The 53,409-nt window shown below is 65.0% G+C and carries 60 protein-coding genes (2 of these 60 running past the window's edge); 37 read left to right on the top strand and 23 right to left on the bottom strand.

Going from position 1 to position 53,409, the window contains the following annotated elements; genetic code table 11:
* A protein-coding gene (locus D2N39_RS10805) for an esterase-like activity of phytase family protein (protein ID WP_119134792.1) crosses the window boundary here: on the top strand, positions 1-1,057 show its end. It extends 1,100 nt beyond the left edge of the window; only the last 1,057 of its 2,157 coding nucleotides appear in the window; its start codon lies beyond the left edge, outside the window; the stop codon is at positions 1,055-1,057.
* Positions 1,058-1,206: 149 nt separating this feature from the next.
* Positions 1,207-2,040: a L,D-transpeptidase gene (locus tag D2N39_RS10810; RefSeq protein ID WP_233557116.1), complete on the top strand. Its 834-nt coding sequence runs from the start codon at positions 1,207-1,209 to the stop codon at positions 2,038-2,040.
* Positions 2,041-3,147: 1,107 nt separating this feature from the next.
* Here D2N39_RS10810 and D2N39_RS10820 read toward each other — a convergent pair.
* Positions 3,148-3,498, bottom strand: a complete 351-nt coding sequence (locus tag D2N39_RS10820) for a cupin domain-containing protein (protein WP_119134794.1) — start codon at positions 3,496-3,498, stop codon at positions 3,148-3,150.
* A 165-nt stretch (positions 3,499-3,663) separates the two neighbouring features.
* On the opposite strand from D2N39_RS10820, the gene panB reads away from it, so the two are divergent.
* From panB to D2N39_RS10845, 5 genes are all read left to right on the top strand, one after another.
* Positions 3,664-4,503, top strand: coding sequence for a 3-methyl-2-oxobutanoate hydroxymethyltransferase (panB, locus tag D2N39_RS10825; protein WP_119134795.1), 840 nt, complete (start codon positions 3,664-3,666; stop codon positions 4,501-4,503).
* Positions 4,500-5,339, top strand: a complete 840-nt coding sequence (gene panC / locus D2N39_RS10830; protein WP_119134796.1) for a pantoate--beta-alanine ligase — start codon at positions 4,500-4,502, stop codon at positions 5,337-5,339. The genes panB and panC overlap by 4 nt, the downstream gene beginning before the upstream one ends.
* A gap of 89 nt (positions 5,340-5,428) precedes the next feature.
* The gene (gene hemE / locus D2N39_RS10835) at positions 5,429-6,472 is read left to right on the top strand and encodes a uroporphyrinogen decarboxylase (RefSeq protein ID WP_119134797.1); all 1,044 of its coding nucleotides are present in this window, start codon (positions 5,429-5,431) and stop codon (positions 6,470-6,472) included.
* A gap of 4 nt (positions 6,473-6,476) precedes the next feature.
* Positions 6,477-7,379 (top strand): DMT family transporter, encoded by a 903-nt coding sequence (locus tag D2N39_RS10840; RefSeq protein WP_119134798.1) that lies wholly within the window; start codon positions 6,477-6,479, stop codon positions 7,377-7,379.
* A 100-nt stretch (positions 7,380-7,479) separates the two neighbouring features.
* Positions 7,480-8,685, top strand: a complete 1,206-nt coding sequence (locus D2N39_RS10845) for an aminotransferase-like domain-containing protein (protein WP_199725239.1) — start codon at positions 7,480-7,482, stop codon at positions 8,683-8,685.
* Between the two features lie 93 nt (positions 8,686-8,778).
* On the opposite strand, the gene D2N39_RS10850 is transcribed toward D2N39_RS10845, so the two are convergent.
* Positions 8,779-9,117 (bottom strand): hypothetical protein, encoded by a 339-nt coding sequence (locus D2N39_RS10850; RefSeq protein WP_119134799.1) that lies wholly within the window; start codon positions 9,115-9,117, stop codon positions 8,779-8,781.
* Positions 9,118-9,119: 2 nt separating this feature from the next.
* On the bottom strand, positions 9,120-9,980 hold the full coding sequence (gene hemF / locus D2N39_RS10855; protein ID WP_119134800.1) for an oxygen-dependent coproporphyrinogen oxidase: 861 nt from the start codon (positions 9,978-9,980) through the stop codon (positions 9,120-9,122).
* 114 nt (positions 9,981-10,094) lie between these two features.
* On the opposite strand from hemF, the gene D2N39_RS10860 reads away from it, so the two are divergent.
* Positions 10,095-10,484 (top strand): hypothetical protein, encoded by a 390-nt coding sequence (locus D2N39_RS10860; protein ID WP_119134801.1) that lies wholly within the window; start codon positions 10,095-10,097, stop codon positions 10,482-10,484.
* Between the two features lie 3 nt (positions 10,485-10,487).
* On the opposite strand, the gene D2N39_RS10865 is transcribed toward D2N39_RS10860, so the two are convergent.
* The 3 genes from D2N39_RS10865 to clpS are packed head-to-tail and all read right to left on the bottom strand — an operon-like array spanning position 10,488 to position 12,643.
* Positions 10,488-11,291 (bottom strand): SDR family NAD(P)-dependent oxidoreductase, encoded by an 804-nt coding sequence (locus D2N39_RS10865; protein WP_119134802.1) that lies wholly within the window; start codon positions 11,289-11,291, stop codon positions 10,488-10,490.
* A gap of 19 nt (positions 11,292-11,310) precedes the next feature.
* Positions 11,311-12,294: a class I SAM-dependent methyltransferase gene (locus D2N39_RS10870; protein ID WP_119134803.1), complete on the bottom strand. Its 984-nt coding sequence runs from the start codon at positions 12,292-12,294 to the stop codon at positions 11,311-11,313.
* A 28-nt stretch (positions 12,295-12,322) separates the two neighbouring features.
* Positions 12,323-12,643 (bottom strand): ATP-dependent Clp protease adapter ClpS, encoded by a 321-nt coding sequence (gene clpS, locus D2N39_RS10875; protein ID WP_054302611.1) that lies wholly within the window; start codon positions 12,641-12,643, stop codon positions 12,323-12,325.
* A gap of 129 nt (positions 12,644-12,772) precedes the next feature.
* On the opposite strand from clpS, the gene D2N39_RS10880 reads away from it, so the two are divergent.
* The 3 genes from D2N39_RS10880 to D2N39_RS10890 all read left to right on the top strand — a co-directional run bounded on the left by D2N39_RS10880 (position 12,773) and on the right by D2N39_RS10890 (position 16,060).
* Complete coding sequence (locus D2N39_RS10880) at positions 12,773-13,477, top strand: HAD family hydrolase (protein WP_119134805.1); 705 nt, start codon at positions 12,773-12,775, stop codon at positions 13,475-13,477.
* A gap of 182 nt (positions 13,478-13,659) precedes the next feature.
* A complete protein-coding gene (locus D2N39_RS10885; RefSeq protein WP_233557117.1) occupies positions 13,660-15,312 on the top strand; it encodes a D-alanyl-D-alanine carboxypeptidase family protein in 1,653 nt (550 codons plus the stop codon).
* Between the two features lie 70 nt (positions 15,313-15,382).
* Positions 15,383-16,060, top strand: a complete 678-nt coding sequence (locus D2N39_RS10890) for a fumarylacetoacetate hydrolase family protein (protein ID WP_119134807.1) — start codon at positions 15,383-15,385, stop codon at positions 16,058-16,060.
* A 76-nt stretch (positions 16,061-16,136) separates the two neighbouring features.
* Here D2N39_RS10890 and D2N39_RS10895 read toward each other — a convergent pair whose 3' ends face one another.
* The 3 genes from D2N39_RS10895 to D2N39_RS10905 all read right to left on the bottom strand — a co-directional run bounded on the left by D2N39_RS10895 (position 16,137) and on the right by D2N39_RS10905 (position 19,634).
* A complete protein-coding gene (locus D2N39_RS10895) occupies positions 16,137-17,711 on the bottom strand; it encodes a 5-guanidino-2-oxopentanoate decarboxylase (protein WP_119134808.1) in 1,575 nt (524 codons plus the stop codon).
* Positions 17,712-17,796: 85 nt separating this feature from the next.
* Positions 17,797-18,984, bottom strand: coding sequence for a pyridoxal phosphate-dependent aminotransferase (locus D2N39_RS10900; RefSeq protein ID WP_119134809.1), 1,188 nt, complete (start codon positions 18,982-18,984; stop codon positions 17,797-17,799).
* Positions 18,981-19,634 (bottom strand): TetR/AcrR family transcriptional regulator, encoded by a 654-nt coding sequence (locus D2N39_RS10905; protein WP_119134810.1) that lies wholly within the window; start codon positions 19,632-19,634, stop codon positions 18,981-18,983. Before D2N39_RS10905 ends, D2N39_RS10900 begins: the two co-directional genes overlap by 4 nt.
* 73 nt (positions 19,635-19,707) lie before the next feature.
* On the opposite strand from D2N39_RS10905, the gene D2N39_RS10910 reads away from it, so the two are divergent.
* The 6 genes from D2N39_RS10910 (at position 19,708) to D2N39_RS10935 (ending at position 24,841) form a co-directional block, all read left to right on the top strand.
* Positions 19,708-20,487 (top strand): ABC transporter ATP-binding protein, encoded by a 780-nt coding sequence (locus D2N39_RS10910; protein ID WP_119134811.1) that lies wholly within the window; start codon positions 19,708-19,710, stop codon positions 20,485-20,487.
* A gap of 33 nt (positions 20,488-20,520) precedes the next feature.
* On the top strand, positions 20,521-21,294 hold the full coding sequence (locus D2N39_RS10915) for a transporter substrate-binding domain-containing protein (protein ID WP_407645560.1): 774 nt from the start codon (positions 20,521-20,523) through the stop codon (positions 21,292-21,294).
* A gap of 41 nt (positions 21,295-21,335) precedes the next feature.
* Complete coding sequence (locus D2N39_RS10920; RefSeq protein WP_199725240.1) at positions 21,336-22,043, top strand: ABC transporter permease; 708 nt, start codon at positions 21,336-21,338, stop codon at positions 22,041-22,043.
* Entirely contained in the window at positions 22,040-22,810 is a 771-nt protein-coding gene (locus D2N39_RS10925) for an ABC transporter permease (RefSeq protein WP_119134813.1), read from the top strand. The genes D2N39_RS10920 and D2N39_RS10925 overlap by 4 nt, the downstream gene beginning before the upstream one ends.
* A 209-nt stretch (positions 22,811-23,019) precedes the next feature.
* The gene (trmB, locus tag D2N39_RS10930; RefSeq protein ID WP_119134814.1) at positions 23,020-23,715 is read left to right on the top strand and encodes a tRNA (guanine(46)-N(7))-methyltransferase TrmB; all 696 of its coding nucleotides are present in this window, start codon (positions 23,020-23,022) and stop codon (positions 23,713-23,715) included.
* Positions 23,716-23,791: 76 nt separating this feature from the next.
* The gene (locus D2N39_RS10935; protein WP_119134815.1) at positions 23,792-24,841 is read left to right on the top strand and encodes an amidohydrolase family protein; all 1,050 of its coding nucleotides are present in this window, start codon (positions 23,792-23,794) and stop codon (positions 24,839-24,841) included.
* A gap of 3 nt (positions 24,842-24,844) precedes the next feature.
* On the opposite strand, the gene D2N39_RS10940 is transcribed toward D2N39_RS10935, so the two are convergent.
* Positions 24,845-25,507, bottom strand: coding sequence for a FadR/GntR family transcriptional regulator (locus D2N39_RS10940; RefSeq protein ID WP_119134816.1), 663 nt, complete (start codon positions 25,505-25,507; stop codon positions 24,845-24,847).
* Positions 25,508-25,589: 82 nt separating this feature from the next.
* Here D2N39_RS10940 and D2N39_RS10945 point away from each other — a divergent pair, with 82 nt between their 5' ends.
* Both D2N39_RS10945 and aroA read left to right on the top strand, forming a co-directional pair.
* Complete coding sequence (locus D2N39_RS10945) at positions 25,590-26,336, top strand: sulfite exporter TauE/SafE family protein (RefSeq protein WP_119134992.1); 747 nt, start codon at positions 25,590-25,592, stop codon at positions 26,334-26,336.
* A 68-nt stretch (positions 26,337-26,404) separates the two neighbouring features.
* Positions 26,405-27,748 carry a 3-phosphoshikimate 1-carboxyvinyltransferase gene (gene aroA / locus D2N39_RS10950; protein ID WP_119134817.1) on the top strand — a complete coding sequence of 448 codons (1,344 nt, stop codon included), beginning with the start codon at positions 26,405-26,407 and terminating at the stop codon, positions 27,746-27,748.
* Here the strand turns inward: aroA and D2N39_RS10955 are convergent, their stop codons facing one another.
* Entirely contained in the window at positions 27,749-28,027 is a 279-nt protein-coding gene (locus tag D2N39_RS10955; protein ID WP_119134818.1) for a hypothetical protein, read from the bottom strand.
* Between the two features lie 110 nt (positions 28,028-28,137).
* On the opposite strand from D2N39_RS10955, the gene D2N39_RS10960 reads away from it, so the two are divergent.
* The 12 genes from D2N39_RS10960 to D2N39_RS11015 all read left to right on the top strand — a co-directional run bounded on the left by D2N39_RS10960 (position 28,138) and on the right by D2N39_RS11015 (position 37,796).
* Positions 28,138-28,725, top strand: a complete 588-nt coding sequence (locus D2N39_RS10960; protein ID WP_119134819.1) for a (d)CMP kinase — start codon at positions 28,138-28,140, stop codon at positions 28,723-28,725.
* Between the two features lie 65 nt (positions 28,726-28,790).
* The gene (locus tag D2N39_RS10965; RefSeq protein ID WP_158589804.1) at positions 28,791-29,291 is read left to right on the top strand and encodes a BLUF domain-containing protein; all 501 of its coding nucleotides are present in this window, start codon (positions 28,791-28,793) and stop codon (positions 29,289-29,291) included.
* Positions 29,292-29,344: 53 nt separating this feature from the next.
* Positions 29,345-30,490, top strand: a complete 1,146-nt coding sequence (locus D2N39_RS10970) for a KAP family P-loop NTPase fold protein (RefSeq protein ID WP_119134821.1) — start codon at positions 29,345-29,347, stop codon at positions 30,488-30,490.
* A 432-nt stretch (positions 30,491-30,922) separates the two neighbouring features.
* Positions 30,923-32,608 (top strand): 30S ribosomal protein S1, encoded by a 1,686-nt coding sequence (rpsA, locus tag D2N39_RS10975; protein WP_119134822.1) that lies wholly within the window; start codon positions 30,923-30,925, stop codon positions 32,606-32,608.
* A gap of 197 nt (positions 32,609-32,805) precedes the next feature.
* Positions 32,806-33,090: an integration host factor subunit beta gene (ihfB, locus tag D2N39_RS10980; RefSeq protein WP_119134823.1), complete on the top strand. Its 285-nt coding sequence runs from the start codon at positions 32,806-32,808 to the stop codon at positions 33,088-33,090.
* 33 nt (positions 33,091-33,123) lie between these two features.
* Positions 33,124-33,477, top strand: coding sequence for a lipopolysaccharide assembly protein LapA domain-containing protein (locus tag D2N39_RS10985; protein ID WP_233557118.1), 354 nt, complete (start codon positions 33,124-33,126; stop codon positions 33,475-33,477).
* Between the two features lies 1 nt (position 33,478).
* Entirely contained in the window at positions 33,479-34,117 is a 639-nt protein-coding gene (locus D2N39_RS10990; protein ID WP_119134824.1) for a phosphoribosylanthranilate isomerase, read from the top strand.
* Positions 34,114-34,560, top strand: a complete 447-nt coding sequence (locus tag D2N39_RS10995; protein ID WP_119134825.1) for a GNAT family N-acetyltransferase — start codon at positions 34,114-34,116, stop codon at positions 34,558-34,560. Before D2N39_RS10990 ends, D2N39_RS10995 begins: the two co-directional genes overlap by 4 nt.
* A gap of 127 nt (positions 34,561-34,687) precedes the next feature.
* A complete protein-coding gene (gene trpB / locus D2N39_RS11000; RefSeq protein ID WP_119134826.1) occupies positions 34,688-35,920 on the top strand; it encodes a tryptophan synthase subunit beta in 1,233 nt (410 codons plus the stop codon).
* 166 nt (positions 35,921-36,086) lie between these two features.
* A complete protein-coding gene (locus D2N39_RS11005) occupies positions 36,087-36,662 on the top strand; it encodes a hypothetical protein (protein ID WP_119134827.1) in 576 nt (191 codons plus the stop codon).
* A 112-nt stretch (positions 36,663-36,774) separates the two neighbouring features.
* The gene (locus D2N39_RS11010) at positions 36,775-37,200 is read left to right on the top strand and encodes a hypothetical protein (RefSeq protein WP_147373469.1); all 426 of its coding nucleotides are present in this window, start codon (positions 36,775-36,777) and stop codon (positions 37,198-37,200) included.
* The gene (locus tag D2N39_RS11015; RefSeq protein ID WP_119134829.1) at positions 37,197-37,796 is read left to right on the top strand and encodes a helix-turn-helix transcriptional regulator; all 600 of its coding nucleotides are present in this window, start codon (positions 37,197-37,199) and stop codon (positions 37,794-37,796) included. Before D2N39_RS11010 ends, D2N39_RS11015 begins: the two co-directional genes overlap by 4 nt.
* A gap of 8 nt (positions 37,797-37,804) precedes the next feature.
* Here D2N39_RS11015 and D2N39_RS11020 read toward each other — a convergent pair whose 3' ends face one another.
* Genes D2N39_RS11020 through pth form a run of 3 tightly spaced genes read right to left on the bottom strand, consistent with a single transcriptional unit; the run spans position 37,805 to position 40,046 of the window.
* Positions 37,805-38,179, bottom strand: a complete 375-nt coding sequence (locus D2N39_RS11020) for a DUF2237 family protein (protein WP_119134830.1) — start codon at positions 38,177-38,179, stop codon at positions 37,805-37,807.
* Positions 38,172-39,335, bottom strand: coding sequence for a serine hydrolase domain-containing protein (locus tag D2N39_RS11025; RefSeq protein WP_119134831.1), 1,164 nt, complete (start codon positions 39,333-39,335; stop codon positions 38,172-38,174). The genes D2N39_RS11020 and D2N39_RS11025 overlap by 8 nt, the downstream gene beginning before the upstream one ends.
* 30 nt (positions 39,336-39,365) lie before the next feature.
* The gene (gene pth / locus D2N39_RS11030) at positions 39,366-40,046 is read right to left on the bottom strand and encodes an aminoacyl-tRNA hydrolase (protein ID WP_119134832.1); all 681 of its coding nucleotides are present in this window, start codon (positions 40,044-40,046) and stop codon (positions 39,366-39,368) included.
* 142 nt (positions 40,047-40,188) lie between these two features.
* Between pth and D2N39_RS11035 the strand changes: the two genes are divergently transcribed.
* Positions 40,189-41,172 carry a glycosyltransferase family 2 protein gene (locus D2N39_RS11035; RefSeq protein WP_158589805.1) on the top strand — a complete coding sequence of 328 codons (984 nt, stop codon included), beginning with the start codon at positions 40,189-40,191 and terminating at the stop codon, positions 41,170-41,172.
* A 20-nt stretch (positions 41,173-41,192) separates the two neighbouring features.
* On the opposite strand, the gene D2N39_RS22865 is transcribed toward D2N39_RS11035, so the two are convergent.
* Both D2N39_RS22865 and D2N39_RS11045 read right to left on the bottom strand, forming a co-directional pair.
* Complete coding sequence (locus D2N39_RS22865; RefSeq protein ID WP_158589806.1) at positions 41,193-43,541, bottom strand: calcium-binding protein; 2,349 nt, start codon at positions 43,539-43,541, stop codon at positions 41,193-41,195.
* Positions 43,542-43,702: 161 nt separating this feature from the next.
* Positions 43,703-44,305, bottom strand: coding sequence for a 50S ribosomal protein L25/general stress protein Ctc (locus D2N39_RS11045; protein WP_119134834.1), 603 nt, complete (start codon positions 44,303-44,305; stop codon positions 43,703-43,705).
* Positions 44,306-44,506: 201 nt separating this feature from the next.
* Here D2N39_RS11045 and D2N39_RS11050 point away from each other — a divergent pair, with 201 nt between their 5' ends.
* Positions 44,507-45,649, top strand: coding sequence for an MFS transporter (locus D2N39_RS11050; RefSeq protein ID WP_119134835.1), 1,143 nt, complete (start codon positions 44,507-44,509; stop codon positions 45,647-45,649).
* 4 nt (positions 45,650-45,653) lie between these two features.
* Here D2N39_RS11050 and D2N39_RS11055 read toward each other — a convergent pair whose 3' ends face one another.
* The 3 genes from D2N39_RS11055 to D2N39_RS11065 form a co-directional block, all read right to left on the bottom strand.
* Positions 45,654-46,817, bottom strand: a complete 1,164-nt coding sequence (locus D2N39_RS11055) for an alpha-hydroxy acid oxidase (protein WP_119134836.1) — start codon at positions 46,815-46,817, stop codon at positions 45,654-45,656.
* Between the two features lie 65 nt (positions 46,818-46,882).
* On the bottom strand, positions 46,883-47,206 hold the full coding sequence (locus D2N39_RS11060) for an antibiotic biosynthesis monooxygenase family protein (protein WP_119134837.1): 324 nt from the start codon (positions 47,204-47,206) through the stop codon (positions 46,883-46,885).
* Positions 47,203-47,526 carry an NIPSNAP family protein gene (locus D2N39_RS11065; protein ID WP_119134838.1) on the bottom strand — a complete coding sequence of 108 codons (324 nt, stop codon included), beginning with the start codon at positions 47,524-47,526 and terminating at the stop codon, positions 47,203-47,205. Before D2N39_RS11065 ends, D2N39_RS11060 begins: the two co-directional genes overlap by 4 nt.
* A gap of 82 nt (positions 47,527-47,608) precedes the next feature.
* On the opposite strand from D2N39_RS11065, the gene D2N39_RS11070 reads away from it, so the two are divergent.
* Entirely contained in the window at positions 47,609-48,334 is a 726-nt protein-coding gene (locus D2N39_RS11070; protein ID WP_119134839.1) for an ArsR/SmtB family transcription factor, read from the top strand.
* Here the strand turns inward: D2N39_RS11070 and trpA are convergent.
* On the bottom strand, positions 48,322-49,113 hold the full coding sequence (gene trpA, locus D2N39_RS11075; protein ID WP_119134840.1) for a tryptophan synthase subunit alpha: 792 nt from the start codon (positions 49,111-49,113) through the stop codon (positions 48,322-48,324). The two genes, D2N39_RS11070 and trpA, sit on opposite strands and share 13 nt — an antisense overlap.
* 129 nt (positions 49,114-49,242) lie before the next feature.
* Between trpA and ychF the strand changes: the two genes are divergently transcribed.
* Positions 49,243-50,340 (top strand): redox-regulated ATPase YchF, encoded by a 1,098-nt coding sequence (gene ychF, locus D2N39_RS11080; RefSeq protein WP_054302396.1) that lies wholly within the window; start codon positions 49,243-49,245, stop codon positions 50,338-50,340.
* 80 nt (positions 50,341-50,420) lie between these two features.
* On the opposite strand, the gene D2N39_RS11085 is transcribed toward ychF, so the two are convergent.
* Together D2N39_RS11085 and menC are read right to left on the bottom strand one after the other, a co-directional pair.
* Positions 50,421-51,128: a GNAT family N-acetyltransferase gene (locus D2N39_RS11085; RefSeq protein WP_119134841.1), complete on the bottom strand. Its 708-nt coding sequence runs from the start codon at positions 51,126-51,128 to the stop codon at positions 50,421-50,423.
* Positions 51,125-52,237, bottom strand: a complete 1,113-nt coding sequence (menC, locus tag D2N39_RS11090; protein ID WP_119134842.1) for an o-succinylbenzoate synthase — start codon at positions 52,235-52,237, stop codon at positions 51,125-51,127. Before menC ends, D2N39_RS11085 begins: the two co-directional genes overlap by 4 nt.
* A 181-nt stretch (positions 52,238-52,418) precedes the next feature.
* Between menC and D2N39_RS11095 the strand changes: the two genes are divergently transcribed.
* Both D2N39_RS11095 and D2N39_RS11100 read left to right on the top strand, forming a co-directional pair.
* Positions 52,419-52,598, top strand: coding sequence for a CTP synthetase (locus D2N39_RS11095; protein ID WP_119134843.1), 180 nt, complete (start codon positions 52,419-52,421; stop codon positions 52,596-52,598).
* 85 nt (positions 52,599-52,683) lie between these two features.
* Entirely contained in the window at positions 52,684-53,169 is a 486-nt protein-coding gene (locus D2N39_RS11100; RefSeq protein ID WP_119134844.1) for a cytochrome b, read from the top strand.
* 6 nt (positions 53,170-53,175) lie between these two features.
* Here D2N39_RS11100 and D2N39_RS11105 read toward each other — a convergent pair whose 3' ends face one another.
* Positions 53,176-53,409: the 3' portion of an alpha/beta fold hydrolase gene (locus D2N39_RS11105; RefSeq protein ID WP_119134845.1), read on the bottom strand. It continues 540 nt past the right edge of the window; 234 of the gene's 774 nt are visible here — the last part of the coding sequence; the start codon falls outside the window, past its right edge — the gene reads right to left on this strand; the stop codon is at positions 53,176-53,178.

Genomic DNA, 53,409 nt, shown 5'->3' on the forward strand with positions numbered 1-53,409 from the left:
CCTGACCGACCCGGCCGCGCCGGTGCTAAAGCAGCTTCTCCCCTCGGGGATCAGCCCGGAAGGCGCTGTTGCGATCCCCTCGCGCAACCTGTTCGTCACCGCGAATGAGGTCGATCTGGTCGAGGACGGCGGCGTGCGCGCCCATGTCATGATCTACGAACGCGCCGAGGGCATGCCTGCCTATCCGACGCTGACGGCCGAGGGCACCGGCATTGGCTGGGGTGCGCTGTCGGCGCTGGCCGCCGATCCGGCGACGCCGGGCAAGCTTTATGCGGTGTCCGACAGCGTCTATCGCGCAGCGCCCACCATCTACACCATCGACGCGACGCAAACCCCGGCCCGCATCACCGGCGCCGTGGTGGTGACGCGCGACGGCGATCCGGCGCAGAAGCTGGATCTGGAAGGTATTGCCACCGATGGCGAGGGCGGCTTCTGGCTGGCCTCGGAAGGGCGCGCCGACAAGCTGGTGCCGCATGCGATCTACCACGTCGACGCCGAAGGCGCGATCGACAAGGAAATCGCGCTGCCGGACGAGTTGCTGGCGCAACAGACCCGTTTCGGCGCCGAAGGCATCGCCGTGCAGGGTGACCGGCTGTGGCTGGCCATGCAGCGCGAATGGGGGGACGATCCGAAGGGCATGGTCAAGCTGCTGGCCTATGACATGAAGGAAAAGACCTGGGGCGCCGTGCACTATCCGCTGGAGACCCCGGCCAAAGGCCGCTGGATGGGTCTTTCGGAAATCCAGATCGACGGCGACTGGGCCTATTTCATCGAACGTGACAACGGCACGGGCGATGCCGCACAGGTGAAGCACCTGACCCGTGTGCCGCTGGCGCAACTGCAACCCGCCCCGCTGGACGGTGAACTGCCGGTTGTCACCAAGGAAGTGGTGCGCGACCTCAAGCCCGATCTGGCCCGCTGGAATGGCTACACCGCCGAAAAGGTCGAGGGCTTCGCCATCGACGCGGCCGGCAATGGCTGGCTGGTGACCGACAATGACGGCGTGGACGACAGCTCGGGCGAAACCTTCCTGTGGTCTGTCGGCGCAATGCGCTGATCGCGCAACAATCCGGATGACTTTGCCCCCGGCTCGACGGCCGGGGGTATTCTTTTACGGCCGAACAGTTTTGAGGGCTTGACCTGAGGCGCGTGCTCGGTGCTGATCCGAAAGATCGCACCCGAAAAGAATCTCTGCCGAAAGATAGTATGCGAATCGTTCCCAGCCTCCGCTCCCGTCTCATCGCCCTGATCATGCTGCCGCTGCTGGCCGCCTGTGCCGCCCCGGCTGCCCAGAAGGCGCCGCCCCAGGAAGCCCCGCCCGGATATGGCGAGATGGTGGATGAGGGCATCACCATTCCGGCGGTGAAACCGAACCAGTTCATCGGTTCCCCCCCCCGCGAGGATGTGGCCTATAACGGCCCCGAGGCGCCGGGAACCATCGTGGTCGATGCTTTCGCCCGCAAGCTGTATCTGGTTGAACAGGGCGGCATGGCGCGGCGCTATTCCATCGCGGTCGGCCGGGCCGGTCTGGGGTTCCGGGGCAATGCCACGGTGAACCGCAAGCAGAAATGGCCATCCTGGACTCCGACTGCGAACATGATCCGCACCATGCCGGAGTTCTATGCCGAATATGCGGGCGGTCTGCCGGGTGGGCTGGAAAACCCGCTGGGGTCGAGGGCGCTTTATCTCTACCGCGGCGGGCGGGACACCTATTTCCGCATCCACGGCACCATTGATAACCGCTCCATCGGGCGGGCCACCTCGGCGGGCTGCATCCGGCTGTTCAATCAGGACATCATCGACCTGTATGACCGCATTCCGCTGGGCACCACCGTCAAGTCGCGTTCGCGCGAGGAATCCGAGCGGCTTGAAGGCAAGTTCATGGAAGATGAATGGGGTCTTCTGATTCCCTATGACGCCAGCCGCCTTGAGGAAATCGCTGCCAAGCGCGCGATTAACGAGAAGAAGCTGGAAGAACAGATCGCCCGCGAGGCCGCAGAGGCCGCAGCCGAACATCAGGCCGGCACGCTGGGTCAGTAATTTGGGGCCAGCAAGCTGGGCGACACGCATTGGAACGGGCGGTCTGAAAGGGCCGCCCTTTTGATTGCGGTGTTGCGACAGGGCGCGCGATGAACCGGCAGTCCAGGGTCGTTCTGTTCTAGGGCGGCGGAAGGCACGGTGATGATCTACATCACCCACGGTCAGGTGAAGCGATGACGCGGGCCATGCCGAACAGGTGGTCAGCCCACTGGAACTGTATGAATGCCCGGCGCCGCAATTCGCGGCCTGCTTCCTCGGAAGCCAGCGGAGGCATTTTGTCGAGGGCGCAGAGGCGCCGGCGCCTGGTGCGGCAACCTTCGGTATCCGCCCGGAATATGTTATGACCGAACAGTCGGGCACGCCGGTCGCAGGTTCGGGACACGAACGCCATGACAAGGGTGAGACGGTGTTCCTGACCTTTGAATCCGGCGCTTCGGACGAGGTGCTGCGCTAGCGCTCTTCGGGTGAACGATCAGCCTCGCCCTGCCGCATCGTCAGGGAATGGCCGTTTGACTGTGCGCTGGCGCTTGTCCGCGGGGTCTTTGTCACACCCGGATTTATGGCGAGGCAGGAGTCAAGTTGGCGATAGATCCGGGCTGGCCGGGCGCGGGTTGAACAGAGGCCTTATGCCTGGTGGGCGCTGCGCGCTTTCCTGTTGGTTGTCAAATGCGGGGCAGAGCCGTAGCAGGCACTGGCCACCGAAGCGCGCGTCGCCTCGGGGGGATTGCCCATTTTCCGCGCCGTGACGGTCCGCTTGAATTAGCGGTGCCATGCCATGCCGCGTAGCGTCCTGCCGATGACCTTGGCCGCATGACCGGCAGGTATGGCGATCCGTAATCCGCACGCCGCATATTGATGCGCTTGCGGGGCGCGGCACACGTTTCGACATGGCCTTCATCTCGACCGCCTGCTGCTTGGCCAGTCGCCCGGTTCGCCGTTCGCCTGACATGCAGAAAGCAACCACAGTCACGGGCGACCAACTGCGCGCGCCGGTCCTGATTGGGTCTTCGGCGAACAGAATTTTGCAGGTGGCGTGGAAAGCGGCTGTTTTGCGCGCTTTCCGCTCTTTACCCGAACAGGGGGGCCTTGTGGCCCGCCCCTCATGCCTCAGGGCATAACGATCACATAATCCTTCAGCGTGGTTTCCACGCATTCCCATGTGCCCTCGAACCCCGGACGGATCAGCCAGCGGTCACCGGCACGCAGCGTGATGGCCTTGCCCTCTGTATCGGTAAGGATCGAGACGCCCTCGTGGATGTAGACATATTCCCATTCCACATAAGAGACTTTCCACTTGCCCGGCGTGGTCTGCCACATGCCGCTGTAGATGCCTTCCTCCTCACGCTCCTCCATGCTCCAGGTCGTGTGGACGGGATCGCCCGCCAGCAGCCTGTCAGCCTCGGGGCTTTCGGTTTCGGGGGTGATGCCGGTGCGGTCGAATTTGAACAGATGGTTCATGGCAGTCCTCTGATGGGATTTGTGGCCCCGCCATTGGCCCCGCGCCATGCGCCTTGGTCAAGCCGGATTTCCGCTGCGACGCGGCGGGCATGTTTCGCTGGCGCGGCACAGGGGCGGCGGCTATACAGGGGGTCAACGTTCCTCTTGAGGGAGAGCAAGAGAGACATGAGCGCATCCAGCCCTCTGCGCCCGGTGTTGCCTGCCGACATCCAGTCCCGCAAGGGCGGCACGCCCTTGGTGGTGCTGACCGCCTATACGACGCCCATGGCACGAATCGTCGATCGTCATTGTGATGTGGCGTTGGTGGGGGATTCGCTCGGCATGGTGCTGCACGGTCTGCCCTCGACCATCGGCGTGACGATGGAGATGATGATCCTTCACGGCCGGGCGGTAGTGCGCGGGCTGACGAAGGCCATGGCGGTGATCGACATGCCCTTCGGATCGTATGAGGAAAGCCCGCAGCAGGCGTTTCGCAATGCCGCGCGGCTGATCGCGGAAACCGGCGCCCCGGCGGTGAAGCTGGAGGGCGGGCTGCATATGGCGGAAACCATCGCCTTCCTGACGTCGCGCGGTGTGCCGGTGATGGCGCATATCGGGCTGACACCGCAGGCGGTGAATACGCTGGGCGGCTACAAGGTGGTGGGCCGCGACGCCGAGGCCGACAAGGTGATGGCCGACGCGGTGGCGGTGCAGGAGGCCGGCGCCTTCTCGGTGGTGCTGGAAAAGGTGCCCGAGGGGCTGGCGTCGCGCATCACCCAGCGGCTGACCATCCCGACCATTGGTATCGGTGCCGGTGTGCGTTGTGACGGGCAGGTTCTGGTGGTGGATGACATGCTGGGCATGTTCACCGATTTCCGCCCGAAATTCGTAAAGCGTTTTGCCAATTTCGGTGAAACCGCCGATGAGGCGGTTGCCGCCTATGCCGCCGAGGTGCGCGACCGGGCCTTTCCGGGTCCGGAGCACGCCTTCGCCGATGTTCTGCCGGCCAAGGGGGCGCAAGGCTGATGCAAATTCTCAGGACTGTCGCCGAGTTGCGGACACGGGTGCGCGGCTGGAAGGCCGATGGGCGTCAGGTCGGCGTGGTGCCGACCATGGGCGCGCTGCATGAGGGGCATCTGAGCCTTGTGCGGGCTGCGAAGCGCGGTTGCGACCGGGTGATCGTCACGGTTTTCGTGAATCCGGCCCAATTCAACAACCCCGAGGATCTGGCGAAATACCCGCGGACCGAGGCTGCCGACGCCGCCCTTCTGGCCGAGGAAGGTGTGGACGTGTTGTTCGCGCCCGGCCCGGACGAGGTGTATCCGGCGGGTTTTGCCTCGCAGGTCATCGTCAGTGGCGTCAGTGCGCCTTTGGAAGGAGAGCGCCGCCCCGGCCATTTCGAGGGGGTGGCGACTGTTGTCACCAAGCTTTTCGGCATGACGCAGGCGGACCGCGCCTATTTCGGCCAGAAGGATTGGCAGCAGTTGCAGGTGGTCAAGCGGCTGGTGGCCGATCTGAACATCCCGGTCGAAGTGGTGGGTTGCGAAACCATCCGCGAGCCTGACGGTCTGGCCATGTCGTCGCGCAATGTGCGGCTTGATCCGCTGAGCCGGGCGCAGGCGCCTGCGCTGCATCGTATCCTTCAGAAGGCGGCACAGGCCCTGCGGGGTGGGGCCGAAGTCGCGCCTGTGCTGGCGCAGGCCGTGGCCGAGGTGAAGCAGGCCGGGTTTTCCGAGGTGGATTATCTGGAACTGCGCACGGCGGCGATGCTGGAGCCTGCCACCTCGGTTGCGCAACCCGCGCGCCTTCTGGCTGCGGCGACGATCGGTGACGTGCGGCTGATCGACAATATCCCGGTCTGACGGCACTCGGATCTGCGCGCGGCACCCTGCCGCGCTTGACTTCGCCTGCATGCCGGGCAAGTCAGGGGCAACTGGAAAGGACGCCCGAGATGACCGAAGCAAAGACCGACAAGCTGATCCTGCGGGCCCTGCGCGGCGAGGTGCTGCCAGTGCCGCCGGTGTGGATGATGCGGCAGGCCGGGCGCTATCTGCCGGAATATCGTGCAACACGGGCTGAGGCGGGGGATTTCCTGTCGCTGTGCTATAACCCGGAACTCGCTACCGAGGTCACGCTGCAACCCATTCGCCGCTACGGCTTTGACGCGGCGATCCTGTTCGCCGACATCCTGCTGATCTGTCAGGCACTGGGCGCCGATCTGTGGTTTGAAACCGGCGAGGGGCCACGCCTGTCCACCGTTACCACGGGGGCAGAGCTTGCGGCGCTGAAACCCGCATCGGCCATCCATGACCGGCTGGCGCCCGTCTACGAAACCGTGCGGCGTCTGTCGCGCGACCTGCCGCGCGAAACCACGCTGATCGGCTTTGCCGGTGCACCGTGGACGGTGGCGACCTACATGATTGCCGGGCGTGGCACCAAGGATCAGGGACCGGCGCACGCGCTGAAGGCGGCGGATCGCGCGACCTTTCAGGGCCTGATCGACCTGATCACCGAAGCGACCATCGACTATCTGTCGGAACAGGTGAAGGCCGGGGCCGAAGTGGTGAAGCTGTTCGATAGCTGGGCGGGCAGTCTGAAGGGCGACGATTTCACCGATTTCGCGGTGAAACCCGCCGCCCGCATCATTACGGAACTGAAATCCCGCCACCCCGGCTTGCCGATCATCGCCTTCCCGCGCGAGGCGGGGGAGGGCTATATCGGTTTTGCCCGCGCCACCGGCGCCGATTGCGTGGCGCTGGACAATTCCGTCACCCCGGAATGGGGGGCCGCTCATGTGCAGGTCGATGGCTGTGTGCAGGGCAACCTCGCCCCCGGCCATATGGTGACCGGCGGCGAGGCGCTGGTGCGCGAAACCCGCCATGTGGTCGAGGCCTTCCGCAACGGCCCGCATATCTTCAACCTCGGCCATGGCATCACCCCCGATGCCGACCCCGAGAATGTGCGGCTGATGATCGACACCATTCGCGGGGCCTAAGGCGATGGCGCTGCCGCTCTGGGCCTGGGCCGGGTTGGCGGCGGCGCTGGCGCAGACCGGGCGCAATGCGGCGCAATCGGGGCTGACTGCGCGTCTGGGCACTCTGGGCGCCACCAATGTCCGCTTCCTGTTCGGCCTGCCCTTCGCGGCGCTGTTTTTGTGGCTCGCGCTCCTGTGGACGGGCGAGCCGCTGCCCATGCTGACCCTGCGCGCCATCGGCTTTACGGCGATGGGATCGCTGGCACAGATCGCGGCAACCGCACTGATGTTGCAGGTGATGCGCACCCAGGGGTTCGGCATCACAACCGCCTGGCTGAAGGTGGAGCCCGTTCTGGTGGCGCTGGTCGGCTGGGTCGTGCTGGGCGACCCGCTGACCCTGCCTATGCTGGGCGCCATCGGCGTCGCCGTGGCGGGGGTGCTCGTTCTGACGCTGAAACCGGGCACGGGCCGTGCCATGCTGACGGGCCTTGGACCGGCTGGCATGGGGCTGCTGGCGGGTCTTGCCTTCGGATTGGCCGCCATCGGCTTTCGCGGCGGCATCACTGCGCTGCCCGAGGGTGGCTTTCTGATCCGCTCGCTGACCGCGCTGCTGCTGTCGCTGGCGATTCAGACCGGGGTTCTGGGCCTGTGGCTGGCGCTGCGCGACCCTCCGGCGCTGGTGGGCAGCCTGCGCCAATGGCGGCCCTCGCTGGCTGCGGGGTTTCTGGGCGCGCTGGCCTCGGCTTTCTGGTTCATCGCCTTCTCGCTGACCTCGGCCGCCAATGTGCGGACGCTGGCGCTGGCCGAGGTGGTCTTTGCGCTGGCCGTGTCACGCTTCGCCTTCCGTCAGCACGTTACCCTGCGTCAGTTGATGGGCATTGGCATCCTGCTGCTTGGTGTGGCGTTGCTGATGCGTGTGGTGCCCTGAAACACGATCACAATTCAGGTCAGCCTTGTTGACTTGTTTCGCGCCCCGGCGCAACCTCCGCCCCGATTTGCGTCTGGCGAGTCGCATCAGGGAGGATGCTATGCAGTGGCAAGATGTGCTGGCGACCCGCAGCACAAGAATGAAGGCGTCGGAAATCCGGGAACTGCTGAAGTTGCTGGACCAGCCCGACATCATTTCCTTCGCCGGCGGGATTCCCGATCCGGCCCTGTTCCCGGCCGATGCCTTCGCCCGCGCCTTTGCCGATGTCATGGCGGACAGTCAGGCCTCGGCGGCGCTGCAATACTCGGTTTCGGAAGGCTACAAGCCGCTGCGCGACTGGATCGCGGCCGAGATGGGCAAGATCGGTGTGCCCTGCACGGCCGAGAACATCCTTATCACCTCGGGCTCGCAACAGGCGCTGGATTATCTGGGCAAGCTGATGCTGTCACCCGGCGATACCGCTATGGTGACCTGGCCCACCTATCTGGGGGCGCTGGGGGCATTCAACGCCTATGAGCCGCGCTACATCCGCCTTGATCCCGGCTCGAATGCCGACCCCGAGACGCTGAAGGCTGAGGCAAAGGCTGCGGGCGGGGCGCTGAAATTTGCCTATCTTTCCGCCGATTTCTGCAACCCTACGGGCGAGACGTTGACCCGGGCCGCGCGCGAGGCACTGCTGGATCAGGCGGCGGCGCTGGGCGTCGCGGTGATCGAGGACGGCGCCTATCAGTTCCTGCGCTATGACGGCGAACCGATCCCGCCGATCCTTGCACTGGATATCGAGCGCTCCGGCGGGATCGAGAACACCCGCACGCTCTACTGCGGTTCCTTCTCCAAGACGCTGGCGCCGGGGCTGCGCGTGGGCTGGGTCTGTGGCGCGCGCGAGGTGATCTCGCGGCTGGTGCTGATGAAGCAGGCGGCCGACCTGCATTCGGCAACGATGAGCCAGATCGTCACCGACCGCGTGGCGCGCGAGCTGTTCGACGCCCATGTGGCGAAGCTGCGCGCCACCTATGGCGCGCGCCGCGACCGGATGCTGGCAGCGCTGGATCGCGAGATGCCGGAAGGTGTGCGCTTCACCCGGCCCGAAGGCGGCATGTTCATCTGGCTGACGCTGCCTGAAGGCATGGACGGCGCCGACCTTCTGGCCCGCGCCATTGCGGAAGAGCGGGTGGCTTTCGTGCCAGGTGGCGCCTTTCATGCAGACGGATCAAACCGCAATACGCTGCGGCTGTCGTTTTCTTGCGCGACGGAAGAGAAAATCGACGAGGGCATCGCCCGCCTCGGCCGTCTCTTGCGCAGCTGACGGGGCGCGGGGGGCTGTCTGCCCCCCACGGCTTTCGGCCTCCTCGGGGGTGAATTGCCGTAGGCAAGAGGGGGCGGAAAGCCCCCTTTTCGGTCACACCCCGGGAAGCCCCATGCCACGCAGCCGGGTCAGCGCCGGTTCGGTGTCTTCGCAGTTTTTCAGCCGGATCGCCACGCTGCTGGCGTAGCCGAAGCGCCCGGCGCATGTCGGGCGCAGGATCAGTGTCAGGCCATCGGGGCCGAGGCTGGCGGATTCGATGGCGTCTTCGGCGCCAAAATCCTCGTCATTGACCTCGAACCAGAGCGCGCCGCCAGCCTTGGGCTGGCGGAACAGCGCATAGCTTTCGTCGCGCGCATCGACGAAGCCGACGAAGATCTGTCCGTCCTCTTCGGCCACCGTCGCATAGGCGGCTTTCACCACGATTCCGGTCATGTTCAATACCACTTGGCGACGGGGGGCAGGCTCATCAGCACGGCATCGGCGTTATGGCCGGTCTCCAGCCCGAATTTGGTGCCGCGATCATAGACGAGGTTGTATTCGGCATAGAGGCCGCGATGGCGGAGCTGGGTTTCTCGGTCCTCCTCGGTTGCGGGAGTGCCGAGGCGGCGTTCGGTCACCGGCAGGAAGGCGGGCAGGAAGGCGCTGCCGACGGCGCGGGTGAAGGCGAAATCAGCCTCCCAGTCGCCGGTGTTCAGATCGTCATAGAAAATGCCGCCGACGCCGCGCGCCCGGCCCCGGTGGGGGATGAAGAAATACTCGTCGGCCCAGGCCCTGAAGCGCGGGTAATAGCCCGCGTCATGCGCGTCGCAGGCGGCTTGCAGGGCGACGTGAAAGTGCGCGGTATCTTCGGCATATTCGATGCAGGGGTTCAGATCGGCACCACCGCCAAACCACCAGGCATGGGGCGTCCAGAACATGCGGGTGTTCATGTGGACGGCGGGTGTATGCGGGTTCTGCATATGGGCCACGAGGCTGATGCCGCTGGCCCAGAAGCGCGGATCTTCCGCCATGCCGGGCACACCGCGTGCCGCCATCGCCTTTTGCGCGCGCTCGCCAAGGCTTCCATGGACGGTGGAGATATTGACGCCGACCTTTTCAAAGACCGTGCCGCCGCGCATCACGCTCATCAACCCGCCGCCGCCGCTGTCGCGGGTGGTGGGGGTGACCTCGAACCGGCCGGCCGCAGCGCCGCCGAAACGGGTTTCCAGCGCCTCGAAGGCGGTCACGATCTCATCGCGCAGGCTGCGGAACCAGTCTGCCGCGCGGGTCTTGCGGGTTTCGAAATCCTCGGTCATCGGCTGTTCTCCGCTGCAATCAGCCCTTCCTAACAACTTCGGCAGGGGCGTGCCAGAAACGGATTTCCCGTGGTGGCGGGGGCTGATAGGCTGGTGAAAAGAGTGGAGGGCGTGATGAAACGTCTGTTGATCCTGCTGCCGGTCCTGGCAGCCTGCGGCACACCGCAAGAGCAATGTATCCGTCAGGTGACCCGCGATCAGCGTGTGGTGGAAAAGCTGATTGTCGAGACGCAAGAGAACCTGCGTCGCGGCTATGCCATTGAAACCTATGAAACCACGGTTACACGCTGGCGGCCATGCGGACCGCGCGGGGTTGACAAGAAGGGCAAGCCCGTCCCGCCGCAGATGTGTCTGGACGATATAGACGTGACGCGCACGCGGCCAAAGGCCATTGATCTGGATGCGGAGGCCGTGAAGCTGCGGCAGCTTCGGCTGAAGCGGGATGCGCTGATCAGGCAAAGCAGCACTTCGGTCGCCGCCTGCAAGGCCCAGTATCCCGAATAAGGATCAGTGGGCAGGTGCCGCCACCGCATCGATCAGGCTGCGCCCGCCATCCACTGTCAGCACCTGCCCGGTCATGAAGCCGGAGGCATCGGAAGCAAGGTATTGCACGGTTTCCGCCAGTTCGCTGGCAGCGGCGATGCGGCCCAGTGGCGTGCCTCTGGCGATCGCCTCACGGTAATCCGGGGTTTCCTTCAGGGCGGCCTGAAGGCTTGCACTCATGACCGAGCCGAAGGCCACGGCATTTACCCGGATGCCCTTTGGGGCGAGGGCCACGGCCATGGAGCGGGTCATCTGGTCCAGTGCGGCACAGGCGACGGAATAGCCCAGCAACTCGGGCCGTGTGTGATGCGCGGCGATGGAGGAGATATTGATGATTGATCCGGCCGGACCGCCGCCGTTGCGCTCGGCCTGAAGGATCATCCGCTTGGCAGTCAGCTGCGTCAGGCGCAGGCTGGGAAAGAGGTTCTGTTCCAGCATCGGTTCCACCGCGTCATCGTCGATGCAAAGCGGGTCCGACAGGCTGATCTGGCGGCTTGCATTCACGAGGATGTCCACCCGCTCGAAGGCGTCCATCGTGGCTGACAGCAGGTTGGTAATGGCCAGCTTCTGCCGCAGGTCGCCCGCGAACATGCGCACCGGGCCTTCGCCGCGCGCCTCGTCGCCGATTTCGGCATCAAGCCGGGCTTCGTCCATGTCGGCGAACATGACATTGGCACCCTTGTCAACGAAATGGCGCGCGATGGCGCGGCCGATGCCATTGGCGGCGCCGGTGACGATGGCGGTTTTTCCCTGAATGGAAAGCGACATGAGGAGGAGCCCTTTCTGCCTAGCGGCGGCTGGGGTAGGAGGCACGGACAAGCCGGAACGCGCCATCGCCGCCGATCTCCTCCACTTCCCGGAACGCTGCGCGCAGGGCGGGATCATAGGGGAGATGGCGGTTGGCGACCAGCCAAAGCGTGCCGTCGGGCGCAAGCATCTTTGCCGCAGCCCGGAGGAAGGCGAGGCCGAGGCCGGGATCGGCCTCGCGTCCGGTGTGGAAGGGCGGGTTGCAGACCACGGCGCCCGCCAGATGCGGCACCTGCCAGAGCCGCGCATCGGCCCAGTGGAAATGCGCGCGCGGGTCGGCGATGTTCAGCCGCGCGCAGTCCAGCGCGGCGTGGTCGGCCTCGACCAGATGCAATTCCTTTACCCCGTCACGGGCAAGGATGGCGCGGGACAGGTAGCCCCAGCCAGCACCCAGATCGACCACGCGCGAAGGGAATTTGGCGGGCAATACTTCGGCCAGCAGGATCGAACCACGATCCGGCCCGTCGGCGGAAAACACGCCGGGCAGGGTGGTGAAGCCGTCAACCTGCTGCGGGCGGGCGGACCAGTCCGACAGATCCGGGCCGGAAGGGAAGGCGGCGATCTTGCCATGGGCCTTGGCCAGCGCCTCGCCCAGATCCACGCGGGCGCGCAGGTCTTTCAGCAGCGTGTCAATGCCATCGGTCTTTTGCCCGTCAAGGATGACTGGGGCGCCGGGCGGCAGATGGGCGCAGGCAGTGGCGACCAGCGCGCGGGCTTCGGCCCGCACGCGTGGCACGCAGATCAGGGCTGCGGCATAGCTGCCCTCCGGCGCGGTGGTGCAGGCATAACCCAGCCCCGCGAAATGATCGTGATCGGGGCGGAAGCCGGTGATGACCTGCACCTGCGCCTTGGGCAGGGCTGACAGGTCGTCGCCCGCGCGTGGGCGGAAAACGGCAATGCGCCCCTCGGGCGGCAGGGCAATCGCGCCGGTATCCAGCGCAAGCTCAAGACGGGTGGAACGCATGGGCGGCCCCTCGGGGCCTTGTCCTCTCTTATTCCTTCTCCATCGTGCATTGCAGCGGATGCTGATGCCGACGCGAGAAATCCATCACCTGCGCGACCTTGGTTTCGGCCACCTCGAACGAGAACACACCGACAACGGCGAGGCCCTTCTTGTGGACCGTCAACATGATCTCGAACGCCTGTGCATGATTGAGGCCGAAGAAGCGTTCAAGGATGTGCACCACGAATTCCATCGGCGTGTAATCGTCGTTCAGCAGCAGCACCTTGTACATGGGCGGCCGCTGGGTGCGGGTCTTGGCCTTCGTCAGGATCGAGGCTTCGGATCCGGGCCCGTCGTCTTTGTCGGACATGAGAAAGGGGCGCAGGGTCAAGGGTCGCTCCGGCAGGTTCGGCGGATTCGTGATGGAAAGAGATTATAGCGCAAAGCAGCGGCGCGAAAAGGGGCTGGCGAATCCGGGGGGCGGCGTTACCTTCGTCGGATGGAAAAACTGACGCTGATCGGCTTCGATGCCGATGACACGCTTTGGCAAAACGAGACCTTCTTTCGCCTGACGCAGGACAGGTTCGAGACGCTTCTGGCCGATCATGCCGCCGCCGATCATCTGCATGAACGGCTGCTGGCGGCAGAGCGGCGCAATGTCGGTCAGTATGGTTTCGGGGTGAAAGGCTTCACGCTTTCGATGATCGAAACCGCCATCGAGGTGACCGAAGGCCGTGTGCCCGCCACCGTCATTGCCGAACTGATCGCGGCCGGGCGTGAGATGCTGTCGCATCCGATCGAGCTTTTACCTCATGCGCGCGAAGCGGTGACGGCTGCGGCTGATGCCGGGTTCCGCGTCATGCTGATCACCAAAGGCGATCTGATGGATCAGGAACGCAAGCTTGCGCAATCCGGCCTTGGCGATCTGTTCGACGCGGTGGAGATCGTGTCGGACAAGACCGCGCCGGTCTATGCCCGGCTGTTCGCACGCCATGGCGTCGCCCCCGAGTCGGCGATGATGGTCGGCAATTCGCTGAAATCCGATGTCCTGCCGGTGATCGAAACCGGCGGCTGGGGGGTGCATGTGCCACATGGCCTGACCTGGGCGCTGGAGCGCGCGGATCCGCCGACCGGCCACGCGCGGTTCCGCGAATTGACCGATCTTTCGGCGCTGCCGGGGCTGTTGACGCGACTTCTCGCATGATCTGGTGGTGCCTTTGCGCGGGGCCCACCACATATCGCTATGGCTTCTGAACAACGCCGCAAAAGTGGTTGAATTTCCGGGGTTTCCGGCGCCGATACCCTGTGTTAGCCTTCGTCAAAAGCCCCGGACTACACGGGGCAGACGATACCGAGGCAGATAACAATAAGGCGAGGGACAAGGACGTGGCTTCACGACTTGGGCAGTTCGTTCGCAACTTCACCCTGATGGCGGTTTTCATCGTGGTCGCGGCCTGTTCCGCGACCCGGCCGACTCCGTCAGGCGCGGCGCCTTACGCCGCCTATGTGATGGATGCGCGCACCGGCGAAACGCTTTACCAGACCAATGCGGATACCCGTCTGCATCCGGCCTCGTTGACCAAGATGATGACGCTGTACATCGCCTTCGAGGCGGTGGAGCGCGGCGAAATCAGCCTCGACAGCATGGTCACCATCTCGAAACACGCCGCGAACGAGCCGCCCTCGCGCCTTGGGCTGAAGCCGGGGCAGAAGATCGCGCTGCGCCACCTGATTCGTGCGGCCGCCATCAAATCGGCGAATGATGCGGCCACTGCCATCGGCGAGGCTGTCGGCGGGTCGGAGGCGAATTTCGCCAAGCGGATGAACCGCACCGCCAAGGCGATCGGCATGACCAACACCACCTTCCAGAACGCCAATGGCCTGACCCGCTCGGGTCATATGTCCACCGCGCATGACATGTCGGTGCTGGGGCGTCGCCTGTTCTATGATTTCCCGCAATATTACAACATTTTCTCGCGGCGCGAGACGGATGCCGGTGTGCGGGACGTGCTTTCGACGAACCGCAAGTTCCTTGACAGCTACAAAGGCGCGGACGGTATCAAGACCGGCTTCACCAATGCGGCGGGCTTCAACCTGACCGCTTCGGCCGAGCGGAATGGTGTGCGCATCATTGCGACCGTTTTCGGTGGCACCTCGACCGCGCAGCGCAACGCCAAGATGGCCGAGCTTCTGGACCTCGGTTTTGCCAAGGCCCGTCCGGGGGCCAAGGTGCAGCCGCCAGCACCGCCTGCCTATCAACAGCCCGAAGTGCCTGCCGCCCCGGCACAGGATATGCTGGTGGCTGATGCCGCAGGGGGCCGTATGTTGGGGGCGAAGACGATTCGTGTCCGCACCACAATTGCGAAATCGCCGATGCCACGCGCCCGTCCGGGGGCTGCGGAGGAAGAAATCGTGGTGGCCGAGGTAAAGGCGCTTCCGGCGGCTTCTCCTGATCCGGCCGTTGAGGCGGCGGTGGATGCCGTGGCCGAACGGATTGCCGCCGAAGTTGCGGTGGCCGCGATGCAGGACAGCATCGCCGATGCACTGGCTGCGGCCGGGGCCGACGCTCCGGGAATCGCCATGGCCGAGGCCGATACCGGCCTGCCCGAGATCACCGATGGCAGCGTGATGACGCTGGCCGCTGCCGTGGCGGTGCCGCAGTCTCCCGCGCCCAAGGCCAAACCCGCGCATGTGCCGACGGTCATCCATACCGCCACACCGGCGGAAGGCGAGGTGGTGGAAAAAGTCGCCGCACGCGTGACCCCGACTCCGGTCGAGGTGGTGACCCGCATTTCCACTTCGGGCGGGCGCCACTGGGGGGTGAATATCGGGCGCTTCGCCAGCCGTGGCGCGGCCGAGCGCGCGTTGATGCAGACCATGTTGTCGGAAGGCGCCACGCTGAACGAGGGGCTGCGCAAGATCGTGCAGAAACCCACGGGTTTTGACGCCAATTTCATGGGGCTGAGCCAGAAACAGGCCGAGCTTGCCTGCCTGCGGCTTCAGGCGCGTGGCACGCAGTGCTTCACCCTCGGGCCGTAAGGCCGCGTCTTCGCTTGCGGATCGGATCGCCTCCGGGCAGGTTTGAAACCTGACCCGGAGGTTTCGTTTCATGGACTACGTTTTCCCGCCCGCGCCTGTGTCCAGCCTGCCCGTGCAGGGCATGGATGCCCGTTTCCCGGTGCGCCGCATTTTCTGCGTCGGGCGCAACTATGCCGAGCACGCGCGCGAGATGGGGCATGACCCGGACCGCGAACCGCCGTTCTTCTTTACCAAGCCTGCTGATGCGTTGGTGCACGACGGGATGCAGATCGCCTATCCGCCCGCGACGGCGGATCTGCATCACGAGGCGGAGCTGGTGGTGGCCATCGGCAAGGGCGGTGCGGGGATTGTCGCGGCGCAGGCGCTGGATCATGTGTTCGGCTATGCGGCAGGGAATGACCTGACGCGCCGCGACATGCAGGCGGTGGCCAAGGCGGCGCGGCGCCCTTGGGATATGGCGAAGGGCTTTGATGCCTCGGCGGTGGTCGGGACCATCGTGCCGGGGCAGGCGGTGCCGCAGGGCGCGATTCGTTGCCTTGTCGCGGGGGCGCTGCGGCAGGAGGCTGCGCTGGCGGACATGATCTGGCCGGTCGCGGATGTCATCGCGCATCTGTCGGGGTTGGTGCGGCTGGAGCCGGGTGATCTGATCATGACCGGCACACCTGCCTGGGTTGGTGCCATTGCGCGGGGCGAAACCTGTGTGGTGCAGATAGATGGCTTGCCGCAGGCGGCGGTGACGGTGATCTGAAACCGGGGGCCTTTGCCGGGGGCATCGAACCCCCGGCAAAGGCATTGCCATGGAAGGCGGTGGCCGGTCGCCGGGATCAGGCGACGCGAATTTCGATCAGGCGCGGGCCGGTGCAGGGGTGTTGCAATGCCTTGGCGAGTTCGGTCGGGGTGTTTGCAATGCTCTGGAACGGCAGGTCGCAGGCGGCGGCGAAGGGCTCCATTCGCAGGGGAGAGGGGGAGCAGCCGATGACCTCCATCCCCGCGCCGGTCATCGCCTCGGCGATTTCGCGGAAGCCGGCGTTGTTCCAGACGAGGAAGGTGACGGGCAGCTTTTCATCCACTGCGGCGCGCAGTTCACCGGGTGAGAATTGCAGCCCGCCATCGCCGATCAGGCAGACCACGGGCGTGCCGGGGGCGGCGAGGGCCGCGCCGATGGCGGCGCCGGGGCCGAAGCCCAGTGCACCATAGCCTGTGGCGGCGTTGAACCATCCGCCAGCACGGTCATGGTCGTAATAGAGGTTCCCGGCATAGACCGGCTGTGTGCTGTCGCCGACCACGATGGCGCAGGGCATGGCGTCGCGCAGTGCCTCCAGCATGGCGAGTTGATGCGGCATGTCGGGGTTCAGGCCCGCGAGTTCCGCCCGTGCCGCCGCGCGGGTCGCCGCGGCCCGTTCCGCGCCGTTACCCTTGCGCGGTGGGATGGCAGTGGCGAGTTCGGCCAGCGTGGTGGCGGCATCGGCGGCGAGGGTCATGCCCGCTGCGTGACGGGCCAATTGGTCGGGGCAGAGGTCAATGCGGATCATGGTGGAAAGATCCGGCAGGCCGCCACGCACATACATGTCATAATCGGTAGGGCCAAGCTCGGTGCCGACGGCCAGCACCAGATCCGCCCCGGCGATCAGCGCGCGCGTGGCGTCGAGCGAAGGCGAGGCGGGCACGGTCAGGGCATGGTCGTGCATCAACCCGCGGGCATTGGTGGTTTGCACCACGGGCGCGTCCAGCGCCTCGGCCAGTGCGCGCAAGGGCGCCTCGGCGCGGCGGGCGCCGCCACCGACAAGGATGACCGGGGCTTTGGCGGCGGAAAGGCGGGTGATGGCAAGGGCCAGCGTCTCGGGTTCCGGTGACAGCGGGCGCCGGGGAGGGGCCGGGCGCGGCACTGTGGCGGGCAGCGGCATCACATCGGTCGGCACTTCGATATGCACCGGGCCGGGCCGGCCGGAGGTCAGTGCGGCGAAGGCGCGGTCGAGCACGGGTTCCACCATCTCGGGTGCGGTGATCTGGAAGCTGGGGCAGAGTGTGCGCACCATGCCCGCCTGATCGGGCAGTTCGTGCAGCAGGCCATAGCCGCTGCCGAGGCTCGCCCGCCGGTTCACGCCGGAAATGACGAGGATCGGCACCGAATCGGCCCGTGCCTGTGCCATGGCAGTCAGCGCGTTGGTCAGGCCGGGGCCGGTGATGACGAAGGCCACGCCGGGCTTGCCAGAAACGCGGGCATAGCCATCGGCCATGAAGACGGCGCCTTGTTCATGGCGCGGCGTGACATGGCGGATGCCGGAACCGGCGAGGCCACGGTAAAGCTCGATCGTGTGGACGCCGGGGATGCCGAAAACGGTATCGACGCCGCGCTGTTTCAGACCCAGGACGAGGGCCTGGCCGGTGGAAAGAGGCATGATCTGCTCCGTTTGCTGCGGGGAGGGGGCGCTGCCCCCTCGCGCCTTCGGCGCTTACCCCCGGGATATTTGGACCAAGATGAAGTCAGGCGGCATCGGCGCGGAAGCGCGCGGCGTGGCGGGCGATGCGGGTGCAGCCTTCGGCGATCACGGCGTCGGGCTGGCTGAGGGCGAGGCGCAGCCAGCCGGAAAGCGCGGCGCCGAAGCTCTCGCCCGGCATGGCGGCGACATGTTCGGCCTCAAGCAGGCTTTCGGCGAAGGCCTCGCCCGAGAGGCCGGTGGCGCGCACGTCGAGCAGGGCGAACATGCCGGCATCGGGGCGATGCACGCGCAGGCCCGCCACGCCGTCAAGCCGGTCATGGATCATGTCGGCGCGGGCGGCAAAGCGGGCGGCCATGCCGGGGGCGACGGGTGAAGGATGGCTGATTGCCTGCGCCGTCATGTCGGCGATGAAGGGCTGGTTGCCGAAGAGCATGGTTTCCGACAGCGGCAGCAGGCGGGCGCAGAACTCGGCCGGGCCGACGCACCAGCCCGAGCGGAAGCCGGGCGCCGCATGGGATTTGGAGATCGAGGCGCAGGCGATGCTGCGGTCGGCCAGTTCGGGCAGGTCGAGCGGCGAGGTGAAGGTGACGCCTTCGAAGACCAGATCCTCATAGACTTCGTCCGAGACGATCCAGAGGTCGTGGGCGCGGGCAATCTCGCCGATGGCGGCGATGTCCTCGCGCGTCAGCACCGCGCCGGTGGGGTTGTGCGGGGTGTTGAGGAAGATCGCGCGCGTGGCTGGGGTGATGGTTGCGGCGATATCGGCCGGATCGAGCCGGAAGCCGCGTTCGGGGCGCAGGGTTACCGGAACCGGCGTGGCGCCTGTGGCGCGGATCAGCCCTTCATAAGTGGCATACATCGGGTCGCCGACGATGACTTCGGCCCCCGCCTCGGCGATGGCCATGAAGACGGCGTAAAGCGTGGTCTGGGTGCCAGGAAAGCACATCACCTGTTCCGGGCCGATATGCCGCCCGCGCCGGGTGGAATAGCGCGCGGCCAGCGCCCGCAAGAGGCCCGGCTCACCCTGACCGTTGGAATAGCCGGTGCGCCCCGACAGCATGGCGCGTGCGGCGGTTTCCATCAGCTCGGGCGGACATGGCACGTCGGGTTCACCAATGGTGAATTCCAGCACGGCGATACCTTCGGCTTTCATGCGGCGGGCGCGGGCGTGAATTTCCCATTTGGCACCGCCCAGATCGGCAAGGCGTTCGGTCACGGAGGCGTATTTCATGGCGTTTCCTCTGTCGGAGCGGGGGGAAGGCTGGCGGCGAGATCGAAGCCAAGGATGGCGCCGACAGCTTCCAGCCCGATATGTTCGAGCTCGCCTGGCGCGAAGGCCTGCGGCAGGGCGCAACCCTCCAGCCATAGCCCGTCGATCACGCCGTTGCAGGCGATAGCCAGCGCACGCTGGCGAGCCGGATCGGCGGGGCCGGGCAGGGCCGCGATCAGCCCTTGCAGCAGGTCGCGGTAGCCGAGATAGGTCTCGGCATGGATTTCGGCCATTGCCGGATCAGAGCGCACCTGATGCAGGAACCCCGCCCAGAGGCCCATGCTGCGCGGGTCCACGACCGGCGGGCGCAGGGCGGCGGCGACAAAGGCCGCGAGCCGCGCCGCCGGATCGGCGGGGGCTGCCCCCAGCACGGCGGCGTTTTCGGCGCTCATCCGCTGCATCAGCGCGCGATAGGCTTCGCGGGTCAGTTCCTCTTTTGTCTGGAAATAGTGGCGAATCAGGCCGGGCGTGACGCCCGCGCGATCGGCGATGGCGCGCACGGTGGCGGCCGTGGGGCCGCCTTCTGAAATCAGGTCAAGGGCGGCGGAAACCAGCGCATCGCGCCGCCGCTCTTCCCCCTCTCGCCTGAATTTCCGTCGTTCACCTTGCATGGGCGCCTCAATTATACACTTGCATAATTACAGGGATCGGGGCTTACTGCAATCACCCAGTGACGGAGTTCCGATGACGCGACCAGATGGCGATGTTCCCCAGCCCGAGGCAATCCGCATCGAAGGATTGCACAAGTCTTTCGGCCAGCTTGAGGTTCTGAAAGGGGTTTCGCTGACAGCGTGTGAAGGTGACGTTGTGGCGGTGATCGGGGGGTCCGGCTCTGGCAAATCGACCATGCTGCGCTGCATCAACTTTCTGGAAACGCCAAGTGCGGGCAAGATCGTCATTGGCAATGAAACGGTGGCGATGCGGCCTGACGGCAGCCCGGCTGACCGCAAGCAGATCGAACGCCTGCGCCAAAGCCTTGGCATGGTGTTCCAGCAATTCAACCTGTGGTCCCACCGGACGATTCTTGAAAACCTGATCGAGGTGCCGGTGCATGTGCTGGGCGTGCCGAGGGCCGAGGCGGTAGCTCGTGCCGAACGCCTGCTGGCACGGGTGGGGCTTTCGGCCAAGGCCGATACCTATCCGGCCTTCCTGTCGGGCGGTCAGCAGCAGCGCGCCGCCATCGCCCGCGCGCTGTGCATGGAACCGCGCGCCATGCTGTTCGACGAGCCAACTTCGGCGCTGGATCCCGAACTTGTGGGCGAGGTTCTGGCGGTGATCCGCGATCTGGCCGCCGAAGGGCGCACCATGATCCTCGTGACGCATGAGATGAAATTCGCCCGCGAGGTCGCCAGCCATGTCGTTTTCCTGCACAACGGCCTGATCGAGGAGGAAGGCCCGCCTGAACAGCTGTTCGGCGCGCCGCGATCCGAACGGCTGCAACAATTCCTGAAAAGCGTGGCCTGAAGAGCCACCGAACGATCCAACAGAAGGGGTAACATGATGAAAAAACTCGCGCTGACGCTGACTGCGGTGCTGATGATGGGCGGGGCTGCCATGGCCGCGCCGGTGAAGGTAGGCATCGCCGCCGAACCCTATCCGCCGTTCGCCTCGCCCGATGCCTCGGGCAAGTGGGTCGGCTGGGAAGTTGACATGATCGGAGCCGTCTGCAAGGCGGCCGAAATGGAATGCGAGATCGTGCCGGTGGCATGGGACGGTATCATCCCGTCGCTGACGGCAGGCCAGATCGACGCGATCATGGCTTCGATGTCGATCACCGAGGAGCGGATGAAGACCATCGACTTCTCGAACAAGTATTACAATACCCCGACCGTGATTGTCGGTCCGAAGGGCGATGCGATGACGGCCGACGCCGAGGGGCTGAAGGGCAAGATCCTTGGCGTGCAGGTGTCCACCATCCACGAGGCCTACGCGCAGAAACACTTCAAGGACGCGGTGGCCGAGATCAAGGTTTACCAGACCCAGGACGAGGCCAATCAGGATCTGGTCGCAGGCCGGATCGACGCGACGCAGGCTGACAGCATCGCGCTGGACGATTTCCTGAAATCCGAGGCGGGCGCGGCCTGCTGCGAGGTCAAGGGCGCCGTGGCGGATGACCCGGACGTTCTGGGCCTTGGCGTCGGCGTCGGTCTGCGCAAGGGCGACGAGGAGTTGAAAGCCAAGTTCAATGCCGGGATCGCCAAGGTGCTGGAGGACGGCACCTATGAGGAAATCTCCAAACCCTACTTCAGTTCGTCGATCTACGGCGGCTGATGGCCGTGACGGCGCTGGTCGGGGCCGCGGGCGCGGCTTCCATGTTTGAACTTCTGCAACTTTCGCCTCCCGGTTGGGGGGCGAACCTGCTGCGCGGTTTGTGGAATTCGATCCTTATCGCCTGCGGGGCCTTCGGGCTTGGCATCGGCATCGGAACGCTGGGCGCCTTTGGCAAGCTTTACGGCGGGCCGGTGGTGCGCGACCTGCTGGCGGTCTATACAACTGTGGTGCGGGCGGTGCCGGAACTGGTGCTGATCCTCATTCTTTACTACGCGGTCACCGATGCGGTGAACCAGACGCTGCTGGCCTTCGGATATGACCGTATCCAGATTTCCGGCCTTGCCGCCGGGATCGCCGTTCTGGGCGTGGTGCAGGGCGCCTATGCGACCGAGGTGCTGCGCGGCGCCATTCAGGCGGTGCCGGCGGGGCAGATCGAGGCCGCCCGCGCCATGGGGATGCCTCCCGGTCTGCTGGCGCGGCGGGTGACCTTGCCGCTGATGCTGTCGAACGCGCTGCCGGGGCTGGCTAATCTGTGGCTGGTGGCCACCAAGGACACGGCGCTGCTGGCCGTGGTGGGCTTCGGCGAGTTGACGCAGGAAACCCGGCAGGCGGCTGGCGCGACGAAGGCCTATTTCACCTTTTTCATGGCGGCGGGGATGCTGTATCTGATCCTCTCCATCGGCTCGGGCTGGTTGTTCGCCCGGCTGGAGCGTCGCGCCCGCCGGGGTCAGCCGGAGTTGCACGGATGAGGGCGTTCTGGAAACCGCATCGCATCGTCATGGCGCTGATCGCGCTGGCGATTGTCGTCTGGTCGGTGCTGACCCTGCGCTGGGACTGGGTTCCCAATTATCTGGGCCTTGCGGCGCAGGGTATCTGGCGCACGATCTGGCTGCTGGCGACCTCGATCGTGCTGGGCATGGCGCTGGCCATCCCGCTGGGTCTGGCACAGGCGGTAGGGCCGCGCATCCTCGCCTGGCCCGCCCGCACCTTCTGCACGGTGATCCGGGGCACACCGCTGCTGCTGCAACTCTGGCTGCTTTACTATGGCCTGGGGTCGCTGTTCCCGACGATCCCCTGGATCCGGCAAAGCGAGTTCTGGCCCATCCTGCGGCAGGCCTGGCCCTACGGGCTGTTGGCCCTGACGCTCAGCTTCGCCGGATATGAAGGCGAGGTGATGCGCGGGGCTTTCAAGGGGGTGCCGAAAGGGCAACTGGAAGCCGCGCGTGCCATGGGCATGCCGCGCCTGACCATCCTGCGCCGGATCTGGCTGCCACAGGCGCTGCACCGCGCGCTGCCGACGCTGGGCGGCGAGACGGTGCTGCAACTGAAGGCGACCCCGCTGGTTGCCACCATCACCGTGGTGGACATCTACGCCGTCGCCAGCCGGGTGCGGCAGGATACATTCATCACCTATGAACCATTGCTGCTGCTGGCGGTGGTCTATATGGCGATCACTGGCATCATAGTGCTGGGCTTCCGCTGGTTTGAACAGCGCATCCCCTCGCGCGTGGCCTGACTCAAGGGGGCTTTCCGCCCCCTCTTGCCTGCGGCAATTCACCCCCGAGGATATTTATGGCCAAGATGAACCTCAGGCGCTTTCATCTTGGTTCAAATATCCTCGGGGGGTGAGCCCCGCAGGGGCGAGGGGGGCAGACGGCACCCCTGTAACGGCTTGACCGACGCGGCGTCCGGGTTTAGGCCCCCGCCGTCTGAAGGAGGCCGGTGATGACGGAAGAAACAGAGCGGCGGAATTTCTACGGCCGGACCCATGGCAAAACGCTGCGCGCAAGCCAGAAGCAATATCTGGCCGAAGATCTGGGCCGCATCAGCCTGTCAGGCGTGACGCGTGACGACAATCCCGCCCGCGCGCCGCTGGATCTTGCCGCGCTGACCGGCGGGAGGCCCTTGTGGCTGGAGGTCGGTTTCGGCGGTGGCGAGCATCTGGTGCATATGGCGGCGCGCTATCCGGGTGTCTTCATCATCGGCTGCGAGCCTTTCGTGAACGGCGTCGCCATGCTTCTGGGCAAGGTGCGGCAGGCGGGGCTGGATAACCTCGTCATCCATCCCGGCGATGTGCGCGATCTGTTCGACGTGCTGCCGGATGCCTGTGTCGAGAAATGTTTCCTCAACTATCCCGATCCTTGGCCCAAGGCGCGCCACCATCGGCGGCGCTTCGTGACGCCGGGCTATCTGTCTGCGCTGGCGCGGGTGACGAAGCCGGGGGCCGAGTTCCGCGTGGCGACCGACATTCCCGATTATGTGCGCCAAACGCTGGAAGAGGTGCCACCCGCCGGGTTTGATCTGGTTCGGCAGGCCGGCGAGGGTGAGGCGTGGGAGGACTGGCTCTGTACCCGATACGAGCAAAAGGCCTTGCGCGAAGGGCGGGCACCGAATTACCTGACCTTCCGCCGTCAGGGGTAAGCAACGCGCGCTGGTTTAGCCCGGTCTTTGCGGGCATGCGAGCAGGTTTTGTCGGTCATCCGACCGGAGAGCCTGCATGTCGCGCCTTGCCATCACCAATTGCCATGTCCACACTTTTACCGAACGGCATATCCCCGCCCGCTATCCGCATCTTCTGCTGATGCCGTTCAAGCGGATGCCGTGGCTGTTGCGCGGTCTTGCCCTAGGGGCAGGTGTGCTTGGACAGGAACGGGCCGCGGCGGCGCTGGGGCGGCTGCATCGCTTTCAGGCCGAGGCGCGGGCAGGCGGGCAGGCGGAAATCTTTGACCGTCTTATCGCGCAATATCCGGCAGGCACGCGCTTTGTCGTCTTGCCGATGCAGATGGCCGGGCTGGGGCAGGGGAGGGTCGCTGCCGATCTGCGGGCGCAGCACGACGAACTGGCAGCACTGGCCTGCGCCTGGCCGGGGCTGATCCTCCCCTTCGCGGCTTGCGACCCGCGTCTGCCCGGCGCGGCGGCGGAGGTGCGGCGCTGCATCGAGGATCTGGGCTTTCGCGGGCTGAAGCTTTATCCCCGCATCGGCTATGCCCCCGATCATCCGGTGCTGATGCGCGAGGTCTATCCGCTGCTGAATGCGCACGGGCTGGCGGTGGTCAGCCATTGTTCGCGCGGCGGCGTGACCGGGCGGCTGAGCCGGGCCGAGGCGGATCGCCTGTCGCATCCAATGGCTTTCGCGCCTGTGCTGCGGGCCTTCCCGAAAATGCAGGTGGACCTTGCGCATTTCGGCGGGCAAAGCGATTGGGAGCGGTATATCGGGGAGGGGATGAACCCGTATGATCCGGCGGCGCGCGACGGCAACTTCCTGATCGCGCTGCGCGGGATGATCGAAAGCGGCGATTTCCCGAACCTCTGGACAGATGTGTCCTATACTTTGTTCCAATCAGAGGCGTTTCTGCCCTTCCTGCGGATGTTCATGGCGCATCCCCGCCTTCGCGCGCGCGTCCTGTTCGGGTCGGACTACTACATGACCCGGCAAGAGGCGCTGTCGGAACGTGCCGTTGCGGTTCGGCTGCGCTCTGGTCTGGGCGAAACGCTGTTTCGGCAGATCGCCGAGGTCAACCCGACGCGCTGGCTGGGTGAGGTGTAAGGTTTATCCCTCCATCATGCGGGCGATGGTTTCCAGATGTTCGCGCATGGCGCGGGCGGCTTCCGGGCCCGTTCCCGCTGCGATGGCCGTGACCACGGCGGCATGTTGGTCGCTGTGCAGGCCGGTGAAGGCATCGACCCCGGCGCGGCGGTAGGCGGCTTCCCAGCGGGTCTGCCAGCCAACACGCCGCCGCGCGCGCGACAGGAAGCGCATCACGGCAATCAGAACGGGATTGCCCGCCGCATCGGCGAGGGCGGCGTGAAAAGCCTCGTCCGCGGCTTCAGCGGCCTGCCGGTCGCGTGCGCTGCGCCCCGAGCCGACCAGCGCCGACAGCCGGGCACAGGTGGCGGGTGTTGCACGTTCGGCGGCGGCCCCGGCAATGGCGGGTTCCAGCAAAAGACGGGCCTGCATGAGCGCCTCAGGCGTAGCGGCCTCGATCAGCAGGTTTTCCCGCAGCGGGGTCGGGCCAGGGCGCGGGCCGGTGAAGGTGCCCTGGCCGACATGGCGCCAGATCCGGCCCTCGGTTTCCAGTATGGCGAGGGCCGCGCGCAGGCTCTGGCGGCTGCACCCCAGATCGGCCGCCAGCCGACGTTCGGGTGGCAGGCGCCGCGGCGGGCCTTCGGCCAGATCGCGCAGCCGGGGCAGGATGTCATCGTGTCGGGCCATGATCGCACCCCGGACCAATTTGCAGACCAATCTGGACCGGGGCACATGGCGGGTCAAGGGATCGCCGGGGAGGGCGCGGGCAATGGTCGAGATACTGGTTCTGGCGGTGACGGGCTTCGTGGCCGGGGTGCTGAATTCAGTGGCGGGGGGTGGCACCTTCCTGACCTTTCCGGCGCTGGTCTGGGCCGGTCTGCCGCCCGTGGCCGCCAATGCCACGGCAACCTTTGCCGCGCTGCCCGGCTATCTGGGCGGCGCCTGGGGCTTTCGCCATGATATCCGCTCGGAAGGGGCGCTGAAGCTTTGGCAGATCATTGCGCTGTCGCTGGTGGGCTCGGTCACAGGCGCGCTGTTGCTGCTGGTCACGCCTTCGGATGTGTTTGACGGGCTGGTGCCGGTGCTGCTTCTGGTGGCGACGGGGCTGTTCGCCTTTGGCCCGCGCCTGCTGGCGACGCTGCGGTCGCGCGGCATGGGGGCGACCGGACCGGGCCTCAGCGCGGCGCTGGTCTTTGTGGTGGCGGTTTACGGCGGCTATTTCAACGGCGGTCTGGGCATCCTGCTGCTGGCGCTGTTCGGGCTGATCGGATTTACCAATCTCAACACGATGAACGGGCTGAAAGTGCTGCTTTCGGGGCTGATGGCGGTGCTGTCCTGTGCAGCTTTTGCCATTGCCGGGCTGATCGGCTGGTATGAGGGGCTGATCATGGCCGCCGCCTGCACGCTGGGCGGCTGGATCGGCGCGGGGCTGGCGCGGCGGATGCCGGTTGCGGTGTTGCGGGCGCTGATCGTGGTGATCGGGCTGGGTATGGCGGTGGTGTTTTTCCTGCGCTGAAGCGGCGGGGCTGGACCGTCGCCCCCGCTTGCGCTAACGCGGGGGCAAGGATGAGAGGGAGCCCCAGAATGTCCGGCCATGGTGACGCGCAACCGATGACCGCCCGCAAGTCGGGCCCGCTGAGCGGGACGGCCGCCGTGCCGGGCGACAAGTCGATCAGCCATCGCGCGCTGATCTTCGGGGCCATGGCAGTGGGCGAGACGAAGATCACCGGCCTTCTGGAAGGGCAGGACGTGCTGGATACCGCCAAGGCGATGCGCGCCTTCGGGGCCGAGGTGACGCAGCACGGGTCGGGCGCCTGGTCGGTGCATGGCGTGGGCGTGGGTGGTTTCCGCGAGCCGGCCGATGTCATCGACTGCGGCAATTCCGGCACCGGCGTGCGGCTCATCATGGGTTGCATGGCAACCACCGACATGACCGCGACCTTCACCGGCGACGCGTCCTTGCGCAAACGCCCGATGGGTCGGGTGACCGATCCGCTGGCGCTGTTCGGCGCGCGGGCTTACGGCCGGCAGGGCGGGCGGTTGCCGATGACCATCGTCGGCGCCGCGAATCCGGTGCCGGTGCGCTATGCGCTGCCCGTGGCCAGCGCGCAGGTCAAATCGGCGGTGCTGCTGGCGGGGCTGAACGCGCCGGGCGAAACCGTGGTGATCGAGCGGGAACCGACGCGCGACCATTCCGAACGCATGCTTCTGGGCTTCGGCGCGGAGCTGCATGTGGAAAAGGGGGCGGAGGGGCATATCATCACCCTGAAGGGCCAGCCGGAGCTGCGGCCGCAGACCGTGGCGGTGCCGCGTGATCCGTCCTCGGCCGCCTTCCCGGTTTGTGCCGCGCTGATCGTTGAAGGCTCCGACATCCTCGTGCCCGGTGTCAGCCAGAACCTGACCCGCAACGGGCTTTACATCACCCTCGTCGAGATGGGGGCGGAGATAGAGTTCCAGAACCCGCGCGAGGAAGGCGGCGAGCCGGTGGCCGACCTGCGCGTCCGCTTTTCGGGCAATATGAAGGGCATCGAGGTGCCCCCCGAACGCGCGCCGAGCATGATCGACGAATACCCGATCCTGTCGGTTGTGGCGGCCTTTGCCGGCGGCAAGACCGTGATGCGCGGCGTCAAGGAGTTGCGGGTGAAGGAAAGCGACCGCATCGACGCCATGGCGCGGGGCCTTGAGGCTTGCGGCGTGACCATCGAGGAAGACGAGGATACGCTGATCGTGCAGGGCATGGGCGCGGGCGGCGTGCCGGGCGGCGCCACGGCGGCGACCCATCTGGATCACCGCATCGCCATGAGCTTCCTCGTCTGTGGCATGGCAGCGCAGAAGCCGGTTTCGGTAGATGACGCCTCGCCCATCGTCACCTCCTTTCCGATCTTCGAAGGGCTGATGACCGGCCTCGGCGCCACGCTGACCCGCTGATCACGCCGCGCGGATCAGCGGCGTCAGCCGCGCCACCACCGGATGCGCGGAGGTTGACCCCGCGTGCCCGATCAGCGCGGCTCCGGGTGCATCGTTCAGCCGCGCCTCCAGAATCCCGGCATCCGTCATTGGCGCCGGATCGGCATTGATCAGCCGCACCGCATGACCCGCGTCGATCAAAGGGCCGCCCATGGCCAGATGGCCCAGCGGCGGCAGTTGCCCTTTCGGCACGCGCGAGTCGATGGCGCGATGCGGCGGGTTCAGACGGGCGATCTTCATGCGGCACCTGTCAGCTTGGGACGAAAGCCTCGCATGTCGGACAGGGCTCGCCAGGTTTGACCTTGGCCGCCGCGAGGCATAAACCGCGCAAGGAAAAGACTGAGGGCGCGATGATCTTCACTGTGGCAATCGACGGGCCGGCGGCGGCGGGCAAGGGCACGATCAGCCGCGCTGTGGCGGCGCGTTTCGGCTTTGCGCATCTGGACACTGGCGCGCTTTATCGCGCGGTCGGGGTGAAGGGCGGCGATCCGGTCTCGGCGGCGCGCGGCCTCACGCCCGAGGATCTGGCGCGCGACGATCTGCGCACGCTGGAGGCCGGGCAGGCCGCAAGCCGTGTCGCCGTGATCCCCGAGGTTCGCGCCGCGCTGCTGGAATTTCAGCGCCGCTTCGCGCGGCGCGAGGGCGGCGCCGTGCTGGACGGGCGCGACATCGGCACGGTGATCTGCCCCGAGGCCGAGGTGAAACTGTTCGTGACCGCCAGCGCGGAAGTCCGTGCCCATCGCCGCTGGCTGGAAGTGGGCGGCGATGCCGAAAAGGTGCTGGCCGAAGTGCGCGAGCGCGACGACCGCGACATGAACCGTGCCGACGCGCCGTTGAAACCGGCGAAGGATGCCGTTCTGCTGGATACTTCGGCACTGGGGGCCGAGGCGGCGATCGCGCAGGCCATCGCGCTGGTGCAGGCGCGTCTGCCGGGCTGAGCGATGCGGCTTGACCGCTACCGTGCCACTGCTCCAAATGTGGCGGGTGCATGGAGTGTCGCAGCATGGTGTCGTCTTTCCGGCAAGTCCTTTACCGCAGCATTCCGCGACATCCCGATTTCGACCCCGGCGATGTTGCCATCCTGCGCACGGCGTTGCGGTTCAATGCCTCCCACGGGATCACCGGCTATCTGGTGCGCACGGCGGACCAGTTTCTTCAGGCGCTGCACGGCCCGTCCGATTGTCTGACCGCGCTGCTGGGGCGGATTGCAGTGGATGACCGGCATTACGGGTTCGATCTGCTGCTGGATGAACCATGCCCGGATGAAACACCGTTTCCCGGCTGGGCGCTGGGCTATGACCATTTCTTCGCGGTCGAACATGGGCTGGAACGGGCGGCCGATGGCAGCCGCGCGCCCCTGTCGCCGGATCGGGCGCGGGATTTGCTTTCCTCCATGGCCCATGCCGCCGCCGCGACCCTGCGCTTCGGCTCCGGCTTTCCGCAGGCCCGGCTGCCGGGGGAGGGGGACGAGACCTATCTGGCCCGGCTGGACGGGATGGTCTGACCCATGGCGCCGTGGACCCGCGCGACCCGGATTACTCAGGGAAGGGGCGTGACATGACGGCGCACTGGCAGGACGACCTGCTATCCTATGCCGAGATCGGCAAAAGCTTCACCAACCTCGTGCAGTCCATCGAGGGCAGCAAGGTCATCTCGGTCGAGGCGGGCTTCGGCCATGGCACGACCTTCTTCCGCAAAGCATGGGCGAGCCAGTTGCGCGCGGCGGACGAAGTGGTGATAGAGATCGACGCCCAGCAATCGGATCATTCCGGCGAGCCGGTGGTGACCTTTCTGGGCGCCTTGCTGGCGGCATTGCCAGAGCAGGAGAAGGGCGCGCTACAGCAGATAACGGCCAGGGGCACCCGCGTTGCCAAGGCTGCGGGGCGTGCGCTGGTCGGGGTAGTGGCGAGGCAGGCCTCCGAGGCGATATTTGAGCTGGCTGCCGAAGCGACGGGGCAGCGGGTCAATGCGGACGAGGCCATTGAAAAGGCACTCAAGGAAACGGTCCTAGAACTTGGCGACCGCATGACCAAGTTTGGCGAACAACTCGTTCGCACACAGCTTGTTGCCGAGCATGTGCGGCAAAATGAGTTGCCCGCCCAGATTGCGGCCATCCAGAGCGCCTTGACCGAAGGCAGTGCCCACAAGCGGATCGTGGTGCTGATCGACGAGTTGGACCGTTGCCACCCCGACTATGCCATCGCGCTCTTGGAAGCGATGAAGCTGGTCTTCGACAGGCCGGGTTTCGTTTTCGTATTGATGGTGAACGTCGAATATCTTGAAAATGTTGCGCACCACCGCTTTGGCACCGGAAAGAATAGCGCCACCGAAAAGGCGGGTGGCTCCAAAAGGATCGGCGAAAGCTATCTTGAAAAGTTCGTGGACCTGCGGCTGAAACTGCAACCCACGCCCGAAGCCATCGGCGCGGCGACGGCGGAACTGGTGCGGCGGTTGAAGGTCGAAATTCCCTTCGGGCCGGGTGAGGCTTTCACGGTCGAGGCCGCGGCAAACCTCGCCGCACGGATCGCGCCTGAAAGCGACCTGTCCTTCCGACAGATCAAGCGGGTAGTGGACCGGGTGGAACTGGTCGCGCGCTGCTACCGGCAGAGACCGATAGATCTGCCGCTGTTGGTGTATCTGGCGTTTGTAGAGGCCCGGATGGCACGAGCCGCATCGAAACTCAGCTTTCCCGATCCTTGCTGACACCGGGGAAGGCTGAGAAACTTAAGAACCCTCTCCAAGGGACCGCTATTCCGAACGATCACAGAAGGATCGCGATGCGGAGCGAATGATATTCATCAAAGAAACATGTCCTGAACTGCTGAATCTACCTGAAGATCGTTATCGAATGCCGCCGCTACCGGAGGGGCAATCCTATTACGATTGGGCGCTAGTTCTTGAAGGCCTCGGACCCCGCTACATCCCCGAACATCAGGCCATGCTGGACGCGGTGCACCGATTCATGGCGTGACGCCCGCGCGCGCCTTTCCCTTGCCCCGTTGGCCCAAAGCCGCTATAGCGCGCCCATCCCAAGGTGACTCGGCCCGGTTCTCCGGGCCTTTCCCGTTCGGGGCCATCAAAGACCGGCGGAGCCAACCGCATGGCCAGAAAACCATGAAAAGGACTGAACTGCATATGTGCGCCAAAGCATCCATGGATGAATTCGAAGCCCTCCTGAAGGAAAGCTTCGAGATCGACACCCCCGAAGAGGGTTCGGTCGTCAAGGGCCGGGTCATCGCCATCGAGGCGGGCCAGGCCATCATCGACGTCGGCTACAAGATGGAAGGCCGTGTCGATCTGAAAGAATTCGCAAATCCCGGCGAAGCCCCGTCGATCAATGTCGGCGATGAGGTCGAGGTCTATCTGGACCGCGTCGAGAACGCCCGTGGCGAAGCCGTCATCTCGCGTGACAAGGCTCGTCGCGAAGAAGCCTGGGACCGTCTGGAAAAAGCCTACGCCAACGAGACCCGCGTCGAAGGCGCGATCTTCGGCCGCGTCAAGGGTGGCTTCACCGTCGATCTGGGCGGTGCCGTGGCCTTCCTGCCCGGCTCGCAAGTTGACGTGCGCCCCGTGCGCGACGCCGGCCCGCTGATGGGCATCAAGCAGCCCTTCCAGATCCTGAAAATGGACCGTCGCCGCGGCAACATCGTTGTCTCGCGCCGCGCCATTCTGGAAGAATCGCGTGCCGAACAGCGCGCCGAAGTCATCGCGAACCTCAGCGAAGGCCAGACCGTCGAGGGTGTTGTCAAGAACATCACCGAATACGGTGCCTTCGTGGATCTGGGCGGCGTTGACGGCCTGCTGCACGTCACCGACATGGCATGGCGCCGTGTGAACCACCCGTCGGAAATCCTGTCGATCGGCGAGACCGTCAAGGTTCAGGTCATCAAGATCAACAAGGAAACCCACCGTATCAGCCTGGGCATGAAGCAGCTCCAGTCCGATCCGTGGGATGCGGTGGAACGCGCCTATCCGCTGGGTTCGGTGCACAAGGGCCGCGTGACCAACATCACCGATTACGGCGCCTTCGTGGAGCTGGAAGCCGGCGTCGAAGGTCTGGTTCACGTCTCCGAAATGTCGTGGACCAAGAAGAACGTGCACCCCGGCAAGATTGTCTCGACCTCGCAAGAGGTGGACGTCATGGTTCTGGAAATCGACAGCGCCAAGCGCCGCGTGTCGCTCGGCCTCAAGCAGACCCAGCGCAACCCGTGGGAAGTCTTTGCCGAAACCCATCCGGTCGGCACCGCGATCGAGGGCGAAGTCAAGAACATCACCGAATTCGGTCTGTTCATCGGCTTGGAAAACGACATCGACGGCATGGTTCACCTGTCCGACCTGTCGTGGGACCAGCGTGGCGAAGACGCCATCCAGAACTACCGCAAGGGCGATGTGGTGAAAGCCGCCGTCACCGAGGTGGACATCGAGAAAGAACGTATCTCGCTGTCGATCAAGGCGCTGGGCGACGACACCTTCACCGAAGCGGTTGACGGCGTGAAGCGTGGCTCGGTCATCACCGTCGCGGTCACCGCGATCGAGGAAGGCGGCATCGAGGTCGATTACAACGGCATGAAGTCCTTCATCCGCCGTTCGGATCTGGCCCGCGACCGTCAGGACCAGCGCCCCGAGCGTTTCCAGGTTGGCGACAAAGTCGATGCCCGCGTGACCAACGTGGATTCGAAAACCCGCCGTCTGGGCCTGTCGATCAAGGCCCGCGAGATCGCGGAAGAGAAGGAAGCCGTGGAACAATACGGCTCGTCCGATTCGGGTGCTTCGCTGGGTGACATCCTCGGCGCGGCCCTCAAGGGCGCCGACCGCGGCTGATTTCGCGGCCCATGAATCGCGTGAAGGCCCCGCCAACCGGCGGGGCCTTTGCCTTTGATGGCGGGTTTTTGCCATGCTGCACCGCCAACCTACGGCGATTGCACGGCTTTTCGTTTGTCCCCCCGGATTTCTTGCTTATAGTCCATAGCACAACAAAAACGGGCTGCTGCCATAACGCCCCGGGGGGGACATCGCCGATGATCCGGTCGGAACTCATCCAGAAAATCGCGGACGCCAATCCGCACCTGACGCAACGCCATGTCGAGCGAATCGTAAACACTGTTTTCGACGAGATCATCGAGGCGCTGGCGCGGGGGGACCGGGTCGAATTGCGCGGCTTCGGCGCATTCTCGGTCAAGGAGCGGGATGCCCGCACCGGCCGCAACCCCCGCACTGGCGAGGCGGTCGAGGTCGAAGACAAGAAGGTGCCCTTCTTCAAGACGGGCAAATTGCTGCGCGACCGGCTGAACGGCAAGGCCTGACCGCCCGCGCAAGGAAAGGGGGCGCTTGCGCCAATGCTGCGTTATCTGAGGTATCTTGTGCTGCTGGTCATCGGGCTTGCCCTGCTGACCATTGCTTTCGCCAACCGCGCGGCGGTGCAGGTCAGCGTGCTGCCCGCCGATGTGGCGCAGGTGGCGGGTTGGAACTGGCAGGCAGAGGTGCCGCTGTTCGTCGCCATCTTCGGTGGCGTGGCGGTGGGTCTGCTGATCGGCTTCGTCTGGGAATGGCTGCGCGAGCACCGGCATCGCCGTGTCGCCTCCACCAAGACGGCCGAGGCGCAGCGGCTTGAACGTGAACTGGCGGCGATGCGCGATGCCAAAGGGCAGCCACAGGATGACGTGATGGCGCTTCTGGACAAGAAAGCCTGACATGGCCGACATCCGGGTGAAGATCTGCGGTCTGCGGACCGTGGCAGATGTGGACGCCGTTGCAGCTTCCGGCGCGGCCTACGCGGGCTTCGTGTTCTTTGCGAAAAGTCCCCGGCATCTTGATCTGGCAACCGCGCGCGAGCTGGCGCTTGCGGCGCCGCCGGGGCTCGCCAAGGTCGCCCTGACGGTAAATGCCGATGATGCGGCGCTGGATGCGATCATCGAGGCGGTGCCGCTGGACATGCTGCAACTCCACGGCTCGGAAAGCCCTGACCGCGTGGCCGAGGTGCGCGCGCGCTATGGCTTGCCGGTGATGAAGGCCGTGGGCGTGGCAGATGAGGGCGATCTGGCCGCCATCTTCGACTATTCGACCGTTGCCGACCAACTGCTGATCGACGCGAAACCTCCGAAGAGCGCGGTCCTCCCCGGTGGCAACGGGCTGGCCTTCGATTGGCGACTGGTGGCGCAGCGCCGCTGGCTACGTCCGTGGATGCTGGCGGGTGGCCTCACGCCCGAAAATGTGGCCGAGGCGATCCGCCTGACAAATGCGCGGCAGGTCGATGTGTCCTCCGGCGTCGAAAGCGCGCCGGGCGTGAAGGATCATGCCCGCATTGCCGCTTTCGTGCAGGCCGCGCAATGATCCGCTTCCGCACCGCCACCCGCGCCGACGTCGCCGCCATTGTTGCGCTGCTGACCGATGATCCGCTGGGCCGGGCGCGCGAAGGCAGTGACCTTGCGCCCTATCTGGCGGGGTTCGACGCTGTCGCGGCCAATCCGATGCACCAGATCATCGTGGGCGAGATCGACGGTCGCATCGTCGCCACCTGCCAGTTGACCATCCTGCACGGCCTCTCGCGCCAGGGCATGACCCGCGCGCTGGTCGAGGCGGTGCGCACTGCACCCGACCTGCGCAGTCAGGGGATCGGCGCCGCCCTGATGGCCGAGGCCGAGGCCCGCGCCCGCGTCGCCGGGGCCCGGATCATCCAGTTGACCACCGACAAAAGCCGCAGCCGCGCCCATGCCTTCTACGACCGGCTGGGTTATGAACCCAGCCATCTGGGCTACAAGAAGCCGCTCGACTGACCGGCGCCATTCATCTTGGCCAAAATATCCTCGGGGGTGAATGCCCGCAGGGCAGAGGGGGCGGAAAGCCCCCTTTCCCCGCTGCTTCAACCGCGCTACATCGAAAGCGTAATCGCAGGGGGAAGCCATGGCCGAGGACGGGATCAACAGCTTCATGATGGGGCCGGACGAGCAGGGCCGGTTCGGCCTTTTCGGCGGACGTTTCGTGTCGGAAACGCTGATGCCGCTCATTCTGGAACTGGAAGAGCGCTACAACCACGCCAAGACGGACGCGACCTTCTGGGCCGAGATGGACGACCTGTGGAAGCATTATGTTGGCCGCCCCTCGCCGCTGTATTTCGCGCCTCGCCTGACCGAGCATCTGGGCGGCGCGAAGATCTATCTCAAACGCGACGAACTGAACCATACCGGCGCGCACAAGATCAACAATGTGCTGGGCCAGATCATTCTTGCCCGCCGCATGGGCAAGACGCGCATCATCGCCGAAACCGGCGCGGGCCAGCATGGGGTGGCAACCGCGACGGTCTGTGCCAAGTTCGGGCTGAAATGCGTGGTCTACATGGGGGCGCATGATGTGGAACGGCAAGCCCCCAACGTCTTCCGCATGCGCCTTCTGGGCGCCGAGGTCATCCCGGTCACATCGGGCCGGGGCACGCTGAAAGATGCAATGAACGATGCGCTGCGCGACTGGGTGACCAATGTGCGCGACACCTTCTATTGCATCGGCACGGTGGCCGGGCCGCACCCCTATCCGGCCATGGTGCGCGATTTCCAGTCGATCATCGGCAAGGAAGTGCGCTGGCAACTGGCGGAACAGGAAGGCGAAGGCCGTCTGCCCGATACGATCATCGCGGCCATTGGTGGCGGGTCCAATGCCATGGGCCTGTTCTTCCCCTTCCTTGATGACCCTTCGGTCCGCATCATCGGGGTCGAGGCAGGCGGCAAGGGCGTGGATGACCGGATGCAGCATTGCGCCAGCCTGACCGGCGGGCGCCCCGGCGTGCTGCACGGCAACCGCACCTATCTGCTGCAAGACCCGGACGGGCAGATCCTCGAAGGCTTCTCGATCAGCGCGGGCCTTGATTACCCCGGAATCGGGCCGGAACATGCCTGGTTGCACGATACCGGCCGCGCCGAATATGTTTCCATCACCGATGCCGAGGCGCTGGAGGCCTTCCAGTTGTGCTGCAAGCTGGAGGGAATCATCCCGGCGCTCGAACCCAGCCATGCCCTTGGCCACGTGATCAAGCTGGCGCCGACACTGCCACGCGACCATATCATCGTGATGAACATGTGCGGCCGCGGCGACAAGGACATCTTCACTGTCGCCAAACACCTTGGTTTCGATATGAAGATCTAGGAATTTGCCGCCTAAACCCCGGTTTAGTGCGGCAAATTCAACCCGGTGCGGGGTGCGCTAAACGCCCGGCGAATGGATCGCGCCCCGCCGCCATGGCCTCATGCCCTGACCGCAGAAACTCCTGCGGTTGTGAGGTCATGATGGAGCGAGAAAAATGAAATCGGGAATGAAGGGCAGGCTGTTTGGGGGCGCCGCGATTGCGGTTCTGATATCCGGTGCAGCCTGGGCTTTGCCTGCGCAACCGATGCTGCAAGTGGCGAAAGGCGGGGCCGCATCCGAGGCGCGGGTCTGGCTGGCCTCGGCGGAGGATGGCGCCCCCGGCGACAAGATGTGGCGCGGCGACGACAAGGGCGAACCCGTCTCGGATGATGTGACCGACCTGACCGGCGGTGAGGATGACGGCATGGTCTGGGCCGGTGGCGACCCGGATTTCTGCGAAGCTTGCGGCGGCGAGATCGTGGACGAAGGCGCAGAGCCGGAAACGGTGACCGAGGAGGTTGATACCGAGCTTGGCGATCCGCTGGATACCGATGATGGCATGATGTGGGCCGGTGGTGACCCCGATTTCTGCGAAGCCTGTGGCGGTGTGGTGATGGATGATGGCGAGGTCGTCGCGCTGGGCGCGGGTGCCCAGCAAGAGCGTGGCGCGCCGTCAGAGCTTGCAGGCCGTGCACCGGGCAGCGACGACCGTGATGGCCAATGCGGCATGGCGGGCACCGCGCATCGTTGCGGCGACCGCTGAGCGGTGATTGACGCGGCGCACAGGGCCTGCCACCCTGATGCCAGCGACGGAGAAAACCGGCCGGGGCGCAGCTTGCCCCCCGGCCGTGTCCCTCGTGATGTTGGAGCATGAAATGCGACCGAAAGTTCTGCCGATCGTGGTCGCGGCCCTGCTGGCCGCCACACCGCTGGCGGCACAAACAGACAGCGGCGAGTCCGTTCAAGGCCAGATCGTTGCGCAATTGCAAGAACAGGGCTACGGCCGGATCGTTGTCAGCCGCACATTTCTGGGGCGGGTGCGCGTGACTGCCGAGCGTGGTGACCGCAAGCGCGAGATCGTTGTGAACCCGATTACGGGCGAAATCCTGCGCGACCTGCTGCGCACCGATCACCGTTATGCGGGGGATGAACGGTCGTCCTCCGGCACGGCCACTACGGCGGTGCGCGATGTGACCGACAAGAAAGAGGCCGACATCACCGATGGTGTGGATGTCGGTATCGCCAATGACAGCAACTTGGGGGACGGCGCCTTGGGCGACGTGCAGTCGGCGACCGAATGACAGGATCGGGACACAACGGCCTGCATCGCTTTCTGACGCGCCGCCCGATTGGACTGGCACTCCTGTTGCTGTTCCAGATCCTGTGTGCAGCGGTGTTCATCTCTGACATCCTGTCTTCGGTCATCGGTTTCACCGGCGTTCCGCTGAGCTGGCAATTCCGTGAAATGCTGGAACTGGGCGCGGCACTCGGGCTGGTGACCGGCATCGCGCTGGGGGCTTGGGCGCTGCGGCTGGCCATGGCCGAACGAAACGCCGCAGAGGAACGGTTGCGCCGTGCCTCGGGTGCCTTCGCCGAGATCCTTGAGGAACGCTTTGGCGAATGGGGACTGACCCCGGCCGAGCGCGATGTGGCGCTGTTCGCCATCAAGGGCCTGTCCACAGCGCAGATCGCGGCCTTGCGCGAAACCTCGGAAGGCACGGTGAAGGCTCAGACCAATGCGATCTATCGCAAGGCGGGTGTCAGCGGACGGCCGCAGCTTCTGAGCCTGTTCATCGAAGAGTTGATGCGCGACGACGATCCGCTGCGGCTTGGTCCGCCGGGTGACGATGCGGGCAAGCTGCGCGGGCGGGCGGTCGGGCAGGAAACGCGGGCCTGAGCTTCGGGTCAGTCCGTCGCGTATTGCTGCAGCACCGCCAGCGGCACGAAGTCCAGTGTGCGGCGGTGTGTTGCCCGCAGGCGCAGGTTCGGGGCTGCACCTTCCTCATGTGCCTGAAGGAAACGCGCGGCGCACAGGCACCAGGTGTCACCCGGTTTCAACCCGGCAAAGCCATATTCCGGGCGCGGCGTGCTGAGATCATTGCCCAGATATTTTGACAGGGCCAGAAACTCTGCCGTCATCACGGCGCAAACCGTGTGGCGCCCGCGATCCGCCGGGCCGGTATCGCAGCAGCCATTGCGCCAGAAGCCGGTCATCGGCGCTGTGGAACAGGTTTCCAGCACACCGCCCAACACGTTGACGCTTTCCTCGCGGTCATCCATCGCGCGCCTCCAGTGCCCGCACCAAGCTGCGGAACATCGCCACATTCTGCCCCTCGACACCAGCCGCCGTGAACCCCCGATCGGCGGCGTTGGAGGCAATGGTCACGCCGGCGCGGCGATTCACATAGATGAACTGGCCGTAAACCCCTTGCGCCATGAATTCACCCGGCTCGGCCTGTGGCGGTATCCACCATTGATAACCATAGCCCATTCCGCCAGCCGGTGTATCGGCCTGTGGGCGCGTCGAGGCATCCACCCAGTCCCGTGGCACGATCTGGCGCCCGTCAATCTGTCCTTCGCGGCGGAACAACTCGCCCACCCGTGCATAGTCTCGGGTGATCAGGTTCAGCCCGCCCAGAACGAAGGGCTGGCCATAACCATCGGTCAGATAATAGGGTTCCACCTCAAGCCCCAGCGGTTCAAGGATGCGGTCCGACATCAGATCCGCGATCTCGCGTCCCGATGCGCCGCGGATCACCATGCCCAGAACATGCGTGTCGATCGAGACATATTGCCATGGCCCGCCGGGTGGGCCGCGCCTTGCGGTAATGCCCGCGGCAAAGTCATCCATGGAGCCGCCGAGCGCCAGAACGCGACCCATCTTGTTGATGTCGCTCCAGAAATCCAGATAATCCTCGTTGAAGGCCACCCCCGAGGTCATATTGGCGACCTGCCGAACCGTGGCGCCTTCATAGGCAGAGCCCTTCAGGGCGGGGGCATATCGCTCGACCGGGGCGTCAAGGTCGATGGTGCCTTCGGCCACCAGCGTTCCCATCAGGGCCGAAAGAAAGCTTTTTGCGACCGACCAGCTGATCCGCCGGTCCATGGGTCCGGTGCCAAGGTAATAGCTTTCATGCCGAAGCTGCCCGTCTTTCACGATGACCAGCGCCGTGACATGGCGCTCGGCGATCCAGGCGTCGGTTTCGGCGGGCAGCGTGAACGCGGGGCCGGGCGGCAGGGGCAACGCAGGGCCGTCGCCCTTCGGCACCGGCACCGACAGGAAAGCCGCATCCATATGGCTGAAATTGTCAGTGATGCGATCCGCGTCAAACAGGGTCAGCACCGATTGCAGGCGTCCGATTTCCTCGCGTTTCCAGACGGCAAGGGCGGCCACGACCAGCAGCAATACCCCCAAAAATTTCATCAATCGGCGCATCGGTTCCTCCCTGATTGCGCCAACCATAGCCTAGCGGAACCGATCTGCCAGTCTTTGCAGCGTGCTGCGGGTGTCCTCGGCCGGTGCCGTTGCGTCAGACACGGGTTTCGGTTCGGCCTTTTCCTTCCCGGTCGAGGAACGCGGCGGCGCGGTGCGTTGTGCGACAGCATTCTGGAAGCGGGGGCCATCCCCGGTTGCCAATGCGGGCGCACCGTCGGAAATGCCGCGCAGCAGATCATCCAGCCAGTCCTGATCTGCCTTGGCGAAATCATGCAGCACATAGCTGGCCACCGCATCCTTGTGACCGGGGTGACCGATGCCCAGCCGGACGCGGTGATAAGCCTCGCCGATATGGGCATGGATCGACCGCAATCCGTTATGTCCCGCATGCCCCCCGCCGGTTTTCAGCCGCAACTTGCCGGGCGCAAGGTCAAGTTCGTCATGGAACACAGTGACGTCATCGGATGTCAGCTTGTAGAAGCGCAGCGCTTCGCCCACCGATTGCCCGGATAGGTTCATGAAGGTTTCGGGTTTCAGCAGAACGATTTTTTCCGACCCGAACCGCCCTTCGGAAACCAGCCCCTGAAATCCCTTGCGCCAAGGGCCGAAGCCATGATCGTCCGCGATGCGGTCCAGCGCCATGAAGCCGATGTTGTGGCGGTTGCCCGCATATTTTGCGCCCGGATTGCCCAGACCCACCCAAAGCCGCATCGCGCCCTCCGCATCATGGTCGGGATGTTTTAACCCCGAACGTGGGCCACACGCCAGCCGATGATGTGGCATGCGGGGGCTGCGTCGCCGGTTGACAGCGCGGTGTGCGCCGCCCAACCTGAGGAAAACGCAAGAGGAAGCGGTGCGGGCCACAGTCGTCTGTTCAATGCGCAACGAAGGGCCGTTCATCGTGGAATGGGTGGTCTGGTATCGTATGCTGGGCTTCACCGATCTGGTGGTGGTTACCAACGATTGCACGGATCCGTCACCCGATCTTCTGGATGCGCTTCAGGCGGCGGGCTGGCTGGTGCATCTGCGTTCGGATGTGCCTGCGGGTGGCAAGGTGACGGCTGCGAAGCTGCGGCAGGCCAAACGGCACCGGGCGGTGCGACGGGCCGACTGGGTGCTGGTCTGCGACGTAGACGAGTTTCTGGTGATCCATCGTGGCGCGGGCAAGCTGGCCGATCTTCTGGGCGATACGCCGGATTTCACCGCCATGGCGATCAACTGGCGGGTTTTCGGCACCTCCGGCGTCGAACGGTGGGAGGATGCGCCAACCCATCGCAGTTTTCTGAACGCAGGGCCGACGCGCAACTGGATCTCGCGCTGGATCAAGGTGATCCACCGCATGCCATTGGCCTTCCGTGCCTTGGGCGAACATGGTCCGCGCGGGCTGGACCCGGCTGCCGAACCCGCGCCACGTCTGGTGAATGCCGACGGCCGGCCGATCCCCGGCTGGCCGGATGAACAGAATTATCTGCGTGTCCTGCCCCCGGAACTGACCACCCATACGGGCGCGCAGATGAACCATTACATGCTGCGATCCGAAGAAAGCTGGGGGTTGAAGCGCGGCACGCCCTCGGCGGTGCAGGGGGCAGATCGCTATAACGACAGTTATTACCGATCGACCAACCGGAACGAACGGCGCGACCTGTCAGCCCTGCGCTACGAGGCAGAGTTCGATGCGATTCATGCGCAGGCCATGGCCCTGCCGGGCGTCATGCGGTTGCATCATCTATGCTGTGCGGATTATGCGGCGCGGCTGGCGGAAAAGGCCGGGATGGCCCCGCAAGAAGACGCGCGCTGGCGCCACCATATGGCGGCAGCAGAGCAGGGGGCCGGCTGACCGGCCCCCGCAGGCGAAGATCAGATGATCTCGATGCTGTTCCACAGCTTGTTGAGCGAGGCCACATCCTCCAGCACGATCTTGCCGCGCGCGCCGAAATCCAGAAGGATGTCATCGCCGGTATCGGTGGCGAACTGGCTCACCACCTGGCGCTTGGTCAGATCAAGACCGCCCCAGAGGTTGTCATTCAGCACCAGCCGGTCAAAGCCCTTGGCGAAATCGGTCACCGTATCGGTTCCCATGCCGCGGGCAAAGACGAAGGCATCGCGCCCGGCGCCGCCGGTCAGGTCATCTGCGCCGCCGCCGCCGGTGATCCGGTCATTGCCAGCGCCGCCCGACAGCGTGTCGTTGCCGCCACCGCCCAGCAGGGTGTCGCGCCCTGCGCCGGTGGTGATTTCGTCCCGGCCACTGCCGCCGTCTACCTTGTTGCTGCCGAACAGATCGGTGATCGTGTCGTTGCCGCCCTTGCCCTTGATGACGGTGTCGCCAAAGAAGCTGTCCACCACATCGTTGCGCATCGTGGTCTTCGGCCCGGCAAGCTGTTGCGCGATGTCCCAGCTTTGTCCGTCGATCACCAGCTTCTCGATCTTGACCGAACCGCTGGAATAATAGCTGCGCAGCGAAATCTGGTCGGTCACCAGCCCTTTGGCATTCAGAACCTGGATTTGCAGATCGTTGCTGAAGGACGGATTGACAAGGCGGACCCGCGCAGCGTCGATCCCCGCAAGCTCGATCTTGTCCCGGCCACCGATGTCATAGACCGTATCAACCCCGAAACCGGCCTCGAACCTGTAGGTGTCGTTGCCATTCCCGCCCGCCATGTATTCGCTGCGTTGCGAGCCGATGAAGGTGTCGGCCTGACCCGTGCCATAAAGGTTGGTCACATCCACGGCACCCTGAATGGTCAGCCCGCCGCGCAGGTCGATGGTCGCACCGCCCTGAAACACGAGGCTTTCGATGGCACGGCCGTCGAAATGGTTGTCGATGGTGATCGAACTGACGATATTGCCGTTCCGATCCACCACCATGACCCGCAGGTCATCATAGCCGTTCCCGTTCAGCCGCACATTGGCGGCAGAAATGGATTTTTCGACCAGAATCCGGTCGCGGCCCTGAGTGTCGCTGATGAAATTCGCCTCGTCACCCTTGCCCAGAACATAAGTGTCGTTGCCACCGCCGCCATAAAGCGTCTCGTTGCGGTTCGACATCACAAGCTTGTCGCCAAGCGCGGTGCCGATCAGCGTGGTCTGATCCACGGCGCCCTGAATGGTCAGCCCGCCCCGCAGGTCGATGGCCTTGCCGCTGCCGGTGATCAGCTCGGCAAGTGCGCTGCCGTTGAACTGTTCATCCAGCGTCAGGGTGCTGAGGACGTTTTCATTCTTGTCCACGATCCAGATGCGCAGATCGTCATAGTCGCTGGTGCTGGCGCTCATCCGCACGCGGCTTGCCGAAACGCCGTCGATCTGAAGCGTGTCGCTGCCCAGCCCGTCCTTGATCAGCTTGCTTCCGCCTGCGCTGGACCAGACATAGGTGTCATCGCCGCTGCCGCCATAAAGCGTTTCATTGCGGGCCGACATGATCAGCGTATCGTCCAGCGCGGTGCCCCGCAGGGTAGTGTCGCTGACGGCGCCGCGGATCGTCAACCCGCCCAGAAGATTGACGCTGCTGCCATCGGAAAAGGCCAGCTTTTCCAGCGCGCGACCATTGAAATGCTCGTTCAGGTAGATCGAGTCGATGATATTCTCGTTCTCGTCCACGATGCGGATGATCAGATCGTCATAGTCGCTGGAGCTTGTATTGATCCGCACATTCTCTTTCAGGATCGAGCTGTCCAGCTCGACCGTGTCGGAACCTTGCGCATCCTCAATGTATTTCGTGCCCTGTCCGGCCGAAACCACATAGGTATCGTTGCCGGCGCCGCCATAAAGCGTCTCGTTGCGATCCGATCCGACCAGCGTGTCGTTGTTGCCGGTGCCGCGCAGCGTGGTCTGCGAAATCGTGCCCTGAATGGTCAACCCGCCGGTCAGGTTGAGCGTGGTGCCATCGGCCAGCTTCAGCGTCTCGATGGCTGCGCCGTTGAAATGTTCGTTGAGCGAGACCGTCCCCACGACCGCGCCATTGTCATCCACAATGGAAATCAGCAGGTCGTCATAGTCGGAAGGGCTGATGTTCATGCGCAGCATGTCAGAGGTAACCGAGGCGTCGAACGCGATCGTGTCGAGCCCCTCGGTGTCGTAGACAACATCATTTCCGGGCAGGGAATCGAAACGGTATGTGTCATTGCCGGTGCCGCCGGTCAGATAGTCATTTTCCGCGGTATTGCCGTCCAGAATGTCGTCGATGCCATCTTCGCCTTTGATCGTGGCCATCGGTCACCTCCAAATAAGAAACTGGGGCGAAAATACCAAAATGGCAATCAATTGAAAGGTAAGTAAAACCCGACCTCAACCCGGTATGGGCGACTTCCCGCCGCGCCAAAAAAAACGCGACAGGGAAACCCTGCCGCGTTCTGTCCGTCCTGTCGTGGGGATCAGCCTTCGGCCGAGTCCTCTTCCGCCACCAGACCCGAGGGGGCGGTGATGTTGGCGATCACGAAGTTGCGGTCGATGGTCGGCTTCGCGCCTTTCGGCAGAACCACGTCATTGATGTGGATCACGTCACCGAAGGTGCGGCCCGCCAGATCGACGACGATCTCGTTCGGGATGTCCGAAGCCACGACTTCCAGTTCGACTTCCGGGCGCACCACGGTCAGCGTGCCGCCACGCTTCAGGCCGGGGGCCTGATCGTGGTTGATGAAGGTCACATGGATGAACAGGTTGATGCGGCTGTCATCGTGCAGGCGCATGAAGTCGATATGCGTCGGCAGGTCTTTCACGACGTCGCGCTGGACGCCGCGGCAGACGACGTGAACGTCCGGCTGGCCTTCGACCTTCAGATTGAAGAGGGTCGACATGAAGCGGCCAGCTTTCAGACGCTTCAGCAGAGCGTTGTAGTTCATGCTGATCGGCTGCGGCTCTTTGCCGTCGCCGTAAACGATGCCGGGAACGTTGCCCTCACGACGGGCTTGACGGGCGGCCCCCTTGCCTGTCCCCGTCCGCACCACGGCGTTAAGATCCGGGATCTCGCGTGCCATAGGTATCTCCTTTGGTTGCACTGGTCCGTCATCCTCCAAGGGTGCATGACGGATCGCGCGCATATAAAGGGGAATCGCTGGTAAGGAAAGCTGAAACTGCGCAGGCTGCGCATGTCGGGGGCAGACGGGGCGGTGTCGGCGCCGGGCTTGCCGGGTCTGTGCCTTCACGCTAGCACGGCATCAGGACAGAAGGAACCCCCGATGCTTTCGCCCCGCCTGATCGTCACGGCGCATGCGCCGCTTGCGGCCTTTGCGGCCATGGGCGTGCTGTGGGGCACTTTCGCGGCTGTCCTGCCTGACCTGAAAGCACAGTTGCAGGTGGACGAGGCGCGGCTGGGCCTGCTGCTGCTGCCGACGCCGCTGGCGGCGGTCAGCGCCATGCTGGTTGCGCCGCTGTTGGGGGTGGCACTGGGGCGCGTCGCGTTGCCTGTTGCGACGCTGGCCATGGGCTTTGCCTTCATCCTGCCAGGGCAGGTGCATTTGGCAGTTCTGTTCCCGCTGGCGATGATGTGTGCCGGTGCGGCGACGGGGCTGACCGACGTGCTGATGAATGCCCGTGTTGCCACGCTGGAGAATGAGCGCGGGTTGCATTTGATGAACCTTTGCCATGCCGCCTATTCCTTCGGCTATGCCGGCGGCGCGCTGGCGACGGGCATGATGCGCGATGCGGCGCTGGCGCCGGGCGTGGTGATGGGGGCGGCGGGCCTTGGCGCCGCACTGATCGCGCTTCTGGCCTATGAGCGTGACGGCACCATCCATGGCCTCGCCCGCCCGCCGAAAGGGCAGGGCCGCGGTCTTGGTCTCGTGCCGCTGATCGGCGGTGGTATCGTGCTGATCGCTTTTCTGACCGAGAACGCGGCCGAAAACTGGTCTGCCCTGCATATCGAGAAAACCCTTGGCGGCAGCCCGGCCGAAGGGGCGATGGGCCCTGCCGCGCTGGCGCTGACCATGGGGTTCGCGCGCATCGCGGGGCAGGGGCTGGTCGCGCGGTTGAACGCGGGGCGTCTGCTGCGCCTTGGTGCTGTTGTTTCTGCGGCCGGTGCGCTGGGTGCGGCTTTTGCCACCAGCCCGACGATGGCCTATGCCGGGTTCATCGTCATGGGGATCGGATCTTCAGTCATTGCCCCTACGGCCTTTTCGCTGGTCGGCCGCATGGCTGCCCCCGAAGCCCGCGCCCGTGCCGTCGCCCGTGCCACGCTTTACGGCTATTTCGGTTATTTCTTCGGCCCGCCCATGCTGGGCTTTCTGGCGGGCCTGTTCGGGTTGCGCGCGGCTTTCGTCTTTGCGGCCGCCATGCTGATGATGGTGCTGGTGCTGACCCCGCTCTTGATGCGGCGGGGCTGAAGGCTCAGGCCCAGTCGCCTTCGAAATCCTTAGGCACCAGCAGGTTATGCGGCCCGAGGTTCCTGATGTCCCGCTCGCCGCACAGCGCCATGGTGGTGTCCAGCTCCTTGTGGATGACCTCCAGCGCCTTGGTCACGCCGGCCTCGCCCATCGCGCCCAGCCCGTAGATATAGCTGCGCCCGATCATCGTGCCATCCGCCCCCAGCGCCAGCGCCTTCAGCACGTCCTGACCCGAGCGGATGCCGCTGTCGAGCAAGATTTCCGTCTTGCCCTTCACCGCCCGCACGATGGAGGGCAACATGCGGATCGAGGACAGCGCCCCGTCAAGCTGCCGTCCGCCGTGGTTGCTGACCACGATGGCATCGGCGCCGAAATCGGCAGCGCGCTGCGCGTCCTCGACATCCAGAACGCCCTTGAGGATCAGCTTGCCGCCCCAGCGGTCGCGGATGCGCGCGACCTTGCCCCAGTCAAGCTGCGGGTCGAACTGTTCCGCCGTCCAGCTGGACAGCGAAGACAGATCGCCCACGCCTTTCGCATGGCCCACGATGTTGCCGAAGGTGCGCCGCTTGGTGCCCAGCATGCCCATGCACCATTCGGGTTTGGTCATCATGTTGAGGATATTCGGAAGGGTCAGCTTCGGTGGCGCCGACAGCCCGTTCTTCAGATCCTTGTGCCGCTGGCCGAGGATTTGCAGATCCAGCGTCAGCACCAGCGCCGAACAGCCCGCCGCCTTGGCGCGGTCGATGATGCGATCGACAAAATCCTCGTCCCGCATGACATATAGCTGGAACCAGAAGGGTGCGGAGGTATGGGCCGCCACATCCTCGATGGAACAGATCGACATGGTGGACAGGGTGAAGGGCACGCCGAATTTTTCGGCCGCGCGCGCCGCCTTGATCTCGCCATCCGCCGATTGCATGCCGGTAAAGCCCACCGGTGCCAGCGCCACGGGCATGGCGACCGGCGTGCCGATCATGGTTCCGGCGACCGTGCGGTTCGACATGTCCACCGCCACCTTCTGCCGCAGCCGGATCTTTTCGAAATCCGTCACATTCTCGCGGAAGGTCTGTTCGGTATAGCTGCCGGATTCCGCGTAATCGAAGAACATGCGCGGGGTGCGGCGGGCGTGCAGGCGCTTCAGATCGTCGATGCAGGTGATGACAGGCATACGAACCTCCGATATTGGTTAGTTTCCCTTACCAATATCGGAGATTTCGCGCAACTGCTTTCCCGTCAGCCCGGCACTTCGGTCCGGTCATGCAACCCATAGTCGCGCCGCACCTCGGCCACACGCAGCCGGTAGGCGGTGAACAGCCCGCTGCGCCCGGCCTGTTGCGCCAGCCGGTGTTCTGTGGTTTCGCGCCATGCGCGCACCGCATCCTCGTCCCGAAAGAAAGACAGCGAGAGCAGCTTGCCGGGGTCTGTCAAGCTTTGAAACCGCTCCACTCCCAGAAAGCCGTCGATCCCCTCCAGCAGCGGCCGCAGATCGGCGGCCTTGGCGATGTAGCTATCGCGTGCATCGGGCGCAGGGGTGACCTCGAAGATGACGGCGATCATGCGCCGCCCCCGTGCGGGGCAGAGGCCAGCCGCAGAAAGGTGCGATCTTCGCGCAGGATGAAGCGCTCTTGCTGGGCAAATTCGTAATTTTCACGCCCCAGCGGATCGGCGGCCAGCCGGGCGCGATAGGCCTCGTATTCTGCCAGCGAGGGGATGTTGTAGATGCCGTAAGCCAGCGTGGACGACCCTTCATGCGGCGCGAAATAGCCGATCAGATCGGCGCCGCAACGCGGGATCGCCTGCCCCCAGATGCGGGCATAGCTCTCGAACTGGGTCTTCTTCGTAGGGTCGATGTGGTAGCGGATGATACAGGTCAGCATGGGACCCTCCTTTCACATCCGCTTGTGCCCGATTGTGTGAAGGTAATGTTTCGGCCATGATCGAACTGTGGAGGACGCCGTGATGAAAGAAGGTCCAGACCTCGCCCGCATCGCCGCGCTGATCGGCGAACCGGCGCGCGCCAATATCCTGACCGCGCTGATGGCGGGACGGGCGCTGACGGTGACGGAGCTTGCAACCGAGGCGGGGGTGACGGTGCAGACCGCCTCGGGCCATCTGGCGCGGCTGGAGGAAGGCGGGCTGGTGGTGCCGCGCCGGTCCGGTCGGCACAAGTATTTTGCCCTGCGCGGCGCCGAGGTCGCGCGGGTGCTGGAGGCTTTGCTGGGTCTTGCCGCCGCGCGCGGCCATCTGCGCAGCCGCCCCGGCCCGCGCGATCCGTCGCTGCGCGCGGCGCGGGTCTGTTACGATCACATGGCGGGCGAGGCGGGGATACGGCTTTACGACAGCCTGCTGGCGCGCGGCTTCCTTGGCCCGGCGCCCGAAGGGCTGGCCCTGACCGAGGCAGGCGCGGCTTTCGTGACCGGCTTCGGCATCGACCTTGCCACGCTGCGCGCCGGGCGGCGGCGTGTGCTCTGCCGCGATTGCCTGGACTGGAGCGAGCGGCGCAGCCATCTGGCCGGGGCGCTGGGCCGCGCGCTGCTCGATCACATGCTGGGTCAGGACTGGCTGCACCGGGTCGAGGGCAGCCGCGCCTTGCGCTTCACCTCCGCCGGGCGCCGCGCCTTTGACGCGGCCTTTCCGCCCGTGGACCATTGGTTCCCCGAGGGGACGAACCCTCAGGCCGCGTGAGCGCCCGCCGCCAGTGCGGCCACGGTGTTCAGCACCTCGGCCACCGGCTTGCCCGCGCCGATTTCCTTCACGATGGCCGAGCCGACGACGCAGCCATCAGCGATGCCGGCGATGGCCTGCGCATTCTCGGGCGTGGAGATGCCGAAGCCCACCACGACCGGCAGATCGGTCGCCGCCTTGATCCGCGCGACCTCGGGCGCCACATCGGCCGCCTGTGCCGCCGCCGCGCCGGTGATCCCGGTGATCGAGACGTAATAGACGAATCCGCTGGTGTTTTGCAGCACCTTCGGCAGCCGGCGGTCATCGGTGGTCGGCGTCGCAAGGCGGATGAAGTTCAGCCCGGCGGCCTGCGCGGGCAGGCACAGCTCGCTGTCTTCCTCGGGCGGCAAGTCCACCACGATCAGCCCGTCGATGCCGGCCTCTTTCGCCTCGGCCAGAAAGCGGTCGACGCCGCGCGAATAGATCGGGTTGTAGTAACCCATCAGCACGATAGGTGTCGTCTGGTCGCCCGCGCGGAAAGCGCGCACCATGCCCAGCACCTTGTCCATCGTCATGCCGCCATCCAGCGCGCGCTGGCCTGCAAGCTGCACCGTCGGGCCATCGGCCATCGGATCGGTGAAGGGCATCCCCAGCTCGATCACATCGACCCCGGCGCCCGGCAGACCCTTCATCACCTCAAGCGAGGTTTCCGCATTCGGATCCCCCCCCATGATATAGGCGACGAAGGCCTTTTTGCCCTCGGCCTTCAGGGCGGCGAACTTGGCGTCGATCCGGGTCATGGCGGTCCTCTTCTGCACTCCGCTCCGATGTGCCGCGAAGCGGGGCAGAAATCAATGGGGCTTGGGCCGGTGCTTGCGATTCCGCCGTGCAGGCCCTAAGAGCGGGCGGAGTTTCGAAAGGGGATCGCCATGGGCTTCAGGATGGGCATCGTCGGGCTGCCGAATGTGGGCAAGTCCACGCTCTTCAACGCGCTGACGCGCACCGCTGCCGCGCAGGCCGCGAACTTCCCCTTCTGCACCATCGAGCCGAATGTGGGCGAGGTGGCGGTGCCCGATCCGCGGCTGGACAAGCTGGCCGCCATTGCCGGGTCGAAGCAGATCATCCCGACGCGGATGACTTTCGTCGATATTGCCGGTCTGGTGCGCGGTGCATCGAAAGGCGAGGGGTTGGGCAACCAGTTTCTGGCCAATATTCGCGAATGTGACGCGATTGCCCATGTGCTGCGTTGCTTTGAAGATGGCGACATCACCCATGTTGAGGGCCGCATCGACCCGGTGGCCGATGCCGAGACCATCGAGACCGAACTGATGCTGGCGGATCTGGAGTCGATCGAACGCCGCCGCGCCAATCTTGCCCGCAAGCTGAAGGGCGGCGACAAGGAATCGGCCGATCAGGATCGTTTGCTCGCGCTCGCGCAGGTCGCGCTGAACGATGGCAAGCCCGCCCGCAGCGTTCAGGTCGCGGCGGATGACCTGAAGCAATGGCGGATGCTGCAACTTCTGACTGCGAAGCCGGTGCTTTACGTCTGCAACGTCGAGGAATCGAAGGCCGCAGAGGGCAACAGCCAGTCGGCCCGGGTGGCCGAGATGGCGGCGAAGATCGGTGCCGCCTCGGTGGTGATTTCGGCGAAGATCGAGGAAGAGATCAGCCAGTTGCCCGAGGACGAGGCGGCGATGTTCCTTGAGGAAATGGGCCTGCACGAGGCGGGGTTGGATCGGCTGATCCGTGCGGGTTATCAACTACTTGGCCTGCAAACTTACTTCACCGTCGGCCCGAAGGAGGCGCGCGCCTGGACCATCACCAAGGGCACACTGGCGCCTGCGGCGGCAGGCGTCATCCATGGCGATTTCGAAAAGGGGTTCATCCGCGCCGAAACCGTTGCCTATGACGATTACATCGCCGGCAAGGGCGAGGCGGGCGCGAAAGAGGCGGGCAAGTTCCGCGTCGAGGGCAAGACCTATGAGGTGCAGGACGGTGACGTGCTGCACTTCCTGTTCAACGGTTGATCCTGCGCCGCAATGTATGAAAAACAAAAGGACCGCCAGCTTCTGGCGATCCTTTTGCTTCGAAATGTCGGAATTTGGTGTCAGCTACGGCTCAGCAGATAGCATTTCCGCTTGGCATCGAAGCCGGTGATGCGCAGCCCTGCGCTGAAAGCGGCTTGCATCCGCGCCCGGTTCTCCAGCCGCAGCGCGCGGGCCATATCGGGGGCGCCGGTCAGGAGGTCACCGAAATCGGCAGGGATCTCGATTTCTTCGGCTATCTGATTTGGTGTCAGCGGCTGCCCTGCCGCCGCCGCGACCACGCGCGGGCTTTGCAGATGCCAGTCCGCCATCAGCCGGTCAGAGGGGGCGCCTTTGTTGATCCCTTCCATCTCGCCGTAATAATCCGGCAGATAGGTTTGTGCGGAAGCGGCAAGCCGGTGGATGTTCAGCGCCGCATTGGCAAGTCGCAGCGGATCGTAGGTCCAGCGCACATGGGTAATGCCCCGCGCCAGACACCAGTCGCGTTGATACCATTTCAGCCGCAGACCCAGCCCCAGACCACGCGCCCGCGCCAGAACGGCCAGCCGGTGCGAATGCTGCACGCCCGGCGTCGCGGTGGGGAAGCCGAAGACATAGCCCAGCAGCGTGTCACCCTCGAAAGCCCCGGCGACCAGCCCGCCCTCGTGCTGGATCACCATCATCAGATCGGCCGGGTCTTCCTTGTCGCCTTCGCCCCAGACCTGCCGTTGCAATTCTTCCGCCGCACGGAATTCGGACATGCCGGAAAGATCGCGGATTTCCAGTGTCATGGGCGGAACTCCTCTGGCGTATCGGAAACACGGTTCAGGAAGTCACGATCAAGCGTGACGCCGATACCCGCGCCTTCGCGCGGCACGGCCATGTAGCCTGCCTCGGTTTCCAGCTTCTGTTCGATGATGTCGCGGTGGAAATAGCGGCTGGCCGAGGAGACGTCACCGGGTTTGGTAAAATTCGGTAGCGTGGACAGGTGGATATTATGCGCCCGCCCGATGCCGCTTTCCAGCATGCCGCCGCACCAGACCGGCACGTTGAAGGCCGCGCTCAGGTCATGGATGCGCAGGCTTTCGATATAGCCGCCCGACCGTCCGACCTTGATGTTGATGACCCGCGCCGCATCGGTTTGCAGGGCCTTGCGGCAATCCTGCACGGTGCGGATGCTTTCATCCAGACAGATCGGCGTGCGCAGACGGGCTTGCAGCGTAGCGTGATCGTGGAGGTCGCTCCAGGCCAGCGGCTGTTCGATATAGTCAAGATCGAAGGCATCCATCTGCTGAAGCAGCGCCGTATCGGCCAGCGAATAGCAGGAATTTGCATCGACGGTCAGATGGGCGCCGGGAAACTCCTGCCGCGCGGCACGCAAAAGCGCGAGGTCGTGTCCCGGTTTCACCTTCAGCTTGATCCGGCGATAGCCCTGATCCAGATGAGCCGCGATGCGGTTCATGGTTTCGTCGATCGGCCCGATGCCCAGCGACACCCCGACCTCGACACTGTTGCCCGCGCCGCCCAGCACATCGGCCAGTGGCAGGCCCAGCGATTTCGCCCACAGATCCCAGACCGCCATTTCCAGCGTGGCAATCGCCATGCGATGCCCGCGCCAGGGCGCGATCAGCGGCGTGATCGCCTGCGGATTGGCCAGCCGCCGCCCCAGAACGCCGGGGATCAGCACCGTGCGCAGCAGTGCCAGCGCGCCGGGCAGGCTTTCGTCCAGATAGTCGGGTAAGGGGTCCATCACCCCTTCGGCATAGCCCTCGATGCCATTCGCACGAAGCGTCAGCAACGGGAACAGTTTTTCCGTCATGGTGCCCGTGGAGATGGTGAAGGGCGTCACGAGGGGCAGGCGCACAAGGCGCAATTCGGCACTGTCGATTGTCAGGGACATGGGTTCGCTCGGTTCGGGTCGGCGCAGTCTTCGGGCGTAGCGCGGGGGCGTCAAGCGCGCCGCGACGCTTTGCCACTCTTTTCGGGCAGAACGCCGTGTCAGCGGTTGATGCGGATCAATGCGCCGCTCGCGCCGCCGTGATCGGGTGGCTGCGAACGCGCCGGATGACAAGAGGCATGTAATGAACCGTCTGATGATGATCATCTTCTCCATGGCGTCTACCTCGCTCATGGGTATCGGGATTGTCGCCGCCCTGACCATGGGACTGGTGACGCTGAAAGCCATTCTGGTGGCTGCGGCGGTCGGCTTTGTTGTGGCGATCCCGGTCAGCTGGCTTGTCGCCCGACAGATCGAAGGCTGAGCCGCGACGGAAACGCATGAAGCTGGCGTATCATGGGCTGTAAACAGTGCCATGGCGCCATGGCCGCAACACCCCGGAGTATCCCATGCCCAAAGGCTATTCCCGCAGCCAGATCGTGCTGCACTGGCTGACCCTTGCCGTGATTGCGTGGCAGTTCATAGGCCACGACGCGATTTCCGCCGCGTGGCGCAGCCTGCGACAGGGGGGCAGCCCGGCCTTTGATCCTCTGGTTGCCGGCCATGTGGCTGGTGGCATCGCAGTGCTGGTTTTCGCGGTGTGGCGGATCGTGTTGCATCGCCGCCGCGGCGCGCCTGCGCCGATCGAGGGCGGCCCGGCGATCCTTCGCCCGCTGGCCAAACTGGTCCATGCCGGGCTTTATGTGGCGATGATTGCCCTTGCGGTGACCGGCGGCATGGTATGGTTTGGCGGCATTGCCAGCGCGGCCGAGGTACATGAAGTGCTGAAAGCCGTGCTGCTGGGGCTGATCGCCCTGCATGTGGCGGGTGCGCTGTGGCATCAGTTCGTGTTGCGGGACGGGCTGATGCAGCGCATGGCCCGCCCGCCAGAGTAAGCGCGTTCAGGCGTCGAGGAACACTTTCAGCGTCTCTTCGAACTCGCGCGGCTTGTCGGCGTGCAGCCAGTGCCCGGCCCCCGGCAGCTTGGCGAAATGCGCGTTGGGAAACAACGCGCGGATCGCCGGGCGGTAGTCCGGCTTCACATAATGGCTGTCGCCCCCTGTCAGGAACAGGGTTGGCCCGTCGAATTGCCCTGTCGGATCGGGCCAGCCCACAATCTTGGGCATCTCCGCCTC

Source organism: Gemmobacter lutimaris, from assembly GCF_003570715.1.
GTDB lineage: Bacteria > Pseudomonadota > Alphaproteobacteria > Rhodobacterales > Rhodobacteraceae > Gemmobacter > Gemmobacter lutimaris.

What these genes read in the sequence shown, in the direction of transcription:
- ychF (WP_054302396.1), top strand. Translation starts at nt 49,243, where the DNA reads ATGGGCTTCAGGATGGGCATCGTCGGGCTGCCGAATGTGGGCAAGTCC.
- D2N39_RS10895 (WP_119134808.1), bottom strand. Translation starts at nt 17,711, where the DNA reads ATGCCTCTTTCCACCGGCCAGGCCCTCGTCCTGGGTCTGAAACAGCGC.
- D2N39_RS10900 (WP_119134809.1), bottom strand. Translation starts at nt 18,984, where the DNA reads ATGAAATACGCCTCCGTGACCGAACGCCTTGCCGATCTGGGCGGTGCC.
- clpS (WP_054302611.1), bottom strand. Translation starts at nt 12,643, where the DNA reads ATGTCCGACAAAGACGACGGGCCCGGATCCGAAGCCTCGATCCTGACG.
- D2N39_RS11050 (WP_119134835.1), top strand. Translation starts at nt 44,507, where the DNA reads ATGCTTTCGCCCCGCCTGATCGTCACGGCGCATGCGCCGCTTGCGGCC.
- hemE (WP_119134797.1), top strand. Translation starts at nt 5,429, where the DNA reads ATGACCGAAGCAAAGACCGACAAGCTGATCCTGCGGGCCCTGCGCGGC.
- D2N39_RS10915 (WP_407645560.1), top strand. Translation starts at nt 20,521, where the DNA reads ATGATGAAAAAACTCGCGCTGACGCTGACTGCGGTGCTGATGATGGGC.
- D2N39_RS10995 (WP_119134825.1), top strand. Translation starts at nt 34,114, where the DNA reads ATGATCCGCTTCCGCACCGCCACCCGCGCCGACGTCGCCGCCATTGTT.
- D2N39_RS11065 (WP_119134838.1), bottom strand. Translation starts at nt 47,526, where the DNA reads ATGCTGACCTGTATCATCCGCTACCACATCGACCCTACGAAGAAGACC.
- D2N39_RS10920 (WP_199725240.1), top strand. Translation starts at nt 21,336, where the DNA reads ATGTTTGAACTTCTGCAACTTTCGCCTCCCGGTTGGGGGGCGAACCTG.
- D2N39_RS11085 (WP_119134841.1), bottom strand. Translation starts at nt 51,128, where the DNA reads ATGACACTGGAAATCCGCGATCTTTCCGGCATGTCCGAATTCCGTGCG.
- panB (WP_119134795.1), top strand. Translation starts at nt 3,664, where the DNA reads ATGAGCGCATCCAGCCCTCTGCGCCCGGTGTTGCCTGCCGACATCCAG.
- D2N39_RS10970 (WP_119134821.1), top strand. Translation starts at nt 29,345, where the DNA reads ATGACGGCGCACTGGCAGGACGACCTGCTATCCTATGCCGAGATCGGC.
- D2N39_RS10905 (WP_119134810.1), bottom strand. Translation starts at nt 19,634, where the DNA reads ATGCAAGGTGAACGACGGAAATTCAGGCGAGAGGGGGAAGAGCGGCGG.
- D2N39_RS10935 (WP_119134815.1), top strand. Translation starts at nt 23,792, where the DNA reads ATGTCGCGCCTTGCCATCACCAATTGCCATGTCCACACTTTTACCGAA.
- D2N39_RS10985 (WP_233557118.1), top strand. Translation starts at nt 33,124, where the DNA reads ATGCTGCGTTATCTGAGGTATCTTGTGCTGCTGGTCATCGGGCTTGCC.
- D2N39_RS10845 (WP_199725239.1), top strand. Translation starts at nt 7,480, where the DNA reads ATGCAGTGGCAAGATGTGCTGGCGACCCGCAGCACAAGAATGAAGGCG.
- D2N39_RS11015 (WP_119134829.1), top strand. Translation starts at nt 37,197, where the DNA reads ATGACAGGATCGGGACACAACGGCCTGCATCGCTTTCTGACGCGCCGC.
- D2N39_RS10925 (WP_119134813.1), top strand. Translation starts at nt 22,040, where the DNA reads ATGAGGGCGTTCTGGAAACCGCATCGCATCGTCATGGCGCTGATCGCG.
- D2N39_RS10860 (WP_119134801.1), top strand. Translation starts at nt 10,095, where the DNA reads ATGAAACGTCTGTTGATCCTGCTGCCGGTCCTGGCAGCCTGCGGCACA.
- D2N39_RS10880 (WP_119134805.1), top strand. Translation starts at nt 12,773, where the DNA reads ATGGAAAAACTGACGCTGATCGGCTTCGATGCCGATGACACGCTTTGG.
- trmB (WP_119134814.1), top strand. Translation starts at nt 23,020, where the DNA reads ATGACGGAAGAAACAGAGCGGCGGAATTTCTACGGCCGGACCCATGGC.
- D2N39_RS22865 (WP_158589806.1), bottom strand. Translation starts at nt 43,541, where the DNA reads ATGGCCACGATCAAAGGCGAAGATGGCATCGACGACATTCTGGACGGC.
- pth (WP_119134832.1), bottom strand. Translation starts at nt 40,046, where the DNA reads ATGCGGCTTTGGGTGGGTCTGGGCAATCCGGGCGCAAAATATGCGGGC.
- D2N39_RS11020 (WP_119134830.1), bottom strand. Translation starts at nt 38,179, where the DNA reads ATGGATGACCGCGAGGAAAGCGTCAACGTGTTGGGCGGTGTGCTGGAA.
- trpB (WP_119134826.1), top strand. Translation starts at nt 34,688, where the DNA reads ATGGCCGAGGACGGGATCAACAGCTTCATGATGGGGCCGGACGAGCAG.
- D2N39_RS11095 (WP_119134843.1), top strand. Translation starts at nt 52,419, where the DNA reads ATGAACCGTCTGATGATGATCATCTTCTCCATGGCGTCTACCTCGCTC.
- D2N39_RS10850 (WP_119134799.1), bottom strand. Translation starts at nt 9,117, where the DNA reads ATGACCGGAATCGTGGTGAAAGCCGCCTATGCGACGGTGGCCGAAGAG.
- D2N39_RS11010 (WP_147373469.1), top strand. Translation starts at nt 36,775, where the DNA reads ATGCGACCGAAAGTTCTGCCGATCGTGGTCGCGGCCCTGCTGGCCGCC.
- D2N39_RS10960 (WP_119134819.1), top strand. Translation starts at nt 28,138, where the DNA reads ATGATCTTCACTGTGGCAATCGACGGGCCGGCGGCGGCGGGCAAGGGC.
- hemF (WP_119134800.1), bottom strand. Translation starts at nt 9,980, where the DNA reads ATGACCGAGGATTTCGAAACCCGCAAGACCCGCGCGGCAGACTGGTTC.
- D2N39_RS10965 (WP_158589804.1), top strand. Translation starts at nt 28,791, where the DNA reads ATGGTGTCGTCTTTCCGGCAAGTCCTTTACCGCAGCATTCCGCGACAT.
- ihfB (WP_119134823.1), top strand. Translation starts at nt 32,806, where the DNA reads ATGATCCGGTCGGAACTCATCCAGAAAATCGCGGACGCCAATCCGCAC.
- D2N39_RS11045 (WP_119134834.1), bottom strand. Translation starts at nt 44,305, where the DNA reads ATGGCACGCGAGATCCCGGATCTTAACGCCGTGGTGCGGACGGGGACA.
- D2N39_RS10990 (WP_119134824.1), top strand. Translation starts at nt 33,479, where the DNA reads ATGGCCGACATCCGGGTGAAGATCTGCGGTCTGCGGACCGTGGCAGAT.
- D2N39_RS10865 (WP_119134802.1), bottom strand. Translation starts at nt 11,291, where the DNA reads ATGTCGCTTTCCATTCAGGGAAAAACCGCCATCGTCACCGGCGCCGCC.
- D2N39_RS11005 (WP_119134827.1), top strand. Translation starts at nt 36,087, where the DNA reads ATGAAGGGCAGGCTGTTTGGGGGCGCCGCGATTGCGGTTCTGATATCC.
- D2N39_RS10955 (WP_119134818.1), bottom strand. Translation starts at nt 28,027, where the DNA reads ATGAAGATCGCCCGTCTGAACCCGCCGCATCGCGCCATCGACTCGCGC.
- D2N39_RS11055 (WP_119134836.1), bottom strand. Translation starts at nt 46,817, where the DNA reads ATGCCTGTCATCACCTGCATCGACGATCTGAAGCGCCTGCACGCCCGC.
- D2N39_RS10810 (WP_233557116.1), top strand. Translation starts at nt 1,207, where the DNA reads ATGCGAATCGTTCCCAGCCTCCGCTCCCGTCTCATCGCCCTGATCATG.
- D2N39_RS10890 (WP_119134807.1), top strand. Translation starts at nt 15,383, where the DNA reads ATGGACTACGTTTTCCCGCCCGCGCCTGTGTCCAGCCTGCCCGTGCAG.
- D2N39_RS10820 (WP_119134794.1), bottom strand. Translation starts at nt 3,498, where the DNA reads ATGAACCATCTGTTCAAATTCGACCGCACCGGCATCACCCCCGAAACC.
- D2N39_RS11025 (WP_119134831.1), bottom strand. Translation starts at nt 39,335, where the DNA reads ATGCGCCGATTGATGAAATTTTTGGGGGTATTGCTGCTGGTCGTGGCC.
- D2N39_RS10840 (WP_119134798.1), top strand. Translation starts at nt 6,477, where the DNA reads ATGGCGCTGCCGCTCTGGGCCTGGGCCGGGTTGGCGGCGGCGCTGGCG.
- trpA (WP_119134840.1), bottom strand. Translation starts at nt 49,113, where the DNA reads ATGACCCGGATCGACGCCAAGTTCGCCGCCCTGAAGGCCGAGGGCAAA.
- D2N39_RS10910 (WP_119134811.1), top strand. Translation starts at nt 19,708, where the DNA reads ATGACGCGACCAGATGGCGATGTTCCCCAGCCCGAGGCAATCCGCATC.
- D2N39_RS10940 (WP_119134816.1), bottom strand. Translation starts at nt 25,507, where the DNA reads ATGGCCCGACACGATGACATCCTGCCCCGGCTGCGCGATCTGGCCGAA.
- D2N39_RS10945 (WP_119134992.1), top strand. Translation starts at nt 25,590, where the DNA reads ATGGTCGAGATACTGGTTCTGGCGGTGACGGGCTTCGTGGCCGGGGTG.
- D2N39_RS11060 (WP_119134837.1), bottom strand. Translation starts at nt 47,206, where the DNA reads ATGATCGCCGTCATCTTCGAGGTCACCCCTGCGCCCGATGCACGCGAT.
- menC (WP_119134842.1), bottom strand. Translation starts at nt 52,237, where the DNA reads ATGTCCCTGACAATCGACAGTGCCGAATTGCGCCTTGTGCGCCTGCCC.
- aroA (WP_119134817.1), top strand. Translation starts at nt 26,405, where the DNA reads ATGTCCGGCCATGGTGACGCGCAACCGATGACCGCCCGCAAGTCGGGC.
- D2N39_RS11070 (WP_119134839.1), top strand. Translation starts at nt 47,609, where the DNA reads ATGAAAGAAGGTCCAGACCTCGCCCGCATCGCCGCGCTGATCGGCGAA.
- D2N39_RS11100 (WP_119134844.1), top strand. Translation starts at nt 52,684, where the DNA reads ATGCCCAAAGGCTATTCCCGCAGCCAGATCGTGCTGCACTGGCTGACC.
- rpsA (WP_119134822.1), top strand. Translation starts at nt 30,923, where the DNA reads ATGTGCGCCAAAGCATCCATGGATGAATTCGAAGCCCTCCTGAAGGAA.
- D2N39_RS10870 (WP_119134803.1), bottom strand. Translation starts at nt 12,294, where the DNA reads ATGCGTTCCACCCGTCTTGAGCTTGCGCTGGATACCGGCGCGATTGCC.